The sequence below is a fragment of the Pseudoalteromonas sp. PAB 2.2 genome (assembly GCF_001938575.1).
GTDB lineage: Bacteria > Pseudomonadota > Gammaproteobacteria > Enterobacterales > Alteromonadaceae > Pseudoalteromonas > Pseudoalteromonas lipolytica.
Map to the genome: position 1 here is coordinate 1 of NZ_LYPI01000026.1, position 42,923 is coordinate 42,923.

Here is a 42,923-nt window from a genome sequence, read left to right on the forward strand (position 1 = left end):
TGCCTTAAAACAAAAAACCCCGCAAAGGCGGGGTTTTTCAAATATCGAGATGATTACTCAGCTACGATATTTACGTATTTACGGTTTAAAGGACCTTTCTGTTCGAATTGAACTTTACCATCTGCTTTTGCGAAGATAGTGTGGTCTTTACCGATACCTACGTTTGCACCAGCGTGGAACTTAGTACCACGTTGACGAACAATGATGCTACCCGCTAGAACTGATTCGCCACCAAAACGCTTAACACCTAGGCGTTTGCTTTCTGAATCGCGACCGTTACGAGTACTACCAGCTGCTTTTTTATGTGCCATTTCTAAGTACCTCTAATTAAGCGCTAATGCCAGTGATTTTAACTTCAGTGAACCATTGACGATGGCCCATTTGCTTACGAGAATGCTTACGACGTCTAAATTTAACAATCTTCACTTTCTCACCGCGACCGTGTGAAACAACCTCAGCTGTCACTTTACCACCGTTTACGAACGGTACACCGATCTCGATTTTCTCACCATCAGCAACTAAAAGTACTGAATCAAATTCAACTGCTGCACCAGTTTCAACGTCTAATTTCTCAAGACGAATTGTTTGACCTTCAGTCACACGGTGCTGTTTACCACCACTTTGGAAAACCGCGTACATAATTAACTCCGTCTGTGCGCCCTCAAATCGACGCAACTAAAATATTCTTCAATAGGGCGCGAAGTTTACGCTAATGCGCAAAAACTAGCAAGCCTCTTTTTAGATAAAATGAATAAAAAATAGCTGCATTAAGGGCAATTCAATATTTTCCCTTATTTTATCCTAAAAACACCGCTTGCCAAGCGGTTTTTGCGATCTTGTGACAATTAAATGACCGAGGCAAATATAGCTAATAAATCAGTCTAGAATGTTCACTTATTAAACAAGTAGATAAAATTAAGTCGCTATAATTGAGCCGAAAACAGAAACTTTAACGTGTTTTTTTATTGAATCATCACAAAATATCGAGCAAGCGCAATTTTTGATGTACAATCAGCCTCGTATACCCATAAAAATTGGCTCGGAGATCAATGGATATAAAAGCTATCCAGGCGTTAATCGAAAATGAAATGGATGACGTCAATCAACTTATACATGCCCAAATGCGCTCAGATGTCGCGTTGGTTAATCAACTTGGTTTATACATAGTTAACAGTGGTGGCAAGCGTGTTCGCCCCATGTTGGCTATTTTAGCAGCTAAAGCTTTAGGCTATGAGGGTAAAGATCACATTACCCTAGCAACCATCATTGAGTTTATTCACACAGCAACTTTGCTGCATGATGACGTGGTTGATGAGTCTAATTTGCGTCGAGGTACACCTACCGCAAACGCAGAGTTTGGCAATGCAGCCAGTGTGCTCGTGGGTGATTTTATTTACACTCGCTCATTCCAGCTTATGGTTGGGCTTGGCAAAATGCCGATCATGCAAATTTTAGCTGATGCGACCAATGTCATTGCTGAAGGTGAAGTGTTGCAGCTTATGAACTGTAATGACCCTAACACCACCGAACAAAGCTATATGCAGGTTATTTACAGCAAAACCGCCAAGCTTTTCGAAGCCGCAACGGGTCTTGCCGCTATCATTACCGAGCAAGACGAAAAAGTCCTCGACGCATTAAACCTATACGGCATGCATTTAGGAACTGCTTTTCAACTAGTAGATGATGTACTTGATTACAATGCCGATGCACAGCAACTTGGCAAAAACATTGGTGATGACTTAGCTGAAGGTAAACCTACTTTACCGCTTATTTACGCGATACAAAAAGGCACACCAGCGCAAGTAAAACTAGTTCGTGAAGCCATTGAACTAGGCAATGGTATGGATCACTTAGACAGCATTCTAGCGACGCTCGCTGATACCAAAGCCCTTGAGTTTACAATGCAAAAAGCAGAGCAAGAAGCTGATAAAGCCATTGCATGCATTGCTTTTTTACCCGACACGCCATACAAACAAGCGTTAGAAAGCTTAGCGCGGATTGCGGTCGCCCGCGATCACTAAGCGATACTTTATTCGAGCCATTAAAAAAGCCTGCAATTGCAGGCTTTTTTGTTTTAAGCGCTTCAACATGCATGTGAAGCGCTTAGCATCAATCGAGATTAACCGTTGATGAAATCAACACCTTCTTGGATGTCTTTGTTAAGTGTCGCTAGCATGTCGTTCTTAGCTTGCTCTTCGAATGCACTTAACTCACCGTAAGAAAGAATTTCTTCAACACCGTTCTTACCTAAACGTACTGGGTGTGCGAAGTAAGCAGCATCACCATTTTCAACAGCAACGTATGCGTAATCTACCACGTCTTCACCTTGTAAGCCTTTCACTAAAGACATACAAAAACGAGCCGCTGCGGCACCCATTGAAAGTGTTGCTGAACCGCCACCAGCTTTAGCGTTAACAACTTCAGTACCTGCATTTTGGATACGTGGAGTAAGTGCTGCAACTTCTTCATCAGTGAAAGTAACGCCTTCAACTTGTGAAAGAAGTGGCAGAATTGTTGTACCAGAGTGACCACCAATAACAGGGACTTTAACGTCAGTTGCGCTTAAGCCTTTAAGCTCAGCTACAAACGCTTCAGAACGGATCACGTCAAGAGTCGTAATACCGAATACACGGTTAGCATCGTAAGTACCCGCTTTTTTGAATACTTCAGCAACGATTGGCACAGTGCCATTTACTGGGTTAGTGATGATACCTACTAACGCTTTAGGACAGTTTTTAACGATGCCTTCAGCTAATGTTTTGATGATACCTGCGTTTACGTTGAAAAGGTCCGCACGGTCCATGCCCGGCTTACGTGGCATACCCGCTGGAATAAGAACGATATCACAACCTACTAATGCAGCGTCCAAGCTGTCTGCACCAAAGCCTTCAACTTTAACGTCAGTTGGGATGTGAGAAAGATCAACCGCTACACCAGGAACAACAGGGGCAACATCGTATAACGATAATTCAGAACCTGCAGGTAAACTTGTTTTTAATAATAAAGACAATGCTTGGCCGATACCGCCAGCTGCGCCTAAAACAGCAACTTTCATTGGAATTCTCCGTAATTTGAGGTAGGAAATATTTGTGGCCCTAAAGATAATGAAATTAGCGACTAAAAACAAATTTATCCTGCTTATTTCGCGTATAATTTCGACCATAGTTGTAAACTTAGCTGTAACGTGACGGTATTTGGACGACAAATGCAAACAAATACTGCATAACTATGCAGAATTGTGTAGAATTACTTCATATTTGATGAATAAAAGAAACGACAACATGCAACCACAAGACAAACAAGAAGCACTGATCAAAGCGTTTAAATCGTTATTAAAAGAAGAAAACTTTGGCTCACAAGGTGAGATTGTCGAAGCATTAAAAGACCAAGGCTTTGATAATATTAGCCAAAGTAAAGTCTCACGCATGTTGAGTAAATTTGGCGCTGTACGCACACGCAATGCAAAACAAGAGATGGTGTATTGTTTACCTGCCGAAATGGGTGTGCCAACTGCAAAGAGCCCTCTTCGTCAGCTTGTTATCGACATCATGCACAACGAAATGATGATTATTATTCGTACCAGCCCAGGGGCTGCACAGCTGATTGCCCGATTACTGGATTCATTAGGTAAGGCAGACGGTGTACTGGGTACAATTGCAGGCGACGACACTATTTTTATCGCCCCTGCAAAAATTTCTGAAATCGATGTCACGCTAGACCGTGTTAGAACATTATTCGATACAGTTTAACGTTAAAGCTGCTTCAAAAAGTTTACTGACGGGGCGAAAAATGCAGACCCCATGTCGGCTTGTGTAAAATCGAGCCAATGGTCATAACATTCGCCCAGCCCTAATCGGCTTTTGAGTACCTGTTCAAACGCATCACCTTGCGCTGCACACGACACCATTAAAATGCCCTGTTTATGAACGTCACCAAACGGCATGCTTTGATTGAGTATGAGAGGCTGACCCTTTTCATCTTTTAATTCACTTCGTACTGCATGACTCGTTTCAACAGCTGGCATTATTAACGTGTTATCAAGACGTGTACGCCCCATGATTTGCTCTTGCTCAGATAACGACAAATGTTGCCACACGCTTAGGTCATGCACAAAACGCTGCACATGAATATAACTTCCCTGATCTTCAAAATGACCCGGCTTATCAATCAGTGCGGCGCTTCGCTTTTGTCGCCCATGCGGAGTGTCTCCCGCATAAATAAAGCCATTAAAATCACGGCCATCTAAAAAGCGAAAGTTACGAACTTGTTCCACCAGCTCAACATCAGGTGTAAATAATTTAATGATTTGTAGAGCAAAAAGGTGATTTACATCTTCACGATCAGAGCGAATTTGCACAAACAAATCGAATGGCTGCGCACTCATGACGTGCTCACTGTGCGTCACATTTGGAAAGCTTTGTAATTGGCTTGGAATAAACTCTGGCAGTATATGCGGCCAGTACTGCGCACCAAGCGCAACCACACATGACAACATGGCTTCAGAGAATTGGTCTGCAAACTCGTCTTGAATGACGCTTACGCGTTTAAGTTTTTTGCGTAATGACTCATCGTGACCATCATAAACATTAAAAAACAGGTGCAAACCGTGTAAGTTTGCTTCAGCACAAATCCCAGATTGCGCTTGCGCCATAATGAATCCTTAGCTACTCGTTATCAAACATACAGACAAGGAATTCAGGATTATAACGTTCTGTTTAATCTTCGAAAAAATTGACCGTATGTGGCATTATTTTTATTTTTACTGGTTGCTCGACCGCTAGTACACGATCATTTTCGGCAGCAACTTCTAGCTCCTGCCCAGCAATACGTACCTTATACACATAACGCGTACCGATAAAACGTCTGTTGAGTATGGCTTGACTACTTACATCGCCGTGCTCTGCCTCACATAACTTAATATGATGAGGTCGTACATACACCACACCGTGTTGACCTTGATGCTTGCTTTCGGTTAGCGAATGTATGACACCATACGTCGTTTCATATTCAGTTGGCGTTAAGACTTTTGCCGTTAAGTATATGCCCGTACCAAGAAACTCTGCAACCTCCTTTGAGTTAGGTTGGCTAAATAACTGCTCGGGAGTGCCTTGTTGCGCTATTTTTCCACCGTGCATCACCGCAAGCGTATCAGCAAAGGCAAACGCTTCTTCTTTTGAGTGCGTCACAAAAACAGCGGAAACTTGTTGGTCTTTTATAATCCGACGAATATCAGCAATTAGTTCAAAACGCACTTGGGTATCAATGTTCGAAAATGGCTCATCAAGTAGTAATAAACTGGGTTTATATGCCAAAGCTCTCGCTATTGCGACACGTTGTTGCTGCCCACCGGAGAGTTGATGTGGGTATCGTTTTGCACAGCCATCTAGTTTAACCAACCTGAGCATTTCACTCACGCGCTCACGTTTTTGTGCTTTACTCATATTGCTCAAACCAAAGGCAATGTTATCGCTTACTGTTAGATGCGGAAACAAAGCGTAATCTTGAAACATCATGCCGATATTTCGTTTTTCTGGCGCAATAAAGTGATGATTGTCATTGACCACTTGTGAGTCGATACTCATGTATCCTTGCGATGGCTGTAAAATACCTGCAATTGCTTTTAACGTGGTGGTTTTACCACACCCACTGGCGCCTAATAAACAGACTATTTCGTCTTGCTTCACATTTAGAGTAAGCTCACTCAATACCTTAGTGCCATTATATTGGTAGGCTAAGTCTTTAATTATCAAATGACTCATGAGTGATTGTGCTCCATCGAACGATTAACGAAATACAAAGGAATTAGTCCTACTAAAACAATAAACAAGGCCGAAATAGACGCTAACTCTAATTGTTCATCACTGACATACTGAAAAACATGCGTGGCCAAAGTTTCAAAGTTAAATGGACGCAAGAGCAATGCGGCGGGTAGCTCTTTCATACATTCAATAAATACTAATAATCCTGCGGTTAATATACCGCGTTTTAGCAAGGGTAAATGAACTTTATACAGGGTTGTAAAAGGCCCTTTGCCCATTGATTGACTTGCCATATCGAGTGAGGGGCTGATACGTAAGAAACTACTTTCAAGCGCCCCATGCGCAATTGCATAGAAACGCACTATATAAGCAAAAACCATCGCAAATAGAGTACCACTTAATACTAGACCTAACGAAAAACCGTGCGGCTCTAACCATGCATTCAGCAAGTCATCAAGCTGCGTTAAAGGCAGTAAAACGGCGATAGCAAGCACCGTGCCTGGTAGTGCGTACCCTGTACTCGCTAGACGTCCAGGAATAAGGGGGTAACGGTCTTTACTTATGCGTTGATAAAACAGCACACATAAGCTCAGTATAATAGTCGCCAGGCTCACGACGACAGCAACCTTGAGGCTTTGCCATGCATAATTAAAAAATGCACCATTCCACGCATCTTCCGCATACACAATAGCGTACTTCACAAGCACTGCCACGGGTAATAAAAACGCCAGCAGCAAAGTAAGGCCACAGGCTATTGTTGCCCCCCAGGCTGCGCTGCCTTTTAAGCTGTATAACGTCGCACTATTAACACTTGATTGGCGCTCATACACGGCTTGGTTTCTTCGGCTGTAGCGCTCAAGCATCAGGGTTAAGAATAAAATGAGCAGCATAATGCCAGAAATTTTTGCAGCCGCAGTGAGAGAGTAATACCCCAACCAGGTATCGTAAACGGCGGTCGTCAATGTACTCACAGCAAAATAATTCACTGTTGCAAAGTCAGCCATCGCCTCCATGCTAATTAAGGTAATACCCGCCACAATAGCGCCGCGGCCAAGTGGCAAGCTTACTCGTAAGAAGCTTTGCAAAGGGGACAACCCCATTAACTGGCTGGCTTGCACAAGTTTAAATGATTGCTCTCTCAGTGCTGTTTTGAAAATTAAATACAGGTAGGGATACAACACAAGGGCAATCATCACAATTGCTCCTGTTAAGGTACGAATATCGAAAAACCAATAGTCATCCGGCGATTGCCAACCAAACCAATCACGTAGCGCAATTTGTACGGGACCTGCATAATCGAGTAAGTCCGTGTAAACATAAGCAATTAAGTAGGTCGGCATGGCAAGTGGCAGCATGAGCGCCCACTCAAATTGCTTTCGCCCCGGAAACTCACAATACGCAGTCAACCACGCTAATGGCAGCGCGATGAGGCAACTTAAAAGCCCGACTCCAGCAATCAAGAATAGAGTATTGCGGGTGTAATCCCACAACACAGTATCAAACAAGTGCTGAAACACATCAGAGCCTCCTTGCAGAGACTCCACTAATAAAAAGCCAAGAGGTGTTACAAGCAATAACCCGATAAACCAAGCTATTAACTGCCAGCGAGACAACGAAAACTTCACATGCATACGAGGCTGTTATTCCTTCATTAATAACAGGGCGATATAAAACAAAAGCTGTTTAAGCAATGCCGCTTAAACAGCTTTTTCAAATTTTTAAGCTGGAATAACGCTTTGTGCGTTATAAATCAAACTTCACTTCATCAATTAGCTTAAGTGCCACAGGGCGATATTTGCTAATTTCATCAAGCGACAAAGTATCTTCTTTAAATTTGCCCCATGATGCCACCATATCAGATAAAGCAACCCCTTGTTTTACTGGGTACTCCATATTGACTGAGGCATACATATTTTGCGCTTTATTGTCGGTCATATACTCAATCAGTTTCAAGGCATTTTCAGGGTTTTTGGCATATTTCGTCATCACCACCCCCGATACATTAATATGTGAGCCTCGGTTTGTTTGATTAGGGAAGTTAATATGCACCGCTTCAGCCCATGACTTTTGCTGCTCATCCTGCAACATTTTACCAAAGTAATAACTATTACCTAAGGCAATATCACACAGCCCTTCTTTTACCGCTTTAACTTGTGCACGGTCGTTACCTTGTGGTTTACGAGCTAAATTTGATTTTACGCCTTCAAGCCATTCTTTTGTTTTTACTTCACCGTGATGCGCCACCATAGACGCTACTAGGCCTAAGTTATAAGGGTGCTTACCAGGGCGCGTACATAATTTACCTTTATATTTTGGATCGGCTAAGTCTTCATAACTCAGTGTGGGTAACGCGCCAACTCGCTCTTTTGCTGAGTAGACATTGCGCACTCGTTTAGTAAGTGCAATCCACTGCCCTTGTTCATCACGAAAAGTACTGGGGACATTTGCATTAACAATATCACTGTTAATTGATTGCGTTAAACCAAGCTCTTCTAACTGTACAAGCGCACTAAAATTTGACGTCAAAACGAGATCAGCCTTGCTATGCTTACCTTCGCGCTTTACGCGTTCAATCAGGCCCTTTTTAGCAAAAACAACATTGGTTTTTATGCCCGTTTGCTGAGTGAAATCATCTAAAATTGGTTGAATTAAAAAAGGTTGTCGGAATGAATATATATTAACGACATCCGCTGAAAGTGCAGGTGTGCTTAGTAAAGCCGTGAATAAGACTAACGCTGTTTTTTTCATTATTTAACACCTAAATAAAAACAATTCTCAAAATATTTTACCTACACTTAAGGCAAAGTGCACCTGTTAATAGTCATAAAACAATCATGTTAGCTGCCATTTAGGAAGTTACTTGTGAGAGATATCTTACCTACATGGCAGCTATTGAGTAAAAGCAGACAGCAAAAACCACATAAAAACCCATAACAAACTGAAAATAAACAATTTAATTAAAATGACAATAAAATGACCGCTATTTTAAGCACGATTTTGACCTACTCGCGCTTGGCAATTTCTCTATAATTAACTTATCAGCTAAGCATGAAGCTTTATGAGTAGATGGATAGGGAAGCATTACTCATATCAAACCTCGGATAAGGTTCATTAGGATAGTAAGGATATTAGGACAGGCTCAGGAAGAGTAACGCAAGGGAATGACAGCTTATGGACAGCATCAGGATGATGTGAAATGGAATAACAACAGGGTGTTGTTATACAGGAGTTCAAAAAGTGGAATAAAGGACAGGTCGTAAGGACAACGCAAGGGAATTGCTAATAAAGGGATAGCATCACGATGATGCGTAATGGAAAGGTAAAGTATTTACCAGCACGGATGTAAAGGAATGGACAGGATATAGACCCGGAGAGTCTTTATTACACAGAACAACTAAGTACAGTGTAATGGCATGGATTTGCAAAGTTTATGGAGTTGATTAGATTCAATTGCAGGATGCAGAAAATTAAGAAGATTCCGCAAGCGCGACTAGAGATAGTTCGCGCTTTTCTTTTGCATACTACCTACCCGCAATAATACTCAATCATTTTAAAGGATTAAAAGCTGACGTAAACAACGTTAAAAGTTTCTCATTTAATAAAACCTAATCACAAAACTGATACCTTGTTACCAACGCGCTTTTTTACCTCTGACTTTTATTGCCTCAACTTTTATTGCCTCAAAATAGAGCGCTCAATAAATCAAATTGATACAAGAATTACTCTGGGCGACCTTTGTTTCTTTTACCAAGCAAATAGGCATCTCTAAAGTTAATAAAGTGCTCTTCTAGCCTGTTGGTTGCTTCTTCTTCACCGGCAAGTGCCAAAACCATAATAGCAACTTCAGCCGTTCCTAGCTGGTGTTCATGGGGAGCGACACGTAAACGATAATCAGACAACTTTTCAGGCGTGATAGACAGCACGGGTAAGTGATCTAAGTAGGGACTTTTACGGATCATCTTTTTAGCTTCACGCCAAGTGCCATCTAAAAAGATAAAAAGCGGACGCTTGCCTTGTTCAGGTATCACCTCGGTAATCACACGGTTTTCGTCCTCAACATCACTGGCAGGAAAAATAACCATCGGCTGATACTGAGGATCGGCCAATAAACTTAGAAGCGCGGCATCAGGGTTTGTTCGATCCCATTTAAATGCGTGGTTATCGGGAATGATTTCGGCAATTAAGCGCCCTGTATTAGAGGGTTTAAAACTCTCGTTATGATACATCAATAGGCATACAGCGGCTTCACATTCAGCCTGTTGAACACCTTCACAAATGCAGTAGTGTTCTGCTAATAAGCACCGTTCGCAGCGTGTGAGTTTTGCTCCTCGGGCTTTAAATTCTCGGCGAGATTCGCCCAATTGTTTAGCACGAAGTACCAAGACGGAGTTATTTGAGATAGTAGCCACTGTGTTTACCAGAAAATTGAACGGCGCGTATTGTAGCTAAAAATAGCAGGAATAGAAATCAATGCGAGTGGTTAGTGGTTAGTGGTTAGTGGTTAGTGGTTAGTGGTTAGTGGTTAGAAAAAAATAACCCCACATTTTTTATGTGTGTAATCTAACTTCTACTTTATCGGGGTCAGATCAAACTTCTAACTTCTAATCTCTAACTTCTAATCTCTAACGTCTAATCCCTATAAATAACAAAAAACCCAGCCGGAGCTGGGTTTTTAAAACGATTAGTCAAAAGAACTTACTTCTTTTTAACTGCTTTTTTGTTTGGAAGGTCAGTAATTGAACCTTCGAAGATTTCAGCAGCTAGACCGATTGATTCGTTTAGCGTTGGGTGAGCGTGAATAGTTAACGCAAGGTCTTCACCGTCTGCGCCCATTTCAACTGCTAAGCCGATTTCGCCTAGCATCTCACCAGCATTGATACCAACCATAGCACCACCGATAACACGACCAGAGTCTTTATCGAAGATAAGCTTAGTTTGACCTTCAGTACGTGCTGAAGCGATTGCACGACCAGACGCAGCCCATGGGAATACAGCTGTTTCGATGCTTAAACCTTGCTCTTTCGCTTCTTTTTCAGTTACACCAACCCATGCAATTTCTGGATCTGTGTAAGCGATTGAAGGGATACACTTAGGATCGAAGTAGTGCTTCTGACCAGAGATAACTTCTGCCGCAACGTGTGCTTCATGAACCGCTTTGTGCGCAAGCATTGGTTGACCAACGATATCACCGATAGCGAAGATGTGATCAACGTTTGTTTTAAGTTGCTTATCAACATTAATGAAACCACGCTCATCAACGTTAACGCCCGCTTTATCTGCATCAAGTAGTTTACCGTTTGGAGTACGGCCAACAGCAACAAGTACTTTGTCGTAACGTACAGGCTCAGCAGGTGCGTTTTTACCTTCAAATGTTACATATAAACCGTCGTCTTTTGCTTCAACGCCAGTTACTTTAGTAGATAGCATTACGTTAAACTTGTTCTTAACGTATTTTTGGTAAATCTTGATAACGTCTTTATCAGCAGCGGGTACTAATTGATCAGCAAACTCAACAACGTCGATTTCAGAACCCAGTGCACGGTACACCGTACCCATTTCAAGACCGATGATACCACCACCTAGTACAAGTAGTTTCTCAGGAACGTCTTTAAGCTCAAGCGCACCAGTCGAATCAATTACACGGTCATCTTCAGGGATGAAAGGTAGATTTACTGGTTGTGAACCTGCAGCAATAATAGCATTGTCGAATGTGATTGTTGTTGTACCTTCTTCACCTTCAACAGCCAGGGTGTTGCTACCAGTGAATTTACCGTAACCATAAACCACTTTCACTTTACGCATTTTAGCCATGCCGTCTAGGCCGCCAGTTAATTGACCGATTACAGACTCTTTCCAATCACGGATTTTGTCTAGGTCAATTTCAGGCTTACCAAAAGTAACGCCATGAGATGACATTTCTGCTGCGTCATCAATCACTTTAGCTACGTGTAAAAGTGCTTTTGAAGGAATACAACCCACGTTTAGACATACACCGCCTAATGTGTTGCGAGACTCTACCAATGTGACTTCTAAGCCCAAGTCAGCAGCACGGAAAGCTGCAGAATAACCACCAGGACCACCGCCTAGTACAACAACTTGAGTTTTTAATTCGTTGCTCATGCTATTACCTTAAATGTTTGAACGGGAACACTGCCCCTAAGTTAAACTGCCATGTTTCTGCAAGGCAGAAAGTGAGAGCAGATATCTATACAAAGATTGTTCTATGGCAAAGATTGTATCATTGCCAATGGTAAAAATCCCAGCAAAAAACACCTTGCTGGGATTTGATTCTTATAAATTATGACGCGATTACATCACCAATTGGCGAATATCGCTCATATAGCTTGCTAGCGTCACAGTAAAGCGTGCTGCTAGTGCACCGTCAATAACCCTATGGTCGTATGACATTGATAATGGAACCATTAACTTAGGTTCAAACTCTTTGCCATTCCATTTAGGTTTCATCTCTGATTTAGAGACACCTAAAATAGCCACTTCTGGTGCATTTACGATAGGCGTGAATGCGGTACCACCGATACCACCAAGGCTTGAAATTGTAAAACAACCGCCTTGCATGTCAGATGACGTTAGTTTGCCATCACGCGCCTTAGCCGACACGTCCATTAGCTCGCGAGAAAGCTCAATGATGCCTTTCTTATCAACATCTTTGAATACTGGCACAACCAAACCATTAGGTGTATCGACTGCAACACCAATGTTGATGTATTTCTTCAAGATTAAACTTTCACCGTCTTCAGACAACGAAGAGTTAAATGTCGGGAACTCAGCCAGAGCTTTCGCTGCTGCTTTCATGACAAACACAAGTGGCGTGATTTTAACACCCAGCTTTTTCTTCTCAGCCAGTGCATTTTGCTCTTTGCGGAATGCTTCAAGACTGGTGATATCAGCTTCATCAAACTGTGTAACGTGTGGGATTTGCACCCAGTTACGGTGTAAGTTAGCACCTGACAGTTTTTGAATACGTGATAATTTCTTCTCTTCAATCTCACCAAACTTGCTAAAGTCAACTTTTGGCCATGGAATAAGACCCAGCTCACCACCGCCTGTATTGCCTTTGCCTGCATTGCCAGATTCAACTTGCTTCACAAGTTCTTTAACGTAGTTTTGCACGTCTTCTTTAACAACACGGTTTTTACGACCCGTGCCTTTAACGTTTGCTAAGTTAATACCAAACTCACGCGCTAAACGACGAACAACTGGCGATGCATGTGCATACGCGTTGTTATCGGCAAACTCTTCTTTGCTAGCTTGTGCTGAAGCTGGCTTAGCCGCAGGGGCTGCCTCTGCTTTTGCTGCTGGCGCAGGTGCCGACTCTGTTTTCGCTTTAGGCGCTGATGCTTTAGCACTGCCTGCAACTTCAAATACAAAGATAAGAGAACCTGTTGAAACTTTATCGCCTGCAGCAACTTTGATTTCTTTAACCGTACCAGCAAAGGGTGCTGGTACTTCCATTGAAGCCTTATCACCTTCAACGTTTAAGATTGATTGATCTTCTGACACGCTATCGCCAACAGCAACCATAACTTCGGTTACTTCAACTTCATCACCACCGATATCAGGCACGTTAACTTCTTTTGTGCTTGATGCCGTGTCAGCGGGCGCTTCTTCAGCAGGTGCAGACTCTGCTGTCGGAGCGTCAGAGTCACTTGATGCTGTTTCGAAAACAAAGATTAAAGAGCCTGTTTTAACTTTATCGCCTGTCGCGATTTTGATCTCTTTAACGGTACCCGCAAATGGTGCTGGTACTTCCATTGACGCTTTGTCACCTTCAACGCTTAATAAAGATTGCTCTTCTTCAACTGTATCACCAACAGCAACCATGATGTCAGTCACTTCAACTTCGTCGTCACCGATATCTGGTACCGTTACGTCTTGCGTCGCTGAACCTGAAGATTGCTTAGCAGGCTCTGGCTTTGATTCTTCTTTTGGTTCAGAAGATGCAGAAGCTTGCTCTTCACCTTCGAAGATCATAATAAGTGAACCCGTCGTAACAGTGTCACCTTCGGCTACTTTAATTTCTTTAACCGTTCCTGCTTGTGCAGCAGGAACTTCCATTGATGCTTTATCGCCTTCAACCGTTAATAACGACTGATCAACCTCAACCTTATCACCAACGCTAACAAGGATTTCGGTTACTTCAACGTCATCGCCACCGATATCTGGTACTTTAATTTCAATACTCATTGGAACCTCTTATGCGTATAGCGGGTTAACTTTGTTAGTGTCGATGTCGAACTTCTTGATTGCTTCTGCAACCACAGACTTCTCAACTTCACCACGTTTAGCAAGTTCAGATAATGTTGCAACAACAACATAACCTGCATTAACTTCAAAGTGACGACGTAAATTTTCACGGCTATCAGAACGACCGAAACCGTCTGTACCAAGTACTTTGTAGTTACTGCTTGGTACAAATGAACGAACTTGCTCTGCGTAGTTCTTCATGTAATCCGTTGCGGCAACTGTTACAGCGTCTGACAATGCTTCAGTGATGTAAGCAGTCTTTTGCTCTGCGTCTGGGTTAAGCATATTGAAACGCTCAACATCTTGACCATCACGTGTTAATTCATTGAATGAAGTCACTGAGAATACATCTGAACCAATACCGTACTCTTCACTTAAGATTTGAGCAGCTTTACGTACTTCAATCATGATAGTACCCGAGCTTAGCAACTGTACTTTCGCTTTATCGCCAGCCACGGTTTCAAGCTTATAGATACCTTTACGAATACCTTCTTCAGCGCCTTCAGGCATTGCTGGTTGATGGTAGTTTTCGTTCATCAGTGTTAGGTAATAGAACACGTTCTCTTGATCTTCACCGTACATACGACGAATACCGTCTTGCATAATAACTGCAACTTCGTAAGCGTAAGTTGGGTCATAAGAAATACAGTTAGGCACTGTGTTAGCAAGAATATGGCTGTGACCATCTTCGTGCTGCAAACCTTCACCATTTAACGTTGTACGACCTGCAGTGGCACCTAATAAGAAACCACGTGCTTGTTGGTCACCCGCCATCCATGCCATATCACCAACACGTTGGAAACCAAACATAGAATAGTAGATATAGAATGGGATCATAGGTAAATCGTTGGTGCTGTATGATGTTGCAGCTGCAACCCATGACGACATTGCACCTAACTCATTAATACCTTCTTGTAATACTTGACCTGATGTAGCTTCTTTGTAGTAAGAAACGATGTCACGGTCTTGAGGCGTGTAATTTTGGCCATGTGGGTTATAAATACCGATTTGACGGAATAAACCTTCCATACCAAATGTACGTGCTTCGTCAGCAATGATAGGCACAATATTTTTGCCAATACCTTTGTCTTTAAGCAACACATTAAGTGCACGAACAAAGCCCATTGTTGTAGAAATGTCGCGCTTTTGCTCTTCAAGTAATGGTTTAAATGCCTCTACTTCTGGTAAGACTAACTTTTCAGAGAATTTAGCAATACGCTTCGGTGTGTAACCTTGAAGTGCTTCACGGCGAGCGTGTAAGTATTTGTACTCTTCAGAGCCTTCTTCAAGTGTTAAGTATGGAAGATCAGCTAATTGATCATCTGACACAAGATCTTGTAAACCAAGACGCGAACGTAAGTGTGCTACGTGTGTCATGTCCATTTTCTTAACTTGGTGTGCGATGTTTTTACCTTCAGCCGCTTCACCCATGCCGTAACCTTTAACCGTTTTCGCTAGGATAACAGTTGGACGGTCTTTCGTTTCTTCTGCTTTTTTGAATGCTGCGTAAAGCTTTGATGGCTCATGACCACCACGCTTAAGTGCGAAGATTTCTTCGTCTGTCATATCAGCAACAAGTGCTGCTGTTTCTGGATAACGACCAAAGAAGTGCTCACGCACGTAGGCACCGTCTTTTGCTTTATATGTTTGGTAGTCACCGTCAATAGTTTCGTTCATTAACTGTAGTAACTTACCGGTTGTATCTTTAGCAAGTAAGATATCCCAACCGCTGCCCCATACAACTTTAATCACGTTCCAGCCTGCACCTTTAAATAGGCCTTCAAGCTCTTGAATGATTTTACCATTACCCATTACTGGGCCATCTAAACGCTGTAAGTTACAGTTGATTAGGTAACATAGGTTATCTAATTTTTCACGTGCAGCGAATGAGATTGCACCACGTGATTCTGGCTCATCCATCTCACCATCGCCTAAGAAAGCATATACGCGTTGGTTTTTAGTGTCTTTTAAGCCGCGACCATCTAAGTACTTTAAGAAACGCGCTTGGTAAATTGAAGCAATTGGACCCAGACCCATCGATACCGTAGGGAACTGCCAGAATTCAGGCATTAATTTCGGGTGTGGGTACGAAGGAAGACCTTTACCATCAACTTCTTGACGGAAGTTATCAAGCTGCTCAGCTGTCAAACGACCCTCAACGAATGCACGCGCATAGATACCTGGAGAAATATGACCTTGATAATAAACTAAGTCACCGCCGTCTGCATCGTTTGGCGCTTTAAAGAAGTGATTAAAACAAACTTCATAAAAAGCCGCTGAAGACTGGTAAGACGCCATATGGCCGCCTAAGTCGAGATCTTTTTTCGACGCGCGTAATACGATCATAATCGCATTCCAACGAATGATTGAACGAATACGACGCTCAACATTCACATCACCTGGGTAGGCTGGTTCTTGATCTACTGGAATGGTATTAACGTAGTTAGTAGTTGTGCCAGTAGGCATATCAACACCGTCTAAACGGGCTTGCTCTAACACTTGCTCAAGTAAGAATTGAGCACGTTCTACACCTTCTTCACGCACAACAGACTCAAGGGCTTGTAACCACTCTTGTGTTTCTAGCGCGTCTACGTCAATTTTATTGACTTCAGACATATGGAGGTTTCCTTATGTTTAAAATACTAATTATTTTAATAAATCTTAAATTAAGTAGTTAACTAAACTTAGCTAATCACTTGCTTAATGTTGTTTGGTGCGTCTTAAACTACGTTCAATCCGCGAATGCTCTTTGCCAGCCTCAAGTAAGACTTCTTCGATAAAGGCCAAGTGAGCATTACTAGCAAGGCGTGCTTGCTCTGGGTTTCCTTCAATAACCGCATCCATTAACAGTCGTCTATGCTCTGCGAGCTGCTGGCTGATTTGCGGCTTTTTTAACAGTACAGTTAAATTTTGTAATACATTTTGCTCAAGCAATGCTTGCATACCACGCACTAAGTGCAGCAACACGACATTATGAGACGCTTCAGCTACGCTGAAATGAAATGCATTAATTGCTTTTGCTTTTTGCACAATGTCATCATTTACAAGCGCAATATTGTCAAAGCTTTGTTTTACTTTTTTAAAATCATTCGTCGTACCACGCATTGCAGCATAATAAGCTGCGATTCCCTCAAGAGCATGACGAAATTCAAGTAAATCAAATTGTGATTCAGGATGTTTACTTATCAAATCAAAGAGTGGATCAGTAAGCCCCTCTTCAAGCTGATTTTTTACAAACGTGCCACCCCCTTGACGACGCGTGACTAAGCCTTTAGCTTCCAGCTTTTGAATAGCCTCTCGAAGTGATGGACGCGATACTTCAAACTGTTTCGCTAACTCACGTTCAGGAGGTAATTTTTCGCCTGGCGCTAACGACCCCTCAAGAATCATATTCTCAAGTTGTTGTAAAATTACATCAGATAATTTTGCTGCTTTTATCTTTAAAGACATTTATCAACGTCCGCGTTGTTTCGGCCAAGCCCGCTAAACACAGGGTTTTTAGCCATAAGACTCAACCAAAAGGTAAATTGGTCATACCAAATTTGTAGCATACGTTATCAAAAACCGGTATTTCTGTCAATTTCACTGCGCTCAGCGCCAACTGACACGGTACTCCATTTTGCATAAAGATTAAACAGTATGGAAGAAAGTCGCTATTTCGGAAGAAGAAAACAATAAAAAATAAATGGTCAGACCAGATTGACAAGCACGCTCTTAGAAGTCAGCTATTTGATGTTAGCTGATTTGAGTGGCTTTGTAGAAAGGCAAAGTAGAAAGCATTACAGTGCTGAAAAATCAAAACTCAAACGACGTACATTAACAGAATGATTCATGACTGAAATCATTCCTACAAGCTTTACTCTTGCAGCTCGCTGACTTTAAAAGCCGTTCCCGGCTAAAGCCAGCCCTTGCAACTCGCTAACTTTACTACGCCAACCCACCAAATAGAGTGAGTGCGGCAATAATGACTAAAAAGAACAACACATTACGTTTTACGAGTTTCATCATACAGGTTGCCTCATAAGTGCAACCAACATACTGCTGCTCAATTTGCTCTGCAGCCAAAGCTGTTTGAGTAACCACTTTGCGATTGCTTACTGAAAAGTCCAACACGTATTTCAACCAGCAACTGGTTCCTTTATTAAAGTTGCCAATAACAAGATAACCAAAACTTGCAATGCGCGCAGGTAACCAATCTAACCAAAATAATAAGGTATGAATTAGTTTAAAGCGTTTTGCATACACCATATTATGGTTTTCTCTTACCTTGTCAGCGTAAGTACGCACTAAGGCATAGAGTATTGCGCCCGGTACACCCAATATCACAAACCAAAAAATAACAGCACAATAAAAGCGGAAATTAAGCCACGCGAGTGTTTGCCCGAATGTTTCCCCTTGGGGCTCAGCTTCTGTTTTCTTTTGGCCCATTTGTAATGCAAATAATGTCGCAGCTTCTTGATCGTTTCGCGTTAGGGCATTGAGATAAGACTTATACAGTGCTCGTTGCTTAGCACAGCCAAAACACGTTAATAACACCACGGTGTTAACCGCTAATTGCCATACTATAAAATCTGATAACTTATAAACTAAGGCAATAGCAATCACTGGTAACATTAACCAGATCAGAAAACCAACGGGCGAATTAAATAAGCCTTTTTCTGATAAGTGTTTTTTAGAGTGCTTTAGGTAGTGATCGGCATAAAAACCAATTTGCCAGTAATCAGCCCGCGCCCCAAGACGCTCAATGACTAGCGCAACTATAATTGAAATCAAGATCATGCTTGTTACCTATATCCTTTAAATTAAAACACTAAATCAAAAAAGTATGGCCAATCAAAACTCTCGCCCGGATCCGTTTTTCTACCGGGTGCAATATCGCAGTGGCCGACAATACGAGAGCGAGTTATTTTTGGGTATTTATCCATAAGTGCCTTTGTCACTAAGTGTAATGCATTATATTGTGCTTGGGTATACGGCTCAGTATCAGTACCTTCAAGCTCAATACCTACACTAAAGTCATTACATTGCTGACGGCCATTAAACTCAGACACACCTGCATGCCAAGCACGCTTTTCAAATGGCACATATTGAATCACTTCACCCGTACGACGAATAAAACAATGCGCAGATACTCTAAGCCCCTTTAAGTCAACAAAACTTTCGTGTGCCTCACAGTCTATGCAACCCATGAATAAATCATCCACATATCGCGTGCCAAACTGCCCTGCGGGTAGCGAAATATTGTGAATCACAAGTAATGACACTTCATTATCAGGACGCGCATCATAATGCCTGCATGGCCGCTGTAACACACTGTTTAACAGGCCTAATTCGTTTATATGCATATTAAAAACTAACAATGACAATAAAGTTAAACAGTGTAAATGGTTCGCTACTCAGGGTCTAGCCGCATTCATTTGTGTAGCCACTCAAAAGGACTTTTAATCCACGTTAGCGATAAATCTTTAACTTCTAATACAAGGTCAAACATAGTAAAATTTAGCCAATTTATTAATAAACAATGAGCTTTCGACATGTCAGTCCCTCACTCTTTAATTAGCCAACTGGTTAAACTCGCCCTTGATGAAGATTTGGATTACCAAAATGCAAACGACGGTGATATCACGGCTCAACTCATCCCTGAAAACGAGCAAGCGAATGCCAAAGTAATTACTCGTGAAGACTGTGTATTTTGTGGCAAAGACATTATTTTAGAAGTGTTCAAGCAAGTAGATGCAACGGTAAAAGTTGATGTATTAGTAAACGATGGTGATAAAGTCGCTGCAAATGCCACCTTATTTACAGCGTCTGGTTCTGCACGTGCCATTTTAACCGCAGAGCGTACAGCGCTTAATTTTGTGCAAACGCTTTCGGGTACAGCAACAACCACAGCCCACTATGTTAAAGAACTTGCAGGAACAACCACGCAGTTACTTGATACTCGTAAAACGATTCCGGGCTTACGTGCGTTGCAGAAATACGCTGTCAAATGCGGCGGCGGCGCGAACCATCGTATTGGTTTATTCGATGCATTCTTAATTAAAGAAAACCACATTGCAGCATGTGGTGGCATTGATAAAGCAGTGGCACAAGCAAAAGTTAATCATCCATCAAAACCTGTAGAAGTCGAAGTTGAATCTTTAAATGAGCTTGAGCAAGCCATTCATGCGGGTGCTGATATCATCATGCTTGATAACTTTACTGTGGAACAAATACAGCAAGCCGTCATCCTTACTGATAAGCGAGCAAAATTAGAAGTGTCTGGCAATATGACCCTTGAAACACTAAAAGCTTATTCGCAAGCAGGCGTTGATTTTATCTCAAGCGGCGCACTTACAAAAAATTTACAATCAATCGACCTATCGATGCGCTTTAACGCGTAACCCCACCCCATTTTTGCGTATTTAATGTTTACCTAATTCGTTGACAACGAAATAAAAAAAGCATTAAATACGTAAAAAGCCTGAATCGGTAACAAAAAATCAATAACTTTTCAGTGCTTTTAGTTCTTTAGTATCATTGTGTCCTAATGACTTACGTAAGTTTACAACTAATTCAATAAGTTCCAGCAAGGATGCATGTGTATAAATAGTTCAATTATGGATTTTTAAGCTTGATCTGTCTCAAACTAAAGTAGGAAACTTCTGAAAAACCAGTTATCTAGCCGGAAAATTGCTTTCAAATACATTAATTGATGCTAAAGTAAATTAACAAACACTTAATGAACAAAAGTTTAAAATCAACTTGTTAACAATCACGATTTTTAACAGAAGTTTTAAGTAAAACTGTAAGAATAGTCCTGTATGTTTAGCATCGATTTTACAATGCTGATCTAACAGCTAAACTTACAAAACATCATATCCTTTAGGAGAGGAACAAAATGACACAACAAAAGCAACAGGGTTTCACCCTAATTGAATTAATGATTGTAGTAGCAATCATCGGTATTTTGGCTGCAGTGGCACTGCCAGCGTATCAAGACTATACTGTACGTGCACGTGTGGCTGAAGGTTTAGGGCTAGCATCAGCTGCAAAAATTAATGTACAAGACGTATTGGCTTCTGGTAATCCTCGTGGTGATGCTGCAGGTTATGCATTAGGTTATAATGCACCAACAGCGACAGCTAACACTACTAGTGTAGCTATTACTGCAGCTACAGGTGTAATTACGGTAGAAACCACAGCTGCTGCTGGTGGTGGTACTTTAATTATCACACCAAATGCTCCTATTGGTACAGCTCTTCCTGTAGGTACTGCAGCATTCACTCCTCCGACTGATGCTGTAAACTGGCGTTGTGCTGCAGCAGGTGCAAATGTTGCTGCGTATGCAGGTGGTGCAGCAGGTACACTTGAAGCACGTTTTGCTCCTTCAGAATGTAAATAATTTTTTCGAAGGGTATAGTCTCTATACCCTTTATCGCTACTTTTTATGCCATACCCTTTTACAAAAAAACTAACCTACTATCATCTCCTTTTGACTTTATTGGTCTCGGTTTTGCCTTTCCTTATTTTTTACAATATATGGTACCCAGAGGAAATTATTGAACTCACTGGTGGAAGAGGCGTATTAGAAATATTCATCATTGTCGAACTTTTATTATTTATAACAATTGCTACTTTACTATTTTTAAGTAGAAAAGATTCTAATAAAGAAATAATCATAAAGTACAGTTTCTTATGTATTTTGCAAATTTCAGCTTCAGCCATTGGCTATAAAACACTATATGAAGCAAAACCAGTTTACATAGCATATGAATTCAACAGGTTCAGAGTTGTTAGGCCAATTGATCTTCTAGGCGAATCAAATAAGTTCACACCTTATAATTTAATGAGTGGCCCTGAAATTATAGGAACAGAAAAATTAGCACCATCAAACCCTGAATTTCTGATGAGTATAAAAGACGCAATAAATGGTAATCATCCATCATTTAAAGTAGCTCGCCAAATTGAATATCAACCTATTAAGAGCGAAGTATTAAAAAATGCACAAAATATAAAAGAATTAACACAAGAAAATATAGAAAAAATACAGCTTTTTTCTCAACTACATGACTTAGATTTAGATAATTTAGTTTATTACCCGCTTACTAGCCATTATTCAGATGAGTGGATAGTTTTATTAGATAAAAAAAGTGCTGATATTGTCACTTATTTAAATATTAATGGATGGTACAAAAATGAGTAGTAAGAAGGATTCTGACAATAAATCACTAGATACATTTTTGTGGGTTGGTGTAAACACTAGAGGGAAAAAACTAGAGGGTGAGCTTAGTGGACAGAGTATCTCTCTAGTAAAAGCACAATTGCGTAAGCAAGGCATTACCCCGTCTAAAGTAAAACGTAAACCTAAGCCGCTATTCGGTATTCAAAGTGTACAAAAAATTACCCCTAAAGACATTGCTTTAATTACACGCCAAATAGCGACCATGCTGATGGCTGGTGTGCCGCTTATTCAATCTATTGAAATGATAGGTTCAGGTGCTAAAAATAAAAGTGTTGCTAGGCTGATGGAAGAAGTTGGTGACGAAGTAAAAGCAGGTGTGCCACTCTCGCAAGCTTTACGCAAACACCCCCGTTATTTTGATGATTTGTATTGCGACCTTGTTGCATCGGGTGAGCAATCGGGTGCCCTTGATAAAATTTTCGACCGTGTCGCACTTTATAAAGAAAAAGCCGAAGCTTTAAAGTCTAAAATCAAAAAAGCAATGTTTTACCCGATTGCGGTATTAGTTGTGGCCTTAATTGTTACCTCAATCTTACTTATTTTTGTGGTACCCCAATTCCAAGATATTTTTAACGGTTTTGGTGCTGAGCTCCCCGCCTTTACTTTAATGGTGATTGGTATATCTGAATTTATGCAAGAGTATTGGTGGATGATGCTGATTGCTGTTATTGCTTTTGGTTATGCCTATAAAGAAGCCCTGCTTAAAAGCAAAAAGCTCAGAGATGCCAACGACAGAGCTATATTAAAGTTACCTGTTATTGGCATGATTTTAAATAAAGCAGCGGTGGCTCGTTATGCACGAACCCTTTCAACAACCTTTGCTGCAGGTGTACCCTTGGTTGATGCGCTAGACTCCGCCGCGGGAGCCTCAGGTAATGCAGTGTACCGTTACGCTATTTTAGAGATAAAAGCAGAAGTAAGCTCAGGTAATTTGATGAACTGGGCAATGCGAAATACAAAAATTTTTCCTGATATGGTAATTCAAATGGTCGCAATTGGTGAAGAGTCAGGTTCATTAGATGGCATGCTTGCCAAAGTAGCTACTATTTACGAGCAAGAGGTTGATGACGCAGTCGATGGCCTTTCAAGCTTATTAGAGCCGCTGATCATGGCTGTACTTGGCGTGCTGGTCGGTGGTTTAATTATTGCCATGTATTTACCTATTTTCCAGTTAGGTTCTGTTGTATAACCCAAACATGTAATTTTAAGCAATCAAGCTTTAAGCTCTTGATTCTTAGTTCAATGTTGTATTTTAGGTAGTTTAATGCAAAATTTTTTCCTTGATATAGCCACCGTGATGCAATCTCAACAGTGGTTTTATTTGTTAACTGTAGGACTTGTGAGTCTGTGTATTGGTAGCTTTTTAAATGTCGTTATTTACAGGCTACCACTGATGATGAAACGAGAATGGCAATCAGAGTGCCGTCTGTTATTGGCCGATGAGCTAACAATTAACCATACTGAAGAGCCTACGCCTTTTAATTTAGTCACACCTAATTCAACCTGCCCACAGTGTAAGGCACCGATTAAAATTTGGCAGAACATTCCTGTCATCAGCTGGTTAATACTCAAAGGCCGCTGTGCAAGTTGTGAGGCGCCAATCTCTGTTCGTTACCCCATTGTTGAAATGCTAACAGCCAGCTTAAGCCTCGCGGTTGCAGTTGTATTTGGCGCATCTGAACTTGCGTTACTTTATATTGTAATCACATGGGTGCTCATTGCGCTTACGTTCATTGATATTGATCATATGCTTTTGCCAGACCAACTTACCTTACCGCTTGTTTGGCTTGCATTGATTGCAGCCGTGATGAACATCACAATCGCCCCTTCTGATGCGATTATTGGCGCTGCAATTGGCTATTTAAGTTTATGGAGTGTGTATTGGCTCTTTAAACTTGCTACTGGAAAAGAAGGCATGGGGTATGGCGATTTTAAATTACTCGCCGTATTTGGAGCGTTACTTGGTTGGCAGGCTATTTTAACTATCGTGCTGCTTTCGAGTGTCGTTGGCGCTCTTATTGGTATGCTGCAAATTATTATTCAAGGCAAAGATAAAACCACGCCTATTCCCTTTGGCCCCTACCTTGCGATAGCCGGTTGGGTAACCTTATTGTGGGGTGAGCAAATTCAAACAACCTATTTTAGCTATTTAGGTCATTAAATATGGCAAACTGGATTTTAGGCTTAACGGGTGGTATTGGCTCTGGCAAAAGTGCTGTGAGTGCGATGTTTGAAAAGTTAGGGATCACGGTTGTTGATGCCGACATCGTCGCAAGAGAAGTCGTCGAGCCAGGCAGTGTAGGTCTTAAAAAAATTGTTGAGCATTTTGGCAAAACTATTCTCACCAGCGAGGGAGTGCTTGACCGCGCGAAGCTTAGGGGCATTATTTTTGATAATGAAACCGAAAAAGCATGGCTCAATGCTCTGCTACACCCGTTAATAAGGGAATCCATGCTTAAGCAACTGCAACAAGCCACCAGCGACTATGTAATTTTAGTTGCGCCCTTATTATTTGAAAACGGTTTAGAAAAATTGTGCAACCATACGTTGCTCATCGATGTCCCCGTCACAACTCAAATTACTAGGACCAGCGTACGCGACAATGTCTCTGATGCTCAAGCGAAAAAAATTATTGCATCACAAATGTCTCGTGCCGATAAACAGCTAAAAGCCGATGATATTTTAGACAATGATCGCGCTCTATCTGAAGTTGCGATTGATGTGAAAAAGCTGCATCAAAAATATTTAACTCATGCTGAAACTATATGCTAAAAAATACATATCCATCTAATACAAAAACATTAATACAGATTATAAATACCTGAGTTAAAGGGTGAATTTATTTTGCAATTTTGCCTAAATCGACAAGACTGATGTTATACCCTGCTTTTTTCTGATAGATTTGGCATAGAAAGGATCAAATTAAGGTGCGCAATGAATATTAACTCACCGTTACTGAGAAAATTTATCACATTAGGTCGCATTGATGCAGAGACCGTCAAATTAAAGCAACGAGAATATAACTCCACAGCTGAGCTCATTTCTAAGAGCTGCGGTATAGACGCGCATGAATTAGCAGAGCAATGCACTGACTTGTTCCGTGTTCCCTATTTTGATATCAAAGACTTCGATGTATCACTTATTTCTGATGAGTTAGTAAAAGAAAAGCTCATTCGCGAGCATCATATCCTCCCGCTGATAAAGAAAGGCCGTAAGCTCTATATAGCGGCATCGGACCCTACTGATTACGGTGCGTTTGAAAACTTTGAATTTAGTACAGGTCTGTCTTGTGAAGTTGTAGTGGTTGATTACAACCAGCTAGAAAATAAAATAGAGCAGCTGCTCGATGCGGCCGGTAGCTTACATTTAACGGATGACGAATTTAAAGAGCTTGGCGATCTCGACACCGATAAACCACGCGATATGCCAAGTAGTGATGAAGACAAAGACGATGCGCCTATTATTGTCTACATCAATAAGATTTTGATGGATGCAATCAAAAAAGGGGCATCAGATTTACACTTCGAGCCATACGAGCATCGTTATCGAGTGCGCTTTCGGATTGATGGCATTTTACACGAAATGGCAAGCCCACCGAATAGCCTAGCAAGTCGATTATCTGCGCGCATAAAAGTTATGTCACGCTTAGATATCGCCGAAAAACGTAAACCACAAGATGGCCGCATTAAATTAAAAATTACTGAACGTAAAAGTATCGACTTTCGTGTCAGTACCCTGCCAACGCTGTGGGGCGAAAAAATTGTAATGCGTATTCTTGATTCATCAAGTGCTATGCTCGGCATCGATGTATTGGGTTATGAGCCTGAACAGAAAAAGCTCTACATGGATGCACTCGAACAGCCGCAAGGGATGATACTAGTGACAGGCCCTACAGGCTCTGGTAAAACAGTATCTCTTTACACCGGCTTGAATATTTTGAACCAACCTGAGCGCAATATTAGTACTGCGGAAGATCCGGTTGAGATCAACCTTGAAGGCATTAACCAAGTACAAATTAACACAAAAGCAGATATGACGTTCGCCAACGCGTTAAAAGCGTTCTTGCGTCAAGATCCCGATGTCGTCATGGTCGGTGAGATACGAGATCTAGAAACAGCTGAAATTTCCATTAAAGCAGCGCAAACAGGCCACCTAGTCTTATCGACACTGCACACAAATTCAGCGCCAGAAACACTGACTCGATTGTTAAACATGGGCGTTCCGGCATACAACGTTGCAAGTTCAATTAGTCTTATCATTGCACAGCGACTGGCCAGACGTTTATGTCCGAAATGTAAAACCCCAGAAAAACTGCCCGATGAAGAACTTATTCGCCAAGGCTTTGACCCCGCAACATTGAGCAAACTCACGCTGTTTTCTCCAAAAGGCTGTGATAGCTGTACCGATGGCTATAAGGGACGAGTAGGTATTTACGAAGTCATGCAAATTACCCCTGAAATTGCGCAAATTATTATGCGTGGAGGTAATTCACTCGAAATTGCTGAGGTTTCTTTAAAATCAGGATTTAATAACTTACGTCTATCGGGATTAAAAAAAGCGGCGGATGGTGTCACCTCGCTAGCTGAAATAAATCGGGTCACGAGTTTTTAACTCGCGACTCGATTCTTAGGCTGAGCTTTAGTAAGATCAGCTAAAATTGCTTAATAGAGATCACACCATGCCAACCGTTGTAAACTGCCCGACCTGCAAAGAAAAAGTAGAATGGTCAGAACAAAGCCCGTATCGCCCTTTTTGTTCAAAACGCTGTCAGCTGATCGATCTAGGTGAGTGGTCATTTGAAAATAACAAGATTTCTTCCCCCATCACCAGCGCAAACGAACTTAACCAAGATATGATTGAAGATATCGAGGCTATGCTCGCTAAGAATGATGATTCATTTTTCAAAGAATAAGTATTAAGAAACGCGGCTTCATTAGCCGCGTTTTCTAGTTTAACGAATGCGCCGGAACATATTAGCTATGTGTTCTTTCAGCCTTATTACGCTCACCATCAACTCTGTGTAGCCCCTTTTTGTGACCTTTTTTACGCAGCTGTTTTTTAATTTCTTGATAGCTTTCACGCTGTTCTGCGTTAAGAACTTGCCAGATTGCATGCTCTGATTTCATTTTAATTAACGCAAATTGCTCACCTTTTTCTTGGCGGGCTTTAATTAGTTCACGTGCTGCATTTTCATCAAATGCGTGGGTCGCTAAGAGTGCATCCATTTTCTCTTTGTAGGCTATTCTATTGTCTTTCATGCTGCCTTTATCACCACGAAGAGCCTTCATTTGTGTTGTTTGCTCAGCAAAAATCGCTTTAAGCTGGACTTGCTGTGCTTCTGTTAATTGTAATTTATTAATTCCACGCTCAGACAATAAAAAACCGGCTTGCGGATTCATGCCTCGGTGCATATCCCCTTTTGCCATTACTGATGTTGCGCCAACACTTGCTGCAGCTAAACCACAAACAAGTACGAATTTAGAAAGCTTATTTGAAATAGTCATAGTCATTACCTTTTGTTGGGTTGTGTTCTGTCGTTATTTTTAACTGATGGATTCACTATACTCACTTCAATGCAAAGGAACGCAAACCAGTGTAAAGGTTGTGTAAAGATTCACTTTTACACAATTTACTGAGTAGAATAGCCTTAAAGAAACAGTGAAATAGGTGCCACAATGAAATTACTTATGATCGACGATGATACAGGGCTGTGCGAGCTGTTAAGCGAGTATTTAACAGCACAAGGCTTTACAGTTGATTGTTATCATGATGGCGCACAAGGCCTAAATCAGGCCTTAAAATACAACTACGAATTAATTTTGCTTGATGTCATGCTACCGTCGATGGATGGCTTTGAAGTACTCAAGCAACTTCGACAACATAAACTCACGCCTGTCATTATGCTCACAGCCAAAGGGGAAGACTTTGACCGTATTTTTGGTTTAGAGCTTGGTGCAGATGACTACATACCAAAGCCATTTAATCACAGAGAACTGCTAGCGCGAGTTAAAGCAATAACCCGTCGTATCGAACATATTAATAGTCTATCGAACCAGCAAACAAGTTCACTCAGTATCAATAGTATTCACATTAACTTTGCGACTCGTGAAGCGTCTGTCAGTGGCAATATATTAAGTTTAACGGGAACTGAGTATGAAATACTGGCCATGCTAGTCCGCCATGCCGGTGAAGTGATCAGTAAAGAGCAAATTAGTGAGCAAGTTCTTGGCAGACGACTAGCCCCTTTCGACCGCTCCATTGACATGCATGTGAGTAATATTCGAAAGAAAATTGCAGAGTTTATAAATAGCGAGCGTATCAAAACCATGCGTGGTAGCGGTTACGTACTAATTCAAGGTGAATAATATGACCTTTCCGAGTTGGATAAAAAAGCCACATCATTATTTGTTCTTAAAAATCTTTGCATGGTTTTGGGTTACAGTCATAGCAACCATTACTCTGCTAGTCTTTTTAAGCCAATTAACCAGCAATGTAGGGAATGATGAGTTACGCGGCCCCATGCTTAAAAACCTAGAATACACCGCGAAAAGTATAGAACGTATTGTGGCAAAGCATGGTAAACCGACTCAAGAAATTGTATCGCACCCTCGCTTATCTAAACATAAGTTACTGTATTTAAATGGCGAAGTTCATGGTGTCGAAATGCTCAGTGAACCCGTCTCGAAAGAGATTGATTTGAGCTTGTTAAATTTTACAAAGCATATGCGCCCACAAGTTATTTTTACTGATGAATACCAAGCGTATGGTCCTGTAGAAATTAACGTACCCGAAGGTAAGTTTTACTTATATGAAATTGACGAAAAACGTAAAAAGCCTTTTTTTGTCGGGTTGTGGTTAATGCCTACTTGGCTCAAGTTATTGATTGCCGTAATTGCCTCGCTTATGCTGAGCTTTTTCTTTAGCCGAAACTTAATTGCCCCTATCAATAGTTTAAAAGAAACTGCAAAAAAACTTTCCCACGGTGACTTAACCGCACGAGCAGTTTTCTCAACGACTCGCGAAGATGAACTGGGGGTGTTAGGACGTGACTTTAATACAATGGCGAGCCAGCTTGAGCAGCTCATAACAGCACAAAAACGCTTACTTGCAGATATTTCTCATGAACTACGCTCACCACTTACACGCTTAAAAATGGCAACAGGCCTGGCACAAATGCAAGCTGATGATAGTCAGCAGGCATACCTCGAACGGATAGAAAAAGAAGCAAACCAGCTTGATAAAATGATTGCCGATGTATTACAACTATCAAGGCTTGAAGCCCGAAGCCAGGCTTTATCCTTAAGCAAGCAATCGGTTCAAGTTATTGTTGATCATGTATTAAATGATGCTCGCTTTGAGGCCAAACAATGTCACAAAGAGCTGACAATTAATGGCCAATTACACACAGATATACCATGTGACGAGAGTTTAATCGCCAGTGCACTCGAAAATGTACTACGCAATGCGATTAAATATGCACACCATCATATCTCTTTGAGCTTAGCTGAGTCTGATGCGCTCTATATCACCATTTGTGATGATGGAAATGGGGTTAAAGAAGCCTACTTAGCTAGACTGTGTGAGCCATTTTTCCGTCAAGAGCATGCTCGTGATAGAAACTCGGGTGGCACGGGCTTAGGACTGGCTATTGCAAAGAATGCGATCTCAGCACATGATGGTACACTAACACTCGAAAACCAAGAACATGGCGGACTCTGCGTTAAAATCCGCTTACCAATAAAGAGTGAGTAAATGTTTTACAGCGATGAAGCACACCTTACTATAAATGCTAAACAGATAAATGCATTTTTTAATCAGCAATTAAAACAAGATTTCTTAAGCACTGAACATGGTACCTTGTATTATGGCTTTGCCATTCCAGAGCAAGCTAAAAAAGCCATTGTTATTAGTAGTGGCAGAATTGAGTCGTTATTCAAATACAAAGAGTTACTGTGGGAGTTTTACCAAAATGGTTATGCTGTTTTTATTGTTGATCACCAAGGTCAAGGCCGTTCATATCGCCATTTAAAAAACGCTCATAAAGGCCATGTCACACGTTTCACTGATTATGCTGATGACTTTGCCGTTTTTAACGAGCAGGTAGTCAATGCTCATTGGCAGGGCCAACGAGTATTACTCGGACACTCAATGGGCAGTGCAATTGCCTATGATTACTTGTCTCGCTACACACATTCTTTTTCGGGCGCGTTTTTATCTGCCCCCATGTTTGATATTTATACCAAAGGCACACCAAAACCAATTGCAAAACTAGCCGCGAAAATAGCCTCACAATTAGGCTTAAGTCATCGTTATGCATTTGGTCAAACAGACTACTTGCCCGTTGATTTTTCGGTTAATGAATTAACCAGCAGTGAGATAAGGTACCAGCAATTTAGAGCGCTTTATCTTGCAGAGCCCGACTTACAACTTGGTGGTGTGACGTATGGCTGGCTCAATGCATCGTTTGAATTTATCGCCTCATTGGTCGATAGAAAAGTAGATATTCCACTTTTTATCGCCAGTGCCGGGCGCGATACCGTTGTCGATAATGCGGCGCAACATGCGCTTGCGCATAAACAAACACAGGCTAAATTAAAAAGTTACCCTGATGCTCGCCACGAATTATTTTTCGAGCGAGATGAAATCAGGCAGGCAGTATTGAGTGACTTATATCAGTTTTTTGAGGCACTCTGACGAGACTTTTTAACCACTGAAAGTGGATCTAAGTGCACCAGTATATCCAGTTCGCAGGCAAAGTGAGTTTGTATCATTGTTTCAACTTCATCGGCCACCTGATGGGCACGAATTAACGAGAGACTGTCTTCAAGTTCCAAGTGCATTTGAATAAACTTAATTTTACCACCTTGTCGCGTGCGGATATCGTGGGCCCCAAAGACATCTTGGTGACTGTTAACGATGGTTAAAATTTCTGTTTTTTCATCCTCTGGCAGCTCTTTGTCCATAAGATGGTCGGCACTATCACGGGCAATATCCCAACTGTTATATAGTAAGTAAACAGCCACCCCAATAGCAAAAATAGGATCCGCATACGTCATGCCGTACTTTGCCAATAGGATGGCAAGCAAAACAGCTAAATTTAAAATAAGGTCGCCTTTGTAGTGAACTGAATCCGCTTTTATTGCAATTGATTCGGTATGATTAATAACCTTGGTTTGCACAAACACCACCACCAAAGTACAAACAATAGCAAATAAACTCACCCAAATACCTAAGTCGGAATGTTTAAGTACCACAGGATTAAAAAGTCGTTCAATACCATGAAACGCTAAAAAACAGCCAGAACCAGCGATAAAAGCAGCTTGAGCAAGCCCGGCAAGAGCTTCCGCTTTACCATGACCAAACCGGTGGTCATCATCAGCAGGGCGTAGCGCATAACCTAACACTAAAAAGCTCATTAAAGATGCGGTAATATCCATTAAAGAATCGGTGAGCGAGCCCAACATCGACGCAGAGCCTGAAGCAAGCCATGCCCAACTTTTTGCTGCAATCATTAAACTCACCATAGCAATGGTGACTATGCTGGCGGTTTTTACCCAAAACTCATAACTGCGATGTTGCACAACATTTTACCTTCAGACATTACAAGGTTTTAGTATATCATCATATTAGAGGGTTTTACCCCATGTTACATAGCGCTATTTAGAATAAATAAAGCACAGCTATCGGCGCTAAACAAACTTAAATCCTGCAAGATCCTCACGCTGCAGTTGTGTATAATCTGCCGCAGATCATAATGCTAATAATGAGACAAACATGCTTGATATCGTTTTATACCAACCAGAGATTCCGCCCAATACAGGTAATATCATTCGCTTATGTGCCAATACAGGCTATGCCTTACACCTAATTGAACCATTAGGATTTGAGTGGGATGATAAACGCGTAAAGCGTGCAGGGCTTGATTATCATGAATTTAGCCACGTACAACGTCATGCATCATTCGAAGATTACCTTGCCAAGTGTAAGCCAAAAAAAGTCTATGCCTGTACGACCAAAGGCAGCCAGTTTCATCATCAAGCACAATATCAACCTGGCGATTGTTTAGTATTTGGCCCTGAAACACGCGGCCTACCCGATGAGCTTATTCAGTCATTACCGAAAGAGCAGCGTGTGCGTATTCCGATGCAAAAAGACAGCAGAAGCATGAATTTATCAAATTCTGTCGCCGTTTTTGTCTATGAATCATGGCGTCAGCTTGGTTTTGTAAACGGTCAATAACTCATTGAAAATGCGCATTAAATAAATAATTTATAATTATTTAGCACGGCCTTTTTTTATGAACTAATCTAAATAGATGGCTTTTTGTTCTAAATGATGATTATTAATGCGCTTTTTAACCCTTGTATACAGTCTCATTTTACTTTTGCAGCACTCTGTGGGCGCTGCAACAACAGCTGACCTTAATTTAGCGCAACCACACAACCCAACCCCGCTGTTCTTTCTCATTTTACTTGTCATTATTGCACTGTTCATTGCGGTTATTTATTACCAGAAGAATCAAAAAATGATGTTAATTGATGCTCTTTTATCACAATCGAAAGATGCGATATGGGTTTGCGATGAACAATTTAGAATACTAGACATCAACAATGCCTTCAGCGAAATAACAGGCTACAAAAGAGGGGATGTTATAGGGAAAAAATTTAAAGCACTCACACAAGATGGCCGCGATCGACAACTCGAAACACTAATCCAACAAGAGCTCGCACAAGATGGGTATTGGTCTGGTGAAATCTGGAACTTGCGCAAGGATGGTCAGCCTTATGCACTTGATTTATCAATCACAAAAGTCTCAACACCGCGATTTACTAAACGAGCTGTTAACTATGTAGGGCTTTTTAGTGATGTCACCGCTCGTAAGAATAACGAACGTACCATGCTCACGCTAACAACTCGCGACTCTGTAACTGGACTCTCAAATAGAGCCATTTTTATTGAATCGCTCGATAAAGCGATTAAAGCCTGTAATGACGAATACCCTAGCCTGCTTATTATGTTTATCGACATCGACAATTTTAAGAAGATAAATGATTCCCTCGGCCATACTTTAGGCGATGTATTATTAAAAGAAGTGGCATGTCGTTTAACTTCATCACTTAATTCAGGCTTTACTATTGCGCGGCTTGGAGCTGATGAATTTGCTATTTTAGTGCCGCCTTATCTCTATGCTGGCAAAACCATTTTCTTTGCTAAAAAGACCGCAGATACAGTGCTACAACAATTTAAGACTCCATTCATGCTAGATGGTATTGAAACCTCACTGTCAGCGTGTTGCGGAATTGCCATCTATCCAGACAATGCTTACAACGGTGAAAACTTAATGCGCAGCGCTAACAGCGCACTTAATCACGCAAAAAAATTGGGCCGAAACACCTATCAATTTTTTGATAAAGAACGCCACACGTTAGACCCCACCGAGCTAACAAAAGAAAGCGCCCTCTTTAAAGCAATCACCAACAATGAATTTGTACTGTATTTTCAACCAAAATACGATGTACAACACAATCGCTTACATGGCTTTGAAGCACTCGTTCGCTGGCCACAAGATGATGGCAGTCTAATTTACCCAGATGAATTTATTCCGCTTGCAGAGCAGAATGGTGCAATCATCCCCCTTACCCAATTATTAATGAAGCAATTACTTCAACAACTTGCAAACTGGCAAAAACAAGATGTGCCTTTTGGCAATGTTGCCATTAATATCTCTGCGTTGCATTTTCAGCAAAATAGCTTAATCGAAATGCTCGTTGATTATTTAACAAAGTATAATGTACCTGCTCGTTGTTTAGAGTTAGAAATCACAGAAAGTGCTATGATGAATAACCCCGAATTTGCAGAGCAGCAAATGAAACGCATAAAAGCCTTAGGAGTCAATATTACGCTGGATGACTTTGGTACGGGGCACTCTTCGCTGAGCTACCTTAAGCGTTTTCCTATCGACACATTAAAAATAGACAAATCGTTTGTAAAAGATATTGATAAAAATGAGCAAGATAGAAATATCACCGCCACCATTGTCCGGTTGGCTAAATACCTAGACATTAATGTTGTTGCAGAAGGCGTTGAAACCGAAGAGCAAGCGTATATGCTCCATATTATGGGGTGTCATTATCAACAAGGTTATTATTACTGTAAGCCACTTAAAGCAGAGCAAGTAGCCAATTTTATTAATAAAAATGAAGTAGATAAACAATCTGTAAAATAAAAAGCCTTGTTTCAAACAAGGCTTTCAAAATAGTTACTCAGCAAGCAGTGGCTATTCAGATTTTTGCTCACGACCTAGTAAAGCCATCGCCGCTTCTTTTACATCTTTATTTTCATAAAGTACTTTGTAAATTTGCTCAGTGATGGGCATTTCAATACCGGTTCGCTGTGCCAGTAAATACACTTCTTTGGTATTTCGATAACCTTCAACAACCTGACCAATAGAGTCAATTGCAGCTTCGACTCCTTCACCTTTACCTAATGCTAAACCAAATCGACGGTTACGTGATTGGTTATCTGTACAGGTTAAGATCAAATCACCTAATCCTGCCATTCCCATAAAGGTGTCAGAACGCGCTCCAAGTGCACAACCTAAACGGCAAAGCTCAGCTAAGCCTCGGGTAATAAGCGCTGTACGAGCATTCGCACCAAAACCAAAGCCATCCGACATCCCCGCGCCAATAGCAATGACATTTTTTACGGCTCCACCCAGTTGTATACCAATAAAATCATTATTGTTATACACCCTAAATGAGCGTCCGCAATGCAATAACTCAGCAAGTTGTTTGGCAAACTCTGTCGATGTGGCAGAGACCGAAATAGCGGTTGGTAAGCCCATCGCCATTTCTTTCGCAAACGTCGGACCAGACAACACAGCAAGAGGAATATCATCCCCAAGCTCTTGCACCGCCACTTCTTGTAATAAACGCCCCGTATTAGGTTCTAAACCTTTCGTTGCCCACGCCACTTCTGCATTATCATTCAGCCAAGGCTTAATTTGTTGAAGCGTTTCTCCAAAAGCATGGCTAGGCACGACAACCAGCACTATTTGGCTTGCTTTTACAGCGGTTTCTAAATCGGCTTCTAATTGAAGCGTTTCAGGAAAGCTGACATCGGGAAGATAACGTTGGTTCTTTCGCTCAGCTGCAAGCGTGGCAACGTCATCGCTATTTCGCCCCCACAAAGTAACGGGGTGACCATTTCTGGCGAAACAAATAGCAAGGGCGGTGCCATAAGACCCCGCCCCTAAAACTGTAACAGCTGACTGTGCTGTAGTCATAACTTATGCGTCTGCAGTAACCTGTTGATCTTGCGCTGCACGCTGTTGCATGTATTGAGCAAACAGTGCATCAAAATTCACAGGTGCTAAATTTAACTGTGGGAAAGTACCACGGTTAACAAGGTTAGACACCGCTTCACGCGCATATGGGAAAAGTACATTCGGGCAGAAAGCACCTAGCATATGAGCTAATTGAATTTCTTCTACTTCCGCAATCGTGAAAATACCGGCTTGCTGAATTTCACAAAGGAATGCCGTTTCTTCACCAATTGTTGCTGTCACTGTCAGCGCAAGAATAACTTCAAAAACACCTTCTTCTAACTTGTTAGAACGTGTGTCTAAATCAAGTTTAACTTCTGGAGTCCACTCTTTTTGAAAGATAGCTGGTGAGTTTGGCGTTTCAAATGAAACATCTTTCGTGTAGATGCGTTGAATAGTGAATTGAGCGCCTGCTTGTTGTTCTGCTGCTGCGTTTTGGTTTTCTTCGTTCATTGTAATTCCTAACTTGTATTCGTTTTTATAATTAAATTTATTAAGCGTTAAGCTTTGCGTCTAAAAGGCCTTGCGCTTCAATTGCCATCATGTCGTCACAACCGCCGATATGCTCATCATTAATAAAGATTTGTGGCACGGTATATCCACCGTTAGCTTTATCGATCATTTCTTCACGACGCTCAGGCTGCACACCAATATCAATGTTTGTGTAACTTACACCTTTACTATCTAATAACGCCATAGCGCGTTGACAATATGGACAGTATGCTTTTGTGTAAAGAACAACATTCGTCATAATAATTCCTCTATCGGGCTGTTACGTGTTGTTAGCGGCCAGTCGTTGTTGGCAAACTTGCAGATTGCCAAGCTCCCATACCACCAGATAATACATAAACACGTTCAAAACCTGCTTTATGCATAGCCGTTGCGATACCTGAGGCGGTCATGCCCGTGGTACATACTAGTATAATGGGTTTACTCTTAAACTTTTCAAGGCTTGAGAAATCAGATTGTTTGGCTTTTTCTGGATTTAAGTGCGTTGCACCTGCAATACGACCTGAGTTGAATTCTTTTTGCGCTCGAATATCAACAACCTGACCATCTTCGCGGTTAATTAACAACGTAACTTGCTGCGGGTTAATTTGGCGAATCGCTGAAAATTTACTTTTAAACCAACTGCTGATCAGCATCGCTACCAATGCCAGCCAGATGATACTTAAAACCGGATGATTTGAGATAAATTCAATATATTGATCCATGCGTTTTCCACTAAGAAATTGGGTACCACAGCGCATAGCCATGGGATTATTAAAATATGCCACGCAAGTATACGTGCTTGAACCGAAAATGCTAGGGCGTGAAATATTTTAATATGACATATTGATAGCTGATCAAAACCTTAAAACACGGTATGCTAGTGATATATAAGTGCCAATCTTCAGGAGCTATAATGACAGAGCATAAAAAACCATTGGTATTAATGATCTTAGACGGTTGGGGATACCGTGAAGACACAGAAAGTAACGCAATACTCGCTGCTAATACACCCGTACTCGATAACCTGTGGGCAACACGTCCGCATACCTTAATTTCAGGTTCGGGACTTGATGTAGGTCTACCTGCAGGACAAATGGGTAACTCTGAAGTAGGTCACGTAAACTTAGGCGCAGGTCGCATTGTTTATCAAGATTTCACTCGCATCACAAAAGCAATCGAAGATGGAGAGTTCGCGAGTAACCCTGCATTAGTTGATAACATAGACAAAGCCGTTAAGGCAGAAAAAGCAGTGCATATTATGGGTTTATTAAGCCCAGGTGGTGTACACAGTCACGAAGACCACATTGTAGCGACCATTGAATTGGCTGCAGAGCGTGGCGCAAAAAACGTCTACTTTCATGGTTTCTTAGACGGTCGTGACACCCCACCTCGCAGCGCTAAAGCGTCTATTGAGCGCATCGAAGCTTTATTTGAAAAATTAGGTTGTGGCCGCTTAGCCAGCCTTGTTGGCCGTTACTATGCAATGGACCGCGATAATCGCTGGAACCGTGTTGAGCTTGCCTACGATGTAATGGTAAGTGGTATCGCGCAGCACACCTACACAGACGGCGTAACCGCACTTGAAGCAGCGTACGAACGTGATGAAAATGATGAATTTGTAGCGGCTACAACCCTCGTACCTGAGGGACAAACGGCAGCTGAAATTAATGATGGCGATACCGTTATTTTCGCCAACTTCAGGGCCGATAGAGCACGCGAAATGACGCGTGCATTTGTTGATGCTGATTTTAGTGGTTTTGAGAAAAAGAAATCTCCAGCACTGAGCGGCTTTGTAATGATGACAGAATACGCCGCAGATATTAAAGCCCCTGTCGCCTTTGCACCAGAGCCACTAACCAATGTGTTTGGGGAATGGTTAGAAAAGCAAGGCAAAACACAACTACGTATTTCTGAAACAGAAAAATATGCACATGTCACATTCTTCTTCAGTGGTGGTAGAGAAGACGAATTTGTGGGTGAAACACGCGAGTTAATTCCTTCTCCGCAAGTGGCCACTTATGATTTACAACCTGAGATGAACTCTGAAATGCTGACAGATAAGCTCGTTGAAGCTATTGCCAGCGGCAAGTACGACGCAATCATTTGTAACTACCCTAATGGTGATATGGTAGGTCACTCAGGTGTGTTTGAAGCCGCTGTAAAAGCGTGTGAAGCAGTCGACCACTGTATTGGCCGTGTTATAAACGCACTTGAAGAGCACGGTGGCGAAGCACTCATCACTGCGGATCATGGTAATGCTGAGCAAATGGCTAACCCAGCAACAGGCCAAGCACACACCGCACATACCAGCGAGCCAGTGCCATTCATTTATGTAGGCCGTGACGCAACCCCACAAGATGGAAAAACACTCAGTGACGTAGCACCAACCATGCTGCACTTAATGGGTTTAGAACAGCCAAGCGAAATGACTGGCACTCCAATTATGACGCTGAAATAAACGATGAGCAGACGTATTAACCACTTACTCAAAACTGGTTTAATACTGACTTCATTAGTAGCAACTTCGGTTGTTGCTAATGAAGCTCAAACCAAAAAAGACTTATCTGATATTCAATCGGCCCTACAAAAAACCAAGGCCGAGCTTGAAGGTCAACGCAAGTCGATAGCCTATATGCGCAAAGATCTTCGTGCTCACGAACTCGATATTGCTAAAAATGCTAAGGCATTAAACCTAGCAGCACAATCGGTCAAAGAAAACGAACAACAACAGCGCGAACAACAGGCCAAAGCTCAGCAACTTCAAGCAGAGCAAATAAAACGTCAAACCCTCCTCGCAGCACAATTAAAAAGTGCGTATATGGCAGGTAGCCATGATTACTCAAAAATGCTGCTGAACCAACAAGACACGGCCAAAATTGAACGTACGCTCAGTTACTATAACTATTTAAACAAAGCACGCATTGAGCAACTCGAAGAGCTGAAAGCGTTGCAAATAAAAATTGCTGAAAATCAGGCGGAACTAGAACAAACAAAACTTCGTTTAGTTGAATTACACAACGAGCAGAAAAAACGCCAGCAAGCTTTAATTGCCGCTCAAGAACAACGAAAACGCAATCTCAACAAATTACAATCAGCGCTTAAAGAAACAAAAAGTTCGATTGATTATTTAAAAGAGAACGAGAAAACCCTCGTTACCGCCATCGAAGAGTTAGAAAAAGAACGAAGCGAAAAAGTTGAACTTCTCGGACTACAAAGCAGTAAAGGAAAACTCGACTGGCCGACCAAAGGAAAACTCCGTCACAGTTTTGGCCAACGCAAACATGGAAATATCGATTGGAAAGGCGTGTTAATTGGCGCGAAGGAAGGGAGTAACGTCAAAAGCGTACAAAATGGTCAGGTCGTTTATGCTGACTGGCTCAATGGCTTTGGTTGGGTTATTGCTATTGACCACGGCGATGGGTTTATGAGCTTATATGGGCATGCACAAACCCTGCTTCGTGATGTTGGCGACCTTGTCAGAGAAGGTGAAGTCATTGCATTAGTAGGTCAAAGCGGCGGACAAACAGATCCTGGTCTATACTTTGAAATACGCCACAAAGGACGCGCAGTAAATCCTGTAAAATGGTGCAGACGTATTTAATTGATTAAATCAGCTGCGCCCTATGAGGAGCAGCTGATGCTAAATATCAATCACATAAACAAAATCCATTTCATCCCATCTAAGCGCTTCTTTGGGCTACATCTTATTTTACTCTTAGCCTTACTATGCTTATTAATGCAATCATTTAATGGGGTTGCTAAACCATCTTTAAAGTCACTACATCACCAGCAACTCAATGAAATTTTGTTTAATATAAATACTTACTATGTTGACGATCTTCAACTTCATAATAGCTTTGAATCTCAGCCAACGAATCAACAAGTAGAAGCATTATTTGAGCGTTTAGACCCCTACTCTAAATATTTAGACGAAACTGAGCTCGATGCCATATTTAGTAGTACCAATGGGCGTTACACTGGGCTTGGCATCGAGGTTAAAGTTACCGATGGTCGCGTATATATTGTTAATACGATTAAAAACTCCCCTGCTGAGCAAGCTGGTCTGCAAGTAAATGATGAGCTAACCGCTATAAATCAACAACCGATAATCAATAAAAGCATAGAAGAAGTTGCAAGGCTTATTCGTGAAAGTGGCCAAGCTGCCGTTGATGTTTCCGTAAAACGAGAGCAAGTAACCGAACTCAACTTTTCAATAAAGCGACAACAGATAAACCTAGAAAGCGTGCAAAGCTACCTTGCTGATACAGGCGTTGCGCTATTGAGTATTAATGCTTTCAATAACCATACATTGCATGATGTCGCACGAACCGTGGCTAAAATGCAAATTAATAATGGTTTTCCGTTATCAGGGTTAATTATTGATTTACGAGATAATCCTGGAGGAACGCTACAAGGTGCAATTGAAGTTGCAGATCTGTTTTTAGATAGTGGTACGATTGTTTCTACAAAAGGACGCTTCAATGAGGCAAATCAATACTATAAAGCACATAGCGGTGATATTCTTTCTGGCGCGCCAATCGCCGTATTAATTAATGAAAACTCAGCATCTGCAGCAGAAATATTAGCCGCAGCGTTGAGGGATAACCAAAGAGCGACCTTGGTTGGAGAGACCTCGTTTGGTAAAGGCTCAGTACAGTCTTTGATTCCACTAGGAAATGGAAATACAGCTCTCAAACTTACCACAGCACGTTATTATACACCTGCTGGGCAATCTATTGATGGTAAAGGGATCGCACCCGATGTGAGTATAAATCAAACAATGCTTTCAGAAATTGACCAAGACGTTATAATAAAAAATATACAAGGGTTGTCGCTTTTTAGCTCACTCCTTGATAAACAAGATAAAAAGCAACTTACTGCAAAGCAGTTAATTATTATGCAGTAAGTAAGCACACACAATGGATATAATAATTACAAAAAGTGAATTTACGCAAAGGCTTACTACTGACGCTGTGTTGCTTACCACTATTTTGCCAAGCAAAGCAAATAGCCATCGTTATAGATGACATAGGCAACCACCAACGCGATCTTGATATCTTGAATTTACCAGGGCAAGTGACCTTTTCAATCTTGCCCCATACACCTTACTCACAAATTTTTGCCGAGAGAGCGAGCAAAACCAACAAAGAACTTCTCTTGCATATCCCCATGCAGGCGCTAGATAAAACAAAAGCTTTAGGTCCTGGTGCTTTAACAGACTCAATGAGCAAAACACAGCTGCAAACCACACTGGGGCACGCACTCGCATCATTGCCACAAGTCAAAGGCGTAAACAATCACATGGGCTCTGAGTTAACGCAATTAACAGAGCCTATGAAGTGGACGATGGAACTCCTCAAAAAACGAGGTTTATACTTTTTAGATAGCCGAACAACAAGCCAAAGTGAAGCACAAAATGTCGCTAATCTTTATGGTGTTGCCAATGTTTCTCGACATGTATTCCTAGACAATATCGTGACTGAAAGCCAGCTTAAGCACCAACTAGAAGAACTTAAACTAAAAGCGACGCATTTTAATTATGCCATCGCTATTGCACATCCCTACCCAGAAACAGTCGCGTTTTTGCATCACGCCCTGCCAGAACTTCAACAACAAGGTTTTGAGCTTGTGCCTCTTTCACAATTGGTTGAAAACAAATACATCCAATTAGCTAATGCAGAGCAAAAGCAAGCTGAGCATCGTGCAAATGATGAATGAAAGAGCGACATACTCAAATAGGATGTAAATATGCCGAAGTTTCCTTCATTAATGATAGACGCAGAGGTCGCACAACATCACCTTTGATCGATACATCGTGATCATAAAGCGTAGTAATGGCTCTAGCCGTGAATGCCAGTGGTTATGTGTGAAGGGCATAATGAGATACTTCGGCACTAAAGTACCTCCTACTACGCGCTAATTTGGTTAGCTAAAGTGAAGTAGCCCATTTTAGAGCCCCTTCATTCTTGTCATCATGATTAAACAACATGGGAATCGTGATTAAACATCTGATTATAAAGCGTGGGAACGGCTTTAGCCGTGAATGTCAGTGGTTATGTATGAAGGGCATATCAGACACTTTCGGCACTAAAGTGCCTCCTACGCGCTAATTATACCAATCCGCAAAAATACTTAATCATTTTGAGTGATCAAACCAGTCGCTACCTGCGTTAAAAATTTCTGATTTAGAACAACTAAATAACTAAATTTTTGCCTTGTTATCAACGCGGTTTTATTGCCTCAAAATAGACCACTTAATTAAGCGGAATGGTATTAGTTTAGCGTAAAGTGAAGCAGCCCATTTTAGAGCCCTCCAATCTTGTCATCATGATTAAACAACGTTAGAACCGTCGTTAGAACCGTGATTATAGAGCGTAGGAACGGCTTTAGCCGTGAATGTCAGGGGTGTTGTATGAAGGGCATATCAGACACTTTCGGCACTCAAGTGCCTCCTACGTCTCTTCACCTTGCGCTGATGCCTACAAGGATATAGGTCGTAGGGGGTCTTGGTTGGGTGTTTTATTTTTCTACAGGCAACAAAAAACCCGACTCTTTCGAATCGGGTTTCTTTAATTAGGAGCCTGGCGATGTCCTACTTTCACATGGCAAATGCCACACTATCATCGGCGCTGTTTCGTTTCACTACTGAGTTCGGCATGGAATCAGGTGGGTCCAAAACGCTATTGTCACCAAGCAAAATGCGTGGAAAGGATTCTCGACAAAGCGCATCGCGCTTACGAGTCCTTTGCGCAAGGTGAACTGATTTCGCATTAAGCGCTGCGGTTCACCCTACATAAAATTCGGAAATCTGATAATCGTAAAATCTACTTTAGTATACTAACTTCTGTCTGTTACGCTG

The 42,923-nt window shown here is 41.5% G+C and carries 39 protein-coding genes and 1 rRNA gene; 19 read left to right on the forward strand and 21 right to left on the reverse strand.

The features are described 5' to 3' along the window. Positions 1-53 precede the first annotated feature (53 nt). Both rpmA and rplU read right to left on the reverse strand, forming a co-directional pair. Positions 54-311 (reverse strand): 50S ribosomal protein L27, encoded by a 258-nt coding sequence (gene rpmA, locus BWD47_RS19160; RefSeq protein WP_036965960.1) that lies wholly within the window; start codon positions 309-311, stop codon positions 54-56. A gap of 16 nt (positions 312-327) precedes the next feature. After that, positions 328-639 (reverse strand): 50S ribosomal protein L21, encoded by a 312-nt coding sequence (gene rplU / locus BWD47_RS19165; RefSeq protein ID WP_036965957.1) that lies wholly within the window; start codon positions 637-639, stop codon positions 328-330. A 410-nt stretch (positions 640-1,049) separates the two neighbouring features. Between rplU and ispB the strand changes: the two genes are divergently transcribed. Continuing rightward, positions 1,050-2,021, forward strand: a complete 972-nt coding sequence (gene ispB / locus BWD47_RS19170; RefSeq protein WP_036965954.1) for an octaprenyl diphosphate synthase — start codon at positions 1,050-1,052, stop codon at positions 2,019-2,021. Positions 2,022-2,119: 98 nt separating this feature from the next. Here the strand turns inward: ispB and mdh are convergent, their stop codons facing one another. Continuing rightward, positions 2,120-3,055, reverse strand: a complete 936-nt coding sequence (gene mdh, locus BWD47_RS19175; RefSeq protein ID WP_036965950.1) for a malate dehydrogenase — start codon at positions 3,053-3,055, stop codon at positions 2,120-2,122. Positions 3,056-3,281: 226 nt separating this feature from the next. Here mdh and argR point away from each other — a divergent pair, with 226 nt between their 5' ends. Further along, a complete protein-coding gene (argR, locus tag BWD47_RS19180) occupies positions 3,282-3,749 on the forward strand; it encodes a transcriptional regulator ArgR (protein WP_036965948.1) in 468 nt (155 codons plus the stop codon). A 2-nt stretch (positions 3,750-3,751) separates the two neighbouring features. Here the strand turns inward: argR and BWD47_RS19185 are convergent, their stop codons facing one another. The 11 genes from BWD47_RS19185 to ampD form a co-directional block, all read right to left on the reverse strand. Then, positions 3,752-4,651, reverse strand: a complete 900-nt coding sequence (locus BWD47_RS19185) for a Dyp-type peroxidase (protein WP_075594496.1) — start codon at positions 4,649-4,651, stop codon at positions 3,752-3,754. 64 nt (positions 4,652-4,715) lie between these two features. After that, a complete protein-coding gene (locus BWD47_RS19190) occupies positions 4,716-5,759 on the reverse strand; it encodes an ABC transporter ATP-binding protein (RefSeq protein ID WP_065979650.1) in 1,044 nt (347 codons plus the stop codon). Next, complete coding sequence (locus BWD47_RS19195) at positions 5,756-7,390, reverse strand: iron ABC transporter permease (protein ID WP_065979649.1); 1,635 nt, start codon at positions 7,388-7,390, stop codon at positions 5,756-5,758. Before BWD47_RS19195 ends, BWD47_RS19190 begins: the two co-directional genes overlap by 4 nt. A 112-nt stretch (positions 7,391-7,502) precedes the next feature. After that, the gene (locus tag BWD47_RS19200) at positions 7,503-8,507 is read right to left on the reverse strand and encodes a Fe(3+) ABC transporter substrate-binding protein (protein WP_036965938.1); all 1,005 of its coding nucleotides are present in this window, start codon (positions 8,505-8,507) and stop codon (positions 7,503-7,505) included. A gap of 971 nt (positions 8,508-9,478) precedes the next feature. Then, positions 9,479-10,168 (reverse strand): tRNA-uridine aminocarboxypropyltransferase, encoded by a 690-nt coding sequence (locus tag BWD47_RS19205; RefSeq protein WP_065979648.1) that lies wholly within the window; start codon positions 10,166-10,168, stop codon positions 9,479-9,481. Positions 10,169-10,454: 286 nt separating this feature from the next. Next, positions 10,455-11,879 (reverse strand): dihydrolipoyl dehydrogenase, encoded by a 1,425-nt coding sequence (gene lpdA, locus BWD47_RS19210; RefSeq protein ID WP_036965933.1) that lies wholly within the window; start codon positions 11,877-11,879, stop codon positions 10,455-10,457. A 189-nt stretch (positions 11,880-12,068) separates the two neighbouring features. Beyond that, positions 12,069-13,964: a pyruvate dehydrogenase complex dihydrolipoyllysine-residue acetyltransferase gene (gene aceF, locus BWD47_RS19215; RefSeq protein ID WP_075594497.1), complete on the reverse strand. Its 1,896-nt coding sequence runs from the start codon at positions 13,962-13,964 to the stop codon at positions 12,069-12,071. 9 nt (positions 13,965-13,973) lie between these two features. Then, on the reverse strand, positions 13,974-16,640 hold the full coding sequence (gene aceE, locus BWD47_RS19220) for a pyruvate dehydrogenase (acetyl-transferring), homodimeric type (protein ID WP_075594498.1): 2,667 nt from the start codon (positions 16,638-16,640) through the stop codon (positions 13,974-13,976). A gap of 84 nt (positions 16,641-16,724) precedes the next feature. Next, entirely contained in the window at positions 16,725-17,474 is a 750-nt protein-coding gene (pdhR, locus tag BWD47_RS19225; RefSeq protein WP_075594499.1) for a pyruvate dehydrogenase complex transcriptional repressor PdhR, read from the reverse strand. Positions 17,475-17,951: 477 nt separating this feature from the next. Beyond that, the gene (gene ampE / locus BWD47_RS19230) at positions 17,952-18,803 is read right to left on the reverse strand and encodes a beta-lactamase regulator AmpE (protein WP_075594500.1); all 852 of its coding nucleotides are present in this window, start codon (positions 18,801-18,803) and stop codon (positions 17,952-17,954) included. A gap of 23 nt (positions 18,804-18,826) precedes the next feature. Further along, the gene (gene ampD, locus BWD47_RS19235; protein WP_074988950.1) at positions 18,827-19,369 is read right to left on the reverse strand and encodes a 1,6-anhydro-N-acetylmuramyl-L-alanine amidase AmpD; all 543 of its coding nucleotides are present in this window, start codon (positions 19,367-19,369) and stop codon (positions 18,827-18,829) included. A gap of 189 nt (positions 19,370-19,558) precedes the next feature. On the opposite strand from ampD, the gene nadC reads away from it, so the two are divergent. The 8 genes from nadC to yacG all read left to right on the forward strand — a co-directional run bounded on the left by nadC (position 19,559) and on the right by yacG (position 27,160). Next, positions 19,559-20,407: a carboxylating nicotinate-nucleotide diphosphorylase gene (gene nadC / locus BWD47_RS19240; protein ID WP_074988951.1), complete on the forward strand. Its 849-nt coding sequence runs from the start codon at positions 19,559-19,561 to the stop codon at positions 20,405-20,407. A gap of 497 nt (positions 20,408-20,904) precedes the next feature. Next, positions 20,905-21,408, forward strand: coding sequence for a pilin (locus BWD47_RS19245; protein ID WP_075594501.1), 504 nt, complete (start codon positions 20,905-20,907; stop codon positions 21,406-21,408). Between the two features lie 111 nt (positions 21,409-21,519). Beyond that, the gene (locus BWD47_RS19250; RefSeq protein ID WP_143104573.1) at positions 21,520-22,209 is read left to right on the forward strand and encodes a hypothetical protein; all 690 of its coding nucleotides are present in this window, start codon (positions 21,520-21,522) and stop codon (positions 22,207-22,209) included. Next, the gene (locus BWD47_RS19255; protein ID WP_074988954.1) at positions 22,202-23,437 is read left to right on the forward strand and encodes a type II secretion system F family protein; all 1,236 of its coding nucleotides are present in this window, start codon (positions 22,202-22,204) and stop codon (positions 23,435-23,437) included. The genes BWD47_RS19250 and BWD47_RS19255 overlap by 8 nt, the downstream gene beginning before the upstream one ends. A 75-nt stretch (positions 23,438-23,512) precedes the next feature. Continuing rightward, positions 23,513-24,409, forward strand: coding sequence for an A24 family peptidase (locus BWD47_RS19260; protein WP_074988955.1), 897 nt, complete (start codon positions 23,513-23,515; stop codon positions 24,407-24,409). 2 nt (positions 24,410-24,411) lie between these two features. Then, the gene (gene coaE / locus BWD47_RS19265) at positions 24,412-25,020 is read left to right on the forward strand and encodes a dephospho-CoA kinase (RefSeq protein ID WP_074988956.1); all 609 of its coding nucleotides are present in this window, start codon (positions 24,412-24,414) and stop codon (positions 25,018-25,020) included. Positions 25,021-25,182: 162 nt separating this feature from the next. Next, positions 25,183-26,859, forward strand: coding sequence for a type IV-A pilus assembly ATPase PilB (pilB, locus tag BWD47_RS19270; RefSeq protein WP_036965899.1), 1,677 nt, complete (start codon positions 25,183-25,185; stop codon positions 26,857-26,859). A gap of 67 nt (positions 26,860-26,926) precedes the next feature. Next, on the forward strand, positions 26,927-27,160 hold the full coding sequence (gene yacG, locus BWD47_RS19275) for a DNA gyrase inhibitor YacG (RefSeq protein WP_036965896.1): 234 nt from the start codon (positions 26,927-26,929) through the stop codon (positions 27,158-27,160). A gap of 61 nt (positions 27,161-27,221) precedes the next feature. Here yacG and BWD47_RS19280 read toward each other — a convergent pair whose 3' ends face one another. Continuing rightward, complete coding sequence (locus tag BWD47_RS19280; RefSeq protein ID WP_051501715.1) at positions 27,222-27,752, reverse strand: Spy/CpxP family protein refolding chaperone; 531 nt, start codon at positions 27,750-27,752, stop codon at positions 27,222-27,224. 171 nt (positions 27,753-27,923) lie between these two features. Here BWD47_RS19280 and BWD47_RS19285 point away from each other — a divergent pair, with 171 nt between their 5' ends. From BWD47_RS19285 to BWD47_RS19295, 3 genes are read left to right on the forward strand one after another with little or no spacing between them, the layout of a single operon-like run. Then, entirely contained in the window at positions 27,924-28,613 is a 690-nt protein-coding gene (locus BWD47_RS19285; protein ID WP_075594502.1) for a response regulator, read from the forward strand. Between the two features lies 1 nt (position 28,614). Continuing rightward, positions 28,615-30,000, forward strand: a complete 1,386-nt coding sequence (locus tag BWD47_RS19290; protein ID WP_081759696.1) for an ATP-binding protein — start codon at positions 28,615-28,617, stop codon at positions 29,998-30,000. Beyond that, positions 30,001-30,942, forward strand: a complete 942-nt coding sequence (locus BWD47_RS19295) for an alpha/beta fold hydrolase (protein ID WP_065979646.1) — start codon at positions 30,001-30,003, stop codon at positions 30,940-30,942. Here BWD47_RS19295 and BWD47_RS19300 read toward each other — a convergent pair. Then, positions 30,921-31,829, reverse strand: coding sequence for a cation diffusion facilitator family transporter (locus BWD47_RS19300; RefSeq protein ID WP_075594503.1), 909 nt, complete (start codon positions 31,827-31,829; stop codon positions 30,921-30,923). The genes BWD47_RS19295 and BWD47_RS19300 overlap by 22 nt on opposite strands. A 193-nt stretch (positions 31,830-32,022) precedes the next feature. Here BWD47_RS19300 and trmL point away from each other — a divergent pair, with 193 nt between their 5' ends. Together trmL and BWD47_RS19310 are read left to right on the forward strand one after the other, a co-directional pair. Next, positions 32,023-32,487 (forward strand): tRNA (uridine(34)/cytosine(34)/5-carboxymethylaminomethyluridine(34)-2'-O)-methyltransferase TrmL, encoded by a 465-nt coding sequence (gene trmL, locus BWD47_RS19305; protein WP_036965886.1) that lies wholly within the window; start codon positions 32,023-32,025, stop codon positions 32,485-32,487. 106 nt (positions 32,488-32,593) lie between these two features. Beyond that, positions 32,594-34,474 carry a bifunctional diguanylate cyclase/phosphodiesterase gene (locus BWD47_RS19310; protein WP_075594504.1) on the forward strand — a complete coding sequence of 627 codons (1,881 nt, stop codon included), beginning with the start codon at positions 32,594-32,596 and terminating at the stop codon, positions 34,472-34,474. Positions 34,475-34,525: 51 nt separating this feature from the next. Here BWD47_RS19310 and gpsA read toward each other — a convergent pair whose 3' ends face one another. From gpsA to BWD47_RS19330, 4 genes are read right to left on the reverse strand one after another with little or no spacing between them, the layout of a single operon-like run. Further along, the gene (gene gpsA / locus BWD47_RS19315) at positions 34,526-35,533 is read right to left on the reverse strand and encodes an NAD(P)H-dependent glycerol-3-phosphate dehydrogenase (protein WP_075594505.1); all 1,008 of its coding nucleotides are present in this window, start codon (positions 35,531-35,533) and stop codon (positions 34,526-34,528) included. Positions 35,534-35,536: 3 nt separating this feature from the next. Beyond that, positions 35,537-36,025 carry a protein-export chaperone SecB gene (gene secB, locus BWD47_RS19320; RefSeq protein WP_036965880.1) on the reverse strand — a complete coding sequence of 163 codons (489 nt, stop codon included), beginning with the start codon at positions 36,023-36,025 and terminating at the stop codon, positions 35,537-35,539. Between the two features lie 40 nt (positions 36,026-36,065). After that, complete coding sequence (gene grxC, locus BWD47_RS19325; protein ID WP_036965877.1) at positions 36,066-36,323, reverse strand: glutaredoxin 3; 258 nt, start codon at positions 36,321-36,323, stop codon at positions 36,066-36,068. Positions 36,324-36,354: 31 nt separating this feature from the next. Beyond that, positions 36,355-36,786, reverse strand: coding sequence for a rhodanese-like domain-containing protein (locus BWD47_RS19330; RefSeq protein WP_036965874.1), 432 nt, complete (start codon positions 36,784-36,786; stop codon positions 36,355-36,357). A 191-nt stretch (positions 36,787-36,977) separates the two neighbouring features. Between BWD47_RS19330 and gpmM the strand changes: the two genes are divergently transcribed. The 4 genes from gpmM (at position 36,978) to BWD47_RS19350 (ending at position 41,782) form a co-directional block, all read left to right on the forward strand. Beyond that, positions 36,978-38,522 carry a 2,3-bisphosphoglycerate-independent phosphoglycerate mutase gene (gpmM, locus tag BWD47_RS19335; protein ID WP_036965871.1) on the forward strand — a complete coding sequence of 515 codons (1,545 nt, stop codon included), beginning with the start codon at positions 36,978-36,980 and terminating at the stop codon, positions 38,520-38,522. 3 nt (positions 38,523-38,525) lie between these two features. Further along, positions 38,526-39,665, forward strand: a complete 1,140-nt coding sequence (locus BWD47_RS19340; protein ID WP_075594506.1) for a murein hydrolase activator EnvC — start codon at positions 38,526-38,528, stop codon at positions 39,663-39,665. Between the two features lie 135 nt (positions 39,666-39,800). Continuing rightward, on the forward strand, positions 39,801-40,970 hold the full coding sequence (locus BWD47_RS19345) for a S41 family peptidase (RefSeq protein ID WP_254369114.1): 1,170 nt from the start codon (positions 39,801-39,803) through the stop codon (positions 40,968-40,970). A 35-nt stretch (positions 40,971-41,005) separates the two neighbouring features. Then, positions 41,006-41,782, forward strand: a complete 777-nt coding sequence (locus BWD47_RS19350) for a divergent polysaccharide deacetylase family protein (protein ID WP_065979643.1) — start codon at positions 41,006-41,008, stop codon at positions 41,780-41,782. A gap of 861 nt (positions 41,783-42,643) precedes the next feature. Here the strand turns inward: BWD47_RS19350 and rrf are convergent. After that, positions 42,644-42,758, reverse strand: a 5S ribosomal RNA gene (gene rrf, locus BWD47_RS19355). Between the last annotated feature and the right edge of the window lie 165 nt (positions 42,759-42,923).

What these genes read in the sequence shown, in the direction of transcription:
- rpmA (WP_036965960.1), bottom strand. Translation starts at nt 311, where the DNA reads ATGGCACATAAAAAAGCAGCTGGTAGTACTCGTAACGGTCGCGATTCA.
- rplU (WP_036965957.1), bottom strand. Translation starts at nt 639, where the DNA reads ATGTACGCGGTTTTCCAAAGTGGTGGTAAACAGCACCGTGTGACTGAA.
- ispB (WP_036965954.1), top strand. Translation starts at nt 1,050, where the DNA reads ATGGATATAAAAGCTATCCAGGCGTTAATCGAAAATGAAATGGATGAC.
- mdh (WP_036965950.1), bottom strand. Translation starts at nt 3,055, where the DNA reads ATGAAAGTTGCTGTTTTAGGCGCAGCTGGCGGTATCGGCCAAGCATTG.
- argR (WP_036965948.1), top strand. Translation starts at nt 3,282, where the DNA reads ATGCAACCACAAGACAAACAAGAAGCACTGATCAAAGCGTTTAAATCG.
- BWD47_RS19185 (WP_075594496.1), bottom strand. Translation starts at nt 4,651, where the DNA reads ATGGCGCAAGCGCAATCTGGGATTTGTGCTGAAGCAAACTTACACGGT.
- BWD47_RS19190 (WP_065979650.1), bottom strand. Translation starts at nt 5,759, where the DNA reads ATGAGTCATTTGATAATTAAAGACTTAGCCTACCAATATAATGGCACT.
- BWD47_RS19195 (WP_065979649.1), bottom strand. Translation starts at nt 7,390, where the DNA reads ATGCATGTGAAGTTTTCGTTGTCTCGCTGGCAGTTAATAGCTTGGTTT.
- BWD47_RS19200 (WP_036965938.1), bottom strand. Translation starts at nt 8,507, where the DNA reads ATGAAAAAAACAGCGTTAGTCTTATTCACGGCTTTACTAAGCACACCT.
- lpdA (WP_036965933.1), bottom strand. Translation starts at nt 11,879, where the DNA reads ATGAGCAACGAATTAAAAACTCAAGTTGTTGTACTAGGCGGTGGTCCT.
- aceF (WP_075594497.1), bottom strand. Translation starts at nt 13,964, where the DNA reads ATGAGTATTGAAATTAAAGTACCAGATATCGGTGGCGATGACGTTGAA.
- aceE (WP_075594498.1), bottom strand. Translation starts at nt 16,640, where the DNA reads ATGTCTGAAGTCAATAAAATTGACGTAGACGCGCTAGAAACACAAGAG.
- pdhR (WP_075594499.1), bottom strand. Translation starts at nt 17,474, where the DNA reads ATGTCTTTAAAGATAAAAGCAGCAAAATTATCTGATGTAATTTTACAA.
- ampE (WP_075594500.1), bottom strand. Translation starts at nt 18,803, where the DNA reads ATGATCTTGATTTCAATTATAGTTGCGCTAGTCATTGAGCGTCTTGGG.
- ampD (WP_074988950.1), bottom strand. Translation starts at nt 19,369, where the DNA reads ATGCATATAAACGAATTAGGCCTGTTAAACAGTGTGTTACAGCGGCCA.
- nadC (WP_074988951.1), top strand. Translation starts at nt 19,559, where the DNA reads ATGTCAGTCCCTCACTCTTTAATTAGCCAACTGGTTAAACTCGCCCTT.
- BWD47_RS19245 (WP_075594501.1), top strand. Translation starts at nt 20,905, where the DNA reads ATGACACAACAAAAGCAACAGGGTTTCACCCTAATTGAATTAATGATT.
- BWD47_RS19255 (WP_074988954.1), top strand. Translation starts at nt 22,202, where the DNA reads ATGAGTAGTAAGAAGGATTCTGACAATAAATCACTAGATACATTTTTG.
- BWD47_RS19260 (WP_074988955.1), top strand. Translation starts at nt 23,513, where the DNA reads ATGCAAAATTTTTTCCTTGATATAGCCACCGTGATGCAATCTCAACAG.
- coaE (WP_074988956.1), top strand. Translation starts at nt 24,412, where the DNA reads ATGGCAAACTGGATTTTAGGCTTAACGGGTGGTATTGGCTCTGGCAAA.
- pilB (WP_036965899.1), top strand. Translation starts at nt 25,183, where the DNA reads ATGAATATTAACTCACCGTTACTGAGAAAATTTATCACATTAGGTCGC.
- yacG (WP_036965896.1), top strand. Translation starts at nt 26,927, where the DNA reads ATGCCAACCGTTGTAAACTGCCCGACCTGCAAAGAAAAAGTAGAATGG.
- BWD47_RS19280 (WP_051501715.1), bottom strand. Translation starts at nt 27,752, where the DNA reads ATGACTATTTCAAATAAGCTTTCTAAATTCGTACTTGTTTGTGGTTTA.
- BWD47_RS19285 (WP_075594502.1), top strand. Translation starts at nt 27,924, where the DNA reads ATGAAATTACTTATGATCGACGATGATACAGGGCTGTGCGAGCTGTTA.
- BWD47_RS19290 (WP_081759696.1), top strand. Translation starts at nt 28,615, where the DNA reads ATGACCTTTCCGAGTTGGATAAAAAAGCCACATCATTATTTGTTCTTA.
- BWD47_RS19295 (WP_065979646.1), top strand. Translation starts at nt 30,001, where the DNA reads ATGTTTTACAGCGATGAAGCACACCTTACTATAAATGCTAAACAGATA.
- trmL (WP_036965886.1), top strand. Translation starts at nt 32,023, where the DNA reads ATGCTTGATATCGTTTTATACCAACCAGAGATTCCGCCCAATACAGGT.
- BWD47_RS19310 (WP_075594504.1), top strand. Translation starts at nt 32,594, where the DNA reads ATGCGCTTTTTAACCCTTGTATACAGTCTCATTTTACTTTTGCAGCAC.
- gpsA (WP_075594505.1), bottom strand. Translation starts at nt 35,533, where the DNA reads ATGACTACAGCACAGTCAGCTGTTACAGTTTTAGGGGCGGGGTCTTAT.
- secB (WP_036965880.1), bottom strand. Translation starts at nt 36,025, where the DNA reads ATGAACGAAGAAAACCAAAACGCAGCAGCAGAACAACAAGCAGGCGCT.
- grxC (WP_036965877.1), bottom strand. Translation starts at nt 36,323, where the DNA reads ATGACGAATGTTGTTCTTTACACAAAAGCATACTGTCCATATTGTCAA.
- BWD47_RS19330 (WP_036965874.1), bottom strand. Translation starts at nt 36,786, where the DNA reads ATGGATCAATATATTGAATTTATCTCAAATCATCCGGTTTTAAGTATC.
- gpmM (WP_036965871.1), top strand. Translation starts at nt 36,978, where the DNA reads ATGACAGAGCATAAAAAACCATTGGTATTAATGATCTTAGACGGTTGG.
- BWD47_RS19340 (WP_075594506.1), top strand. Translation starts at nt 38,526, where the DNA reads ATGAGCAGACGTATTAACCACTTACTCAAAACTGGTTTAATACTGACT.
- BWD47_RS19345 (WP_254369114.1), top strand. Translation starts at nt 39,801, where the DNA reads ATGCAATCATTTAATGGGGTTGCTAAACCATCTTTAAAGTCACTACAT.